General features: G+C 34.1%; 44 protein-coding genes and 1 tRNA gene (1 of these 45 cut by a window edge). 26 read left to right on the forward strand and 19 right to left on the reverse strand.

Features of this window, described 5'->3' with window-relative positions:
• Together rpoB and rpoC are read left to right on the forward strand one after the other, a co-directional pair.
• Window positions 1-1,533, forward strand: partial view of a DNA-directed RNA polymerase subunit beta gene (gene rpoB / locus N3Z16_RS07880; RefSeq protein ID WP_282486073.1) — the 3' portion only. It extends 2,568 nt beyond the left edge of the window; only the last 1,533 of its 4,101 coding nucleotides appear in the window; its start codon lies off the left edge, out of view; the stop codon is at window positions 1,531-1,533.
• A gap of 107 nt (window positions 1,534-1,640) precedes the next feature.
• The gene (rpoC, locus tag N3Z16_RS07885) at window positions 1,641-5,786 is read left to right on the forward strand and encodes a DNA-directed RNA polymerase subunit beta' (protein ID WP_282486074.1); all 4,146 of its coding nucleotides are present in this window, start codon (window positions 1,641-1,643) and stop codon (window positions 5,784-5,786) included.
• Between the two features lie 737 nt (window positions 5,787-6,523).
• On the opposite strand, the gene N3Z16_RS07890 is transcribed toward rpoC, so the two are convergent.
• The 5 genes from N3Z16_RS07890 to N3Z16_RS07910 all read right to left on the reverse strand — a co-directional run bounded on the left by N3Z16_RS07890 (window position 6,524) and on the right by N3Z16_RS07910 (window position 13,118).
• Window positions 6,524-7,714: a tetratricopeptide repeat protein gene (locus N3Z16_RS07890; RefSeq protein WP_282486075.1), complete on the reverse strand. Its 1,191-nt coding sequence runs from the start codon at window positions 7,712-7,714 to the stop codon at window positions 6,524-6,526.
• 110 nt (window positions 7,715-7,824) lie between these two features.
• The gene (locus tag N3Z16_RS07895) at window positions 7,825-9,924 is read right to left on the reverse strand and encodes an ATP-dependent DNA helicase RecG (protein WP_282486076.1); all 2,100 of its coding nucleotides are present in this window, start codon (window positions 9,922-9,924) and stop codon (window positions 7,825-7,827) included.
• A 224-nt stretch (window positions 9,925-10,148) separates the two neighbouring features.
• Complete coding sequence (gene groL / locus N3Z16_RS07900) at window positions 10,149-11,807, reverse strand: chaperonin GroEL (RefSeq protein WP_410519613.1); 1,659 nt, start codon at window positions 11,805-11,807, stop codon at window positions 10,149-10,151.
• Window positions 11,808-11,838: 31 nt separating this feature from the next.
• On the reverse strand, window positions 11,839-12,126 hold the full coding sequence (gene groES / locus N3Z16_RS07905) for a co-chaperone GroES (RefSeq protein WP_223938564.1): 288 nt from the start codon (window positions 12,124-12,126) through the stop codon (window positions 11,839-11,841).
• Between the two features lie 116 nt (window positions 12,127-12,242).
• The gene (locus tag N3Z16_RS07910; RefSeq protein ID WP_282486077.1) at window positions 12,243-13,118 is read right to left on the reverse strand and encodes a glycosyltransferase family 2 protein; all 876 of its coding nucleotides are present in this window, start codon (window positions 13,116-13,118) and stop codon (window positions 12,243-12,245) included.
• Window positions 13,119-13,144: 26 nt separating this feature from the next.
• Between N3Z16_RS07910 and N3Z16_RS07915 the strand changes: the two genes are divergently transcribed.
• The 8 genes from N3Z16_RS07915 (at window position 13,145) to N3Z16_RS07950 (ending at window position 18,823) form a co-directional block, all read left to right on the forward strand.
• A complete protein-coding gene (locus N3Z16_RS07915; RefSeq protein WP_282486078.1) occupies window positions 13,145-13,645 on the forward strand; it encodes a DNA polymerase III subunit chi in 501 nt (166 codons plus the stop codon).
• A gap of 168 nt (window positions 13,646-13,813) precedes the next feature.
• Window positions 13,814-14,191 carry a response regulator gene (locus N3Z16_RS07920; protein WP_282486079.1) on the forward strand — a complete coding sequence of 126 codons (378 nt, stop codon included), beginning with the start codon at window positions 13,814-13,816 and terminating at the stop codon, window positions 14,189-14,191.
• 5 nt (window positions 14,192-14,196) lie between these two features.
• Window positions 14,197-15,555, forward strand: a complete 1,359-nt coding sequence (locus N3Z16_RS07925; RefSeq protein WP_282486080.1) for a PleD family two-component system response regulator — start codon at window positions 14,197-14,199, stop codon at window positions 15,553-15,555.
• A gap of 179 nt (window positions 15,556-15,734) precedes the next feature.
• The gene (gene murJ / locus N3Z16_RS07930; RefSeq protein ID WP_282486082.1) at window positions 15,735-17,264 is read left to right on the forward strand and encodes a murein biosynthesis integral membrane protein MurJ; all 1,530 of its coding nucleotides are present in this window, start codon (window positions 15,735-15,737) and stop codon (window positions 17,262-17,264) included.
• A complete protein-coding gene (locus tag N3Z16_RS07935; RefSeq protein WP_223938572.1) occupies window positions 17,257-17,958 on the forward strand; it encodes a TraX family protein in 702 nt (233 codons plus the stop codon). Before murJ ends, N3Z16_RS07935 begins: the two co-directional genes overlap by 8 nt.
• An 83-nt stretch (window positions 17,959-18,041) precedes the next feature.
• Complete coding sequence (rpmG, locus tag N3Z16_RS07940) at window positions 18,042-18,215, forward strand: 50S ribosomal protein L33 (RefSeq protein ID WP_223938574.1); 174 nt, start codon at window positions 18,042-18,044, stop codon at window positions 18,213-18,215.
• Between the two features lie 12 nt (window positions 18,216-18,227).
• Window positions 18,228-18,569 carry a 30S ribosomal protein S16 gene (gene rpsP, locus N3Z16_RS07945; protein ID WP_223938576.1) on the forward strand — a complete coding sequence of 114 codons (342 nt, stop codon included), beginning with the start codon at window positions 18,228-18,230 and terminating at the stop codon, window positions 18,567-18,569.
• 179 nt (window positions 18,570-18,748) lie between these two features.
• Window positions 18,749-18,823, forward strand: a tRNA-Thr gene (locus N3Z16_RS07950).
• 262 nt (window positions 18,824-19,085) lie between these two features.
• Here the strand turns inward: N3Z16_RS07950 and N3Z16_RS07955 are convergent.
• From N3Z16_RS07955 to N3Z16_RS07970, 4 genes are all read right to left on the reverse strand, one after another.
• Complete coding sequence (locus N3Z16_RS07955) at window positions 19,086-21,443, reverse strand: coiled-coil domain-containing protein (RefSeq protein ID WP_282486083.1); 2,358 nt, start codon at window positions 21,441-21,443, stop codon at window positions 19,086-19,088.
• A gap of 340 nt (window positions 21,444-21,783) precedes the next feature.
• Complete coding sequence (gene pth, locus N3Z16_RS07960) at window positions 21,784-22,353, reverse strand: aminoacyl-tRNA hydrolase (RefSeq protein WP_282486084.1); 570 nt, start codon at window positions 22,351-22,353, stop codon at window positions 21,784-21,786.
• Window positions 22,354-22,365: 12 nt separating this feature from the next.
• Window positions 22,366-22,992 carry a 50S ribosomal protein L25/general stress protein Ctc gene (locus N3Z16_RS07965; protein WP_282486085.1) on the reverse strand — a complete coding sequence of 209 codons (627 nt, stop codon included), beginning with the start codon at window positions 22,990-22,992 and terminating at the stop codon, window positions 22,366-22,368.
• 516 nt (window positions 22,993-23,508) lie between these two features.
• Window positions 23,509-24,951, reverse strand: coding sequence for a hypothetical protein (locus N3Z16_RS07970; protein ID WP_282486086.1), 1,443 nt, complete (start codon window positions 24,949-24,951; stop codon window positions 23,509-23,511).
• Window positions 24,952-24,957: 6 nt separating this feature from the next.
• Between N3Z16_RS07970 and tnpA the strand changes: the two genes are divergently transcribed.
• Complete coding sequence (gene tnpA / locus N3Z16_RS07975; protein ID WP_282485546.1) at window positions 24,958-25,395, forward strand: IS200/IS605 family transposase; 438 nt, start codon at window positions 24,958-24,960, stop codon at window positions 25,393-25,395.
• A gap of 43 nt (window positions 25,396-25,438) precedes the next feature.
• On the opposite strand, the gene N3Z16_RS07980 is transcribed toward tnpA, so the two are convergent.
• Together N3Z16_RS07980 and dnaE are read right to left on the reverse strand one after the other, a co-directional pair.
• Window positions 25,439-27,550, reverse strand: a complete 2,112-nt coding sequence (locus N3Z16_RS07980) for a hypothetical protein (protein ID WP_282486087.1) — start codon at window positions 27,548-27,550, stop codon at window positions 25,439-25,441.
• Window positions 27,551-27,718: 168 nt separating this feature from the next.
• A complete protein-coding gene (dnaE, locus tag N3Z16_RS07985; RefSeq protein WP_282486088.1) occupies window positions 27,719-31,186 on the reverse strand; it encodes a DNA polymerase III subunit alpha in 3,468 nt (1,155 codons plus the stop codon).
• Between the two features lie 560 nt (window positions 31,187-31,746).
• On the opposite strand from dnaE, the gene recA reads away from it, so the two are divergent.
• The 6 genes from recA (at window position 31,747) to N3Z16_RS08015 (ending at window position 35,869) form a co-directional block, all read left to right on the forward strand.
• On the forward strand, window positions 31,747-32,778 hold the full coding sequence (recA, locus tag N3Z16_RS07990) for a recombinase RecA (protein ID WP_282486089.1): 1,032 nt from the start codon (window positions 31,747-31,749) through the stop codon (window positions 32,776-32,778).
• Window positions 32,779-32,803: 25 nt separating this feature from the next.
• Window positions 32,804-33,529 (forward strand): 3-oxoacyl-ACP reductase FabG, encoded by a 726-nt coding sequence (fabG, locus tag N3Z16_RS07995; RefSeq protein ID WP_282486090.1) that lies wholly within the window; start codon window positions 32,804-32,806, stop codon window positions 33,527-33,529.
• Between the two features lie 187 nt (window positions 33,530-33,716).
• Window positions 33,717-33,959 carry an acyl carrier protein gene (acpP, locus tag N3Z16_RS08000; RefSeq protein WP_282486091.1) on the forward strand — a complete coding sequence of 81 codons (243 nt, stop codon included), beginning with the start codon at window positions 33,717-33,719 and terminating at the stop codon, window positions 33,957-33,959.
• A gap of 160 nt (window positions 33,960-34,119) precedes the next feature.
• Window positions 34,120-35,355, forward strand: coding sequence for a beta-ketoacyl-ACP synthase II (gene fabF, locus N3Z16_RS08005; protein ID WP_282486092.1), 1,236 nt, complete (start codon window positions 34,120-34,122; stop codon window positions 35,353-35,355).
• 62 nt (window positions 35,356-35,417) lie between these two features.
• Entirely contained in the window at window positions 35,418-35,549 is a 132-nt protein-coding gene (locus N3Z16_RS08010) for a hypothetical protein (protein ID WP_282486093.1), read from the forward strand.
• Window positions 35,550-35,584: 35 nt separating this feature from the next.
• Window positions 35,585-35,869 (forward strand): GNAT family N-acetyltransferase, encoded by a 285-nt coding sequence (locus N3Z16_RS08015; RefSeq protein ID WP_223938804.1) that lies wholly within the window; start codon window positions 35,585-35,587, stop codon window positions 35,867-35,869.
• Window positions 35,870-35,977: 108 nt separating this feature from the next.
• Here the strand turns inward: N3Z16_RS08015 and kdsA are convergent, their stop codons facing one another.
• The 3 genes from kdsA to tpiA are packed head-to-tail and all read right to left on the reverse strand — an operon-like array spanning window position 35,978 to window position 37,916.
• On the reverse strand, window positions 35,978-36,802 hold the full coding sequence (kdsA, locus tag N3Z16_RS08020; RefSeq protein WP_282486095.1) for a 3-deoxy-8-phosphooctulonate synthase: 825 nt from the start codon (window positions 36,800-36,802) through the stop codon (window positions 35,978-35,980).
• Window positions 36,803-36,860: 58 nt separating this feature from the next.
• Entirely contained in the window at window positions 36,861-37,181 is a 321-nt protein-coding gene (gene secG, locus N3Z16_RS08025) for a preprotein translocase subunit SecG (protein WP_223938787.1), read from the reverse strand.
• A gap of 24 nt (window positions 37,182-37,205) precedes the next feature.
• Window positions 37,206-37,916: a triose-phosphate isomerase gene (gene tpiA, locus N3Z16_RS08030; RefSeq protein ID WP_282486096.1), complete on the reverse strand. Its 711-nt coding sequence runs from the start codon at window positions 37,914-37,916 to the stop codon at window positions 37,206-37,208.
• A 77-nt stretch (window positions 37,917-37,993) separates the two neighbouring features.
• On the opposite strand from tpiA, the gene N3Z16_RS08035 reads away from it, so the two are divergent.
• The 3 genes from N3Z16_RS08035 to N3Z16_RS08045 all read left to right on the forward strand — a co-directional run bounded on the left by N3Z16_RS08035 (window position 37,994) and on the right by N3Z16_RS08045 (window position 43,103).
• Window positions 37,994-39,571, forward strand: coding sequence for a SurA N-terminal domain-containing protein (locus N3Z16_RS08035; RefSeq protein ID WP_282486097.1), 1,578 nt, complete (start codon window positions 37,994-37,996; stop codon window positions 39,569-39,571).
• 37 nt (window positions 39,572-39,608) lie between these two features.
• Window positions 39,609-41,834 carry a DNA topoisomerase IV subunit A gene (gene parC / locus N3Z16_RS08040; protein ID WP_282486098.1) on the forward strand — a complete coding sequence of 742 codons (2,226 nt, stop codon included), beginning with the start codon at window positions 39,609-39,611 and terminating at the stop codon, window positions 41,832-41,834.
• A gap of 249 nt (window positions 41,835-42,083) precedes the next feature.
• Window positions 42,084-43,103: a hypothetical protein gene (locus N3Z16_RS08045; protein ID WP_282486099.1), complete on the forward strand. Its 1,020-nt coding sequence runs from the start codon at window positions 42,084-42,086 to the stop codon at window positions 43,101-43,103.
• A 166-nt stretch (window positions 43,104-43,269) separates the two neighbouring features.
• Here N3Z16_RS08045 and N3Z16_RS08050 read toward each other — a convergent pair whose 3' ends face one another.
• Window positions 43,270-44,274, reverse strand: coding sequence for a serine/threonine dehydratase (locus tag N3Z16_RS08050; protein WP_282486977.1), 1,005 nt, complete (start codon window positions 44,272-44,274; stop codon window positions 43,270-43,272).
• Window positions 44,275-44,416: 142 nt separating this feature from the next.
• Here N3Z16_RS08050 and lon point away from each other — a divergent pair, with 142 nt between their 5' ends.
• Complete coding sequence (gene lon / locus N3Z16_RS08055) at window positions 44,417-46,729, forward strand: endopeptidase La (RefSeq protein WP_282486101.1); 2,313 nt, start codon at window positions 44,417-44,419, stop codon at window positions 46,727-46,729.
• A 40-nt stretch (window positions 46,730-46,769) separates the two neighbouring features.
• Here the strand turns inward: lon and N3Z16_RS08060 are convergent, their stop codons facing one another.
• Window positions 46,770-47,696, reverse strand: coding sequence for an SPFH domain-containing protein (locus N3Z16_RS08060; RefSeq protein WP_282486103.1), 927 nt, complete (start codon window positions 47,694-47,696; stop codon window positions 46,770-46,772).
• Between the two features lie 312 nt (window positions 47,697-48,008).
• Here N3Z16_RS08060 and N3Z16_RS08065 point away from each other — a divergent pair, with 312 nt between their 5' ends.
• From N3Z16_RS08065 to N3Z16_RS08080, 4 genes are all read left to right on the forward strand, one after another.
• Entirely contained in the window at window positions 48,009-48,476 is a 468-nt protein-coding gene (locus tag N3Z16_RS08065; RefSeq protein WP_223938800.1) for a division/cell wall cluster transcriptional repressor MraZ, read from the forward strand.
• A 26-nt stretch (window positions 48,477-48,502) separates the two neighbouring features.
• Window positions 48,503-49,432, forward strand: a complete 930-nt coding sequence (gene rsmH / locus N3Z16_RS08070) for a 16S rRNA (cytosine(1402)-N(4))-methyltransferase RsmH (RefSeq protein ID WP_282486978.1) — start codon at window positions 48,503-48,505, stop codon at window positions 49,430-49,432.
• Entirely contained in the window at window positions 49,429-49,812 is a 384-nt protein-coding gene (ftsL, locus tag N3Z16_RS08075) for a cell division protein FtsL (RefSeq protein ID WP_282486104.1), read from the forward strand. Before rsmH ends, ftsL begins: the two co-directional genes overlap by 4 nt.
• Before the next feature lie 223 nt (window positions 49,813-50,035).
• Entirely contained in the window at window positions 50,036-52,852 is a 2,817-nt protein-coding gene (locus tag N3Z16_RS08080) for a sodium:solute symporter family transporter (RefSeq protein ID WP_282486105.1), read from the forward strand.
• Window positions 52,853-52,995: 143 nt separating this feature from the next.
• On the opposite strand, the gene N3Z16_RS08085 is transcribed toward N3Z16_RS08080, so the two are convergent.
• From N3Z16_RS08085 to parA, 3 genes are all read right to left on the reverse strand, one after another.
• Window positions 52,996-55,695 carry a PD-(D/E)XK nuclease family protein gene (locus N3Z16_RS08085; protein WP_282486106.1) on the reverse strand — a complete coding sequence of 900 codons (2,700 nt, stop codon included), beginning with the start codon at window positions 55,693-55,695 and terminating at the stop codon, window positions 52,996-52,998.
• A gap of 7 nt (window positions 55,696-55,702) precedes the next feature.
• Complete coding sequence (locus tag N3Z16_RS08090) at window positions 55,703-56,128, reverse strand: hypothetical protein (RefSeq protein ID WP_282486107.1); 426 nt, start codon at window positions 56,126-56,128, stop codon at window positions 55,703-55,705.
• A gap of 99 nt (window positions 56,129-56,227) precedes the next feature.
• Window positions 56,228-56,896, reverse strand: coding sequence for a ParA family partition ATPase (parA, locus tag N3Z16_RS08095; protein ID WP_282486108.1), 669 nt, complete (start codon window positions 56,894-56,896; stop codon window positions 56,228-56,230).
• Window positions 56,897-57,040: 144 nt separating this feature from the next.
• On the opposite strand from parA, the gene N3Z16_RS08100 reads away from it, so the two are divergent.
• A complete protein-coding gene (locus N3Z16_RS08100; protein WP_282486109.1) occupies window positions 57,041-57,613 on the forward strand; it encodes a GNAT family N-acetyltransferase in 573 nt (190 codons plus the stop codon).
• The last annotated feature ends 58 nt before the right edge of the window (window positions 57,614-57,671 follow it).

The following is a 57,671-nucleotide window of genomic DNA, read 5'->3' on the forward strand; positions in this document are numbered from 1 at the left end:
GAAATAACCAGGGATATGCCAAATGTAGGAGAAGAAAGCCTTCGGAATTTGGATGAAGTTGGTATTATCCATATTGGAGCCGAAGTAAAATCTGGAGACATTTTAGTTGGTAAGGTGACACCTAAAAGCGAATCTCCTATGACACCGGAAGAGAAATTGCTTAGAGCAATTTTTGGTGAGAAAGCTTCTGATGTTAGAGATTCTTCTTTGTATGTACCACCTGGGGTCAGCGGTACTGTTGTCGAAGTCCGGGTGCTTTCACGTAGAGGCGTGGAAAAAGACGAGCGGGCAATAACAATTGAAAAGCAACAGATTGAAAAACTTGCTAAAGATAGAGATGATGAAATTGAAATTATCGATCATTTCGTGTTCGTGCGCTTACAAAAGATTTTAGAGGGACAAATAGTTCTTTCAGGTCCTAAAGCTGTAAAATCAGGTGCGAAGATTGATAGTACTTTATTATCTACTTTATCTAAGGGACAGTATTGGCAGTTGATTGTAGAAGATAGCTCCGTAATGGTTGAAATTGAGCAGATTAAGGCTCAATATGATGAAAAGAAAGATGAGCTTAATAAGCGTTTTACTAGTAAAGTTGAAAAAATACAGAACGGTGACGATTTGCCTCAAGGAGCATTAAAAGTTGTAAAAGTATTTATTGCGACAAAACATAAATTGCAACCAGGTGACAAGATGGCTGGACGGCATGGAAATAAGGGCGTGATATCTCGTATTATGCCGGAGGAAGATATGCCTTTCCTGGAAGATGGTACGGTTATAGACGTGGTATTAAATCCCCTTGGTTTGCCATCGAGGATGAATGTTGGCCAGATATTGGAAACCCATTTGGGATGGGCAGCAAAAACTTTAGGTTACAAAGTTGGCAATATGCTGCACGCTTACAATAAAAATGAGTTGGAAGTTGAAGCACTTAAGGACTTTGTCTGTAAGATATATGGTGAAAGCGATGTTACTTCTAAGCTCAAAAACTTAAAAAAAGAAGAATTTATTGATTTTTGTGAGAAGATAAAAGGAGGGGTTTATTTTGCAACTCCTGTATTTGATGGTGCCAAGGCGGGGCATGTTAAAGAAATGTTAGAACTCGCTGATCAACATTCTTCAGGTCAAGTTAAACTGATCGATGGTAGAACTGGAGAATATTTTGATCGTCACGTAACAGTCGGGTATAAATATCTACTGAAACTGCATCACCTTGTGGATGATAAAATCCATGCTCGTTCTATTGGCCCGTATAGCTTGGTTACCCAGCAACCTCTTGGTGGTAAGTCCCATTTTGGTGGTCAAAGGTTTGGAGAGATGGAATGTTGGGCATTGCAAGCTTATGGTGCTGCTTATACATTACAAGAAATGCTAACTGTTAAATCTGATGATGTAGCAGGTAGAATCAGAATTTACGAGGCTATTGTTAAAGGTGAAGGTAATTTTGAATCAGGTATACCGGAATCATTTAACGTTATGATTAAGGAATTTAGATCTCTTTGTTTAAATGTACAATTAGAGGAAAGTTCAGAGTAGGTTTAGTTTTCGATGCACAATCGTCTAAATTTTGTGTGCCGTTTTTTTGAATGTCACTTGGTTTTAAAAGCAAGGTTGCAAGAGTTTAAGTTTGAGGAAAAGCTATTATGTCAACAAGAGTTAATTTTTACGGTCAATTAAGCAACACTCAACAATTTGATCAAATAAAGATAAATATTGCAAGTCCAGAGCAAATAAGATCTTGGTCTTTTGGAGAGGTAACAAAACCTGAAACCATTAACTATCGGACTTTTAAACCTGAAAAAGAGGGGTTGTTTTGTGCCAGGATTTTTGGTCCTGTAAAAGATTACGAATGTTTATGCGGTAAGTATAAGCGGATGAAATATAAAGGCATCACTTGTGAAAAATGTGGTGTTGAAGTTACTTCTTCTAGGGTTAGAAGGGAGAGAATGGGGCACATTGAGCTTGCGGCTCCTGTTGCACACATATGGTTTTTAAAGTCCTTGCCATCTAGAATAAGCACCTTGCTTGATATTGCTATGAAGGATCTCGAAAAGATCCTATATTTTGAAAACTATGTGGTTGTTGATCCAGGTATTTCGCCTCTACAAAAAGGTGATTTACTCAGTGATGATGCTTACATTAAAGCGCAAGATGAGTATGGCGAAGATAGTTTTGTTGCCTTAATAGGTGCAGAGGTTGTGCAGCGTCTTCTTGCTGAGCTTAACCTTCAAGAACTAAGTATACAACTTCAAACTGAGCTTAGAGAAACTAATTCTGAAACTAAAAAGAAAAAACTTATTAAGCGTTTAAAACTTGTCGAAGATTTTCTGCATTCGGGTAACAACCCTGAATGGATGATCATTAATGTTTTACCGGTTATTCCACCGGAAATAAGACCTCTTGTGATGCTTGATGGTGGAAGATTTGCTACCTCGGACCTTAATGAATTATATAGAAGAGTTATTAATAGAAATAACCGCTTGCGTCGATTACTTGAACTAAAAGCTCCAGACATTATTATTCGTAACGAAAAAAGAATGTTACAAGAAGCAGTAGACGCTTTATTTGATAATGGTCGTCGTGGCAAGGTAATTAAAAACCCAAACAAACGTCCATTAAAATCTTTAAGCGATATGTTAAAGGGTAAACAGGGACGCTTTAGGCAAAATTTACTCGGTAAAAGGGTAGACTATTCAGGACGTTCGGTAATTGTGGTTGGCCCTGAACTGAAGTTACATCAGTGTGGTTTGCCAAAGAAAATGGCGCTGGAATTGTTCAAACCTTTTATATACTCGAAGCTGGAGCTTTATGGGATAGCTACTACCATTAAAGCTGCTAAAAAGATTGTAGAAGCTGAAAGGATAGAGGTTTGGGATATCTTAGAAGAAGTAATACGTGAACATCCGGTACTTTTAAACAGAGCTCCAACCTTGCATAGATTAGGGATTCAAGCATTTGAACCATTACTTATTGAAGGTAAAGCTATTCAGCTGCATCCTCTTGTTTGTGCAGCATTTAATGCGGACTTTGATGGTGACCAGATGGCAGTGCACATACCACTTTCCATAGAGGCTCAGCTTGAAGCAAGGGTACTGATGATGTCGACAAATAATATTTTGAGCCCTGCTAACGGTAAGCCTATTATTTCTGCGGATAAAGACGTCGTACTTGGCTTATATTACTTAACCCTTGAACTTTCAGGAGAACCAGGGGAAGGGATGGTCTTTGCCGATATGGCTGAAGTAGAGTTTGCCCTTTATGAAAAAATAGTAACTTTACATTCTAAAATTCGTTTTCGGATGGAAGTTATTAATTCTGAAGGAGAACAGGTTGAGAATATTGTTGAAACAACACCAGGTAGGTTAATTCTGGGTGAATTAATACCTAAAAATAACGCAAATATTGATTTCAGGTTAGTAAATAAGCAAATGACCAAGAAAACAATTTCTAATGCTATTGACTCTGTTTATCGTTATTGCGGTCAGAAAGCGACAGTAATATTTGCCGACCATTTAATGCAATTAGGTTTTAAATATGCTTGTCAGTCTGGTATTTCTTTTGGTATGGATGATATGGTAATTCCTGCTTCAAAAGGTAAACATATAAAAGAGACATCAGCTTTGGTTAAGGAGTTTGAACAGCAATATTCAGAAGGTCTTATTACTTTTGGAGAAAAATTTAATAAAGTAGTTGATGCTTGGTCTGCTTGTACGGATAAAGTTGCTACCGATATGATGGAGGACATTGCAAAGCCCGCATCTAATGATAGCGGTATATATCAAAATACTGTACACAAATTGAATTCAATTCATATGATGGCTATTTCCGGGGCCAGAGGATCTGCCGCTCAGATAAAACAGCTTGCTGGTATGCGTGGACTTATGACAAAACCTTCAGGTGAAATTATTGAAACTCCTATTATTTCAAATTTTAGAGAAGGATTAACTGTTAGGGAGTATTTTAACTCTACCCATGGTGCTCGTAAAGGTCTTGCGGATACGGCTCTTAAAACTGCAAATTCGGGGTATTTAACTAGAAGGCTGGTGGACGTAGCTCAAAATTGTATTATTACAGAATATGATTGTGGTACGACAGATGGTATAGAAATTAAAACTATTATAGATGGTGGGGAAGTCTTAATGTCTCTAGCTGATCAGATTTTAGGAAGGTCAGTTACCGCTGATATTTACCACCCTGTAACAAACAAACTTATAATATCTGCAGGGGATTTAATTGATGAAGAAAAACTAGAAAAAATAGAAGCTTCTGGATTAGATTTCCTTAAAGCTAGGTCTGTTCTTACATGTAAAACCGATTTAGGTATATGTGCTAAATGCTATGGTCGTGATTTATCAACTGGTTCAATTGTCTCTATAGGTGAGGCTGTGGGAGTAATTGCTGCTCAGTCCATTGGAGAACCTGGAACTCAGCTTACTATGAGAACATTCCATATTGGTGGTGCTGCTACTAAGGGAGCAGAAATATCCTCTATAGAGGCTTCTTACGATTCGAAAGTAAAAATTATAGGACGTAATTTAGTTGTGAATTCAGAAGGTTGCCAGATAGTAATGAGCCGTGCATGCGAAGTTTTATTTATTGATGAAAAGGGTAACGAGCGTGCAAGGAACAAAGTGCCATATGGGGCGAGGTTGATGGTTGACGATGGTTATATGGTACAAAAAGGGCAGAAAATTGCTGAGTGGGATCCTTATACTATTCCGATCATTACCGAAAAATCAGGGAAGGTTTTATTTACTGATATGATAGAAGGATTATCGGTCAGGGACGTTATGGATGATACTACTGGAATATCGAGTAAAGTAGTAATTGAATCAAAACAATATTCCAGGGGAGTGGATTTACGTCCGCGTATACAGTTATTGGATTCGAGCGGAAAAAAAGTTGAATTATCAAACGGGATGGAAGCTAAGTATTATTTACCGGTGAATGCGGTCCTTAGTGTTACTGACGGTTATGAGGTTGCTGCTGGGGATATTTTAGCTCGTATTCCTCGAGAATCCACAAAAACAAGGGATATTACCGGTGGTCTTCCTAGAGTCGCCGAACTTGTAGAAGCAAGAAGACCTAAGGATCATGCAGTGATTGCAGACGTAGAGGGGCGTATTGAGTTTGGTAAAGATTATAAGTCAAAAAGAAGAATTATTTTACATCCGTCTGATGGGTCTGAGCCAATTGAATATATGCTTCCTAAAGGAAAACATGTGGTTGTAAATGAGGGTGACTTTGTCAAAAAAGGAGACATGATTATCGACGGTAATCCTGTTCTCCAGGATATTTTAAAAGTCATGGGAGTTGAAGCTCTGGCAAGGTATATGGTTCAAGAAATTCAAGCTGTTTATAGACTGCAAGGGGTAAAAATCGATGATAAGCATATTGAAGTTGTAATTCGCCAGATGCTGCAGAAAGTAGAAATTACTCATACCGGTGATACTACATTTACAATTGGAGAATTGGTTGATGCTGCTGAACTTGAGGATATCAATAAGAAACTTGTAAAAAATAGTGGTGATCCTGCTTGTGCAGAGCCGGTGCTGCAGGGTATTACTAAAGCTTCGCTTCAAACAAATTCTTTTATATCGGCTGCATCTTTCATGGAAACAACCAAAGTTTTGACTGAAGCTGCTGTTGCCGGTAAACTAGATAAACTGATTGGTTTAAAAGAAAATGTGATAGTTGGTCGGTTAATACCTGCTGGTACAGGCTTTTATATGAATATTGCTAAAAAAGAAGCACAGAGTCGAGATAAAAAAATTATTGAAAATCAGTAAAATTGGCCCTGATTAAATTTACTCTTCTTATGTAAATTTAATCAGGGCGAGGTTATGTTCAGATAAGTAGCCTAGTATCCTCTATTGCCAAAATAAACTGCAAATTTTTAAATTTTTGGGTTTGTTTATTTTTGAGAACCTCCAGGCTTTTTCTTGTTAATAATAATGAGAAGTTATTGTAGGTCAAAAAACTGTATAGCTATAATCCTTGCTAAGTGTATTTTTGTGTTGATTTTTTTATGGCTAGTTTAAAACGAAACTTCGGCTTTTTTTCTATTTATCCTGCAATTTGAATAGTAGCTTTTATAAGGTTATTTATATTTTTTATTATCTGAAATAAAATTAACACCACAGAATATTAAACATAAAAACCCTCGTAACCCTTGGAGTTTAAGAATTACGAGGGTTATAAAGGTAGAAGTCATTGCCTAGGATTTGTTTATATAACGCGAGTTTCGCATTAGAAAGATGGCTGTACAGCAGTAAAGAACTAGGTTATAGGTTACTTCATTTCACAAAATAATAGAAATAACCTATGAAAATGGATTTTACAGAAATATACTCTCACTTCGATGACTTTTTAAAAGAATTAGATAGCAAGAAAGGTTTGATCGCAAATAACAGCAATAAAACAGTCTCTCAGAGCAAGCTTAATAGAAGCAAAATTATATAACAATAATAATAGGATACTGGCACTATATACTATTTACATAATAATTTTTAGTATCATTAATTGGTTAAATTGAAGTTTCTTCTCCAACTAATCCCATTACCTCTTTGATTACGTGTTCTGATCCGGATACAAATTCTGCACCACCATCTCCTACATAATAATTAAAGATCAGATTTACTATTTCTATAGGTTTTTTTATTGATTTATCTAGCTCCTCGGTTAATCCTTCATCAATAGCTTTCAGTAAACTAGGGAGATATTTTCTAGCTTGGCTCAAGTACCAAGAACTTCTTTCACTTATTAAAATAGATATTCCATCTCCATTCTTACCAATCTCTATACAAGATAAAGATGCATGAATATAAGCATCAATAAAACTAGGCATAACCTTTAAAACCTGCTCGTAATAGGATAATGCGGTGTTGTAGTCTTTGTTTGTAAAAGCAATATTCCCTCTTTCATAATGGGCTTTATAGTGCAGTTTGAGAGTATCTTGCGGATCGTGATTAATAATTTTTTCAAGAGCAACAACAGTTCCACATCTGAAATAATAATCTGCAGCGTGTTTTAAAAATTCACTTTCTTCGGAAAACCCTAATTTATGTAAAAAAGCAAGAGCCTCCGCTATGTTAAAATTAACCTTACTTAAAGTAGATTCGTCAGCTGTTTCCTTCAAAATTGTTTTGTTAGAAGCAATAACTTGCTGTAAAGATTTACTAATAGTTGTTAAGTTTTTAAAATCAGGATTTTTTATCTTTGCGAGACTAGTAAGATAACAATCAGTAAACTTCAGAGGATTTAATGATGCTGCTTTTGTAAAGTGCATAATTGCATTATACAAATCACCAATTTTTAAGTAACTACTACCTAGAACTTGATGAGCATCATCATGATTAGGTTTTAATTTTATCAATTCTCCAAAATTCTTAATTACCTCAGGAAAATTACCAAGCTTAAAATAAATCCCACCTAAGGCGTAATAAGCATCTATATATTTAGGATTCAAATCTATCACTTTCTCAAAATGCTTAGTAGCCTCAGAAAATTTACTAAGGCGGAGGTTGGAATGTCCTAAATAAAAATGGGTTTTTATGTGATTAGGATCAATTTTGGTTACTTTCTCAAAACTATCAATTGCTTCTCTGAACTTCCCAAGCTTATAATTAGAATAACCTGTACTTAAATAAGTTTCTAACTCTATAGGGTATAAGCTGGCTATTTCTTCTCCCTTACGCTTCCGTGTTGACTTTGACATAATTAATTATTGATTAATAAAAACAGGAAATAATGCCTTTATTTAGGATAATTTAGTAATATTGTCAACTAAAAAATAAATAATTATAAAATTTATAACCTATAATTGTATCATCCACTTTTAATCAGTTCCTGATTATTTCTGGCAAATAGGGTAATTTGAAAATCAATAAACTTATTTATTTCGAGTGATTTTATAAGATTATTTGCATGTAGTAAAATTCTTAAATCTCTGGTAAGATCCGCAAAAAAGAAAACAGGTTCACCGCTCTGCTTAGTACCTAAGATTTCCCCTCCGCCTCTTAGTACCAGGTCCTGTTCAGCAATATAGAAACCATCGTTACTTTCTCTCATGATTTTAAGCCTTTCCCTAGCAAATTTGGATAATTTTTTTGGGTTATACATAAGTAAACAATAAGATTGTTTGCTTCCTCGTCCTACTCTACCTCTTAGTTGATGAAGCTGGGCAAGGCCAAATTTTTCAGCATTTTCGATAATAATCAAATTGCTATCCGGAACATCAATACCCACTTCAATAACTGTTGTTGCAACCAATATACGAACTTTACCGTTTTTAAACTCCTGCATTACCTGATCTTTAAGCGCTGCTTTCATTTTTCCGTGGATCATAGCAACCTGGTTGGGATACGCCTTATCTAGTTCAATAAATCTGGTGCTTACGTCAGAAAATAAAGAAAGATCTGGATTTTCTTCTTCAGAAAAAATCGTTTTTAATGTTTCATCTGATTTATCGATTAAAGGACATACCCAATAAATTTTTTCTCCTAGTTGTAATTTTTTATTTAGTGAGGTGATAACTTCGAATCTTTTTTCGCTAGAAATTGCAGAGGTAATTATAGGTAAGCGGTTGCGTGGTTTAGTTTTAAGTTGGGAGACGCTCATATCTCCGAACATCGTTAAAGTTAAACTCCGTGGGATAGGGGTAGCTGTCATAACAAGTACATCGGGATGGGAAGCTTTTTTGATTAATTCTAGTCTTTGTTCAACGCCAAACCTATGCTGTTCATCAATAATAATATATCCTAAATCCTTAAATTCTACGCCTTTTTGAAATAAAGCATGAGTGCCAATTAATATATCCACCTTACCGTCTGCTAAATCTTTTTTTAATTGTAGTTGATGTTTTACCGGAGTTTTGCCTGTTAGTAACTCAACTTTAATTGTAGTGTTTTCTAAAGCACTACAGAAAAATTGATAGTGCTGAGCACTTAGCAAGTCGGTTGGGGTCATTAATGCTGTTTGTGTTCCTGAGTTTACGACATTTAACATCGTCAGAAGGGCCACTAGTGTTTTTCCAGAGCCCACGTCTCCTTGCAACATACGCATCATTTGTATATCAGCAAATTGGTCAGCTTCTATCTCCTTAATTGCCTTTAATTGGCCTTCGGTTAACTCGAAACCAAGCTTTTCTAGAACTAATTTATGTAACTCATGGTTTGAAGGAAATGATCTGCCCTGTCTCTTTTGTTCTTCGGTTTTAATTTTTACCAATGATGCCTGATTGGCAAACAATTCTCTCTCTGCTAGTTTTTGTATATTCAAACTTATATTTCTTTCAATATCATAATTTGCCCCCGAATAGCCAATTAGGTGTAAATTTTTGATCTCGCTGAGTAATTCATCTATATATTTTCTTTCTTCTATTTTTTGTTCAGAGAAAGACTTCTTTGTATTAATAGCATTTTCTAGAATGCTAATAGCTTCCCTGATATAACTGTATAATTGCTTGTTTACTATACCGTAAGTAAGTGGATAGACAGGCATTACAGGCGTAGTTAAATTTTGTTTAAATATAAATTCCGGATGGCTTATTTGTAAAGAATGGTCAAAAATTTCTACTTTACCGGTAACAATATATTTCTGACCGACTCTTAATTTGCTAAAAATGAACGGATGAATTTTACTAAAAAAAACCAGAATAATCGTCCCTGTAGTATTAGAAACCTTAATCTTAAGTGGAGACCGTTTTGAAGAAGGGCGAAGTACATCATCTATTGTTACTTCTGTTTGAATTAGCTCACCATTTTTTACTTTTGTTAGGTCAGGGTTTATTTTAATAAAGTTATAAGCAATCGGTTTGTAAAAAAGCAAATCCCTCAGATTAGCGATTTTAAGGCGTTTGAGAGCTTTTTGAGCCGGTTCTGATAGGTGCAATAATGACTTAACCTGCTGAAAAAATATATCGTACATATTTAAATTTGTTCCTGCCGTTGGAGGCTATAATATTAGTTTTATATAAAACTAATACCAAAAGTTATGATAAAACTTCTTCTACACTAGTTAAATAAGAATTAGTGTTTTTTAGACCTTATTCTAGTTTAACTCCAGGATAAAAACAAAAAGAGATTGCTTTTATAAAAGCAATCTCTTTTTGTTTTTTTTGTTCTAGTTAAGAATAAATTGGCTACGTGCGGTTAAAAGCCCATTCCGCCCATGCCACCCATTCCGCCCATACCACCCATTCCGCCGCCAGCAGCTGGTGCATCCTCTTTATTAGTAGGATCAGTAGTAATGATAGATTCGGTAGTAATGATTAACGAAGCAACGGAGGCTGCATCTTGCAAAGCTGTTCTAACTACCTTGGTAGGATCGATAATACCAGCTTTGAACATATCAACATACTCCATCTCTTGGGCATTAAAACCAAAAGTAATTGATTTACTTTCAGTTAATTTGCCAGCAACAATAGCTCCATCTACTCCTGAATTTTCAGCAATTTGCCTTGCAGGCGATTGAAGAGCTTTTTTGACGATGTTTATACCGGCTTGTTGATCATCGTTAGTTCCTTTTACATCCTCCAAAGCTCTAGCAGCATAAAACAGAGTAACGCCACCACCAGGGACAATACCCTCTTCTACGGCTGCTCTGGTTGCATGAAGAGCATCATCAACGCGGTCTTTTCTTTCTTTAACTTCGATTTCAGTTGCACCACCGACTTTAAGAACCGCAACACCACCAACAAGTTTTGCCAGTCTTTCTTGTAGTTTTTCCTTATCATAATCAGAAGTGGTTTCTTCTATTTGTTTGCGAATCTGTGCGCATCTTGATTCAATATCTACTTTAGCGCCAGCGCCTTCAACAATTACAGTATCTTCTTTGGAAATTTTGACTTTTTTAGCACTACCTAGCATTGAAATAGTTACATTATCAAGTTTCATGCCAAGATCATCACTGATTAATTGTCCATTAGTTAGAACTGCAATATCTTCAAGCATAGATTTTCTTCTATCTCCAAATCCAGGAGCTTTTACTGCAGCTACTTTTAGCCCACCACGGAGTTTGTTAACGACTAATGCGGCAAGTGCTTCACCTTCAACATCCTCAGCGATAATTAATAACGGTCTAGAAGACTGAACAACAGCTTCAAGAACAGGTAACATTGGTTGTAGGGAAGAAAGTTTTTTCTCGAAAATAAGAATGTAAGGATTATCAAGCTCCACTATCATCTTTTCAGAATTTGTTACGAAGTATGGAGAGAGATAACCTCTATCGAACATCATACCTTCTACTACATCAACTTCAAAGCCAAAATTCTTCGCTTCTTCTACAGTTATAACTCCTTCTTTACCGACTTTTTTCATAGCAAGCGCTATTTGCTCACCTATTTCTTTGTCTCCGTTAGCAGAAATAGTTCCTACTTGAGCTATTTCCTCGTGGCTACTTATAGGTTTACTGGATTTTTTGATTGACTCAAGCACTTCTGCAACTGCAATATCAATGCCTCTTTTAAGATCCATAGGGTTAAATCCTGCAGCTACTGCTTTATTGCCTTCTTTAACTATTGCTTGTGTTAAGATAGTAGCAGTTGTTGTACCATCACCTGCTACATCTGCTGTTTTACTTGCAACAGATTTCACTAATTGAGCGCCTAAATTCTGTTCTGGGTCTTTTAATTCTATAGCTTTAGCTACAGTAACCCCGTCTTTTGTTACTCGTGGAGCACCAAAGGATTGTTCTATCGCAACGTGACGTCCTTTTGGGCCTAAAGTAACTTTAACAGCATTGGCCAGAAAATCCACCCCTTTAATCATTTCTTCACGGGCTTTTGTACCGTATTTTATTTGTTTAGCCATAATGTATTACTCCTTGTAAAATGTTAGTTACTTAATTTATTATTCCCATAATGTCAGATTCTTTCATAATAATGAATTCCTGACCATTTACTTTCACTTCTGTTCCACCCCATTTACCATAAAGTACTTTGTCTCCTACTTTTACATCAAGGGGGATAAGATTACCGTCTTTGTCCTTAGTTCCTTTACCGACTGCAATAACTTTTCCCTGCATAGGCTTTTCTTTTGCAGTATCAGGAATAATTATACCTCCAAGAGTTTTTTCTTCTTGGTCCATAGGTTTAATCGCAACACGATCGTGCAATGGTGTAAAATTCATTTTGAACCTCATTAATTTAAGTTAACCAAAAACGCTTAGCTTTAGCTGGAACTAAGCTTGTGCTGTTTATATATGCTTTAAAGATGATAGTTCAAGTACTTATAAAAAATAATTTTTTAAAATAATTTTTCATATTCGGTTTTATAAAATTCAAGCACTTCATCTAGTAGCAGCGATGTAGTATATTTTGCCCTAATTGACTGCAAATAATATCTAACCTTTAGTTTTTGGGATAACATTTCCAAGCTAAGATGTTGTAGCAATTCTGGGATAATGGTTTGGCAAATTTCATGATGGCTGCTAGCAAAATTATAGATTGCTCTTAAATTATTATAAGATCCAAATTTTTTATCGAGTTCTGTATTTTCTTTTTGTTTCAGAGATAATACGTTATTAACAAAAACAAAATTACTATATTTAGCACATCTCAGCGACATCGACATAGTCTGGCAGTAAATGCTGCTGTCGGCCTTGCCAGTTTTTTCAAGTAAGTTTCTTTTTACTAAACTTCCAGCCCCTCCAATATTCCTTAACGGTTTGATTTTGTTTAAGAGAATTTGGGTTATCGGTGCTTGAATTAACCTTGGCTGGATAGATAAATTTTTAGTAAAATTTTTTTCGTTTGCTGCTTCCCCCAGCCTTATACAAGCAACTTCTGCTCCAAATTTCCTACATGAATCGATCATTATCATAGTTGATTCTGGATGTAAAATCTCATTACCTTCTACAAAATGAACGTAGTCTCCTGTGGCTAGATTAACAGCTTTATTTACACTTATTGCTGGCCCTTGAGTTTGCTGAGTAATAATAGTTGTTCTTGGTAAATCATTAACGGCCAATTTAACGGTAGTTAAAGATTTGTCTTTTGAACCGTCATCAATGATGATAAACTCTTTTGTAAAAGAGCCAGTTGTCCTTTTTAGTGATTCTATTAAGTAAGGAATGTTATTCTCATTATCCTTTAAAAGAACTATATAAGTACATTTTGGCATATTAAAGTTACTATATTACACAAGAAATGATTAAAATTAGCTGTTATAAAACCACACCAGAAAAACTCTCAAGAGCATTTTGTAACCTTGCAGAAAAATACTATCATAGCGCTATTAAGGTATTTGTCTATACAAACAGCAAAGAACAGGCTTTTGAACTGGACACAGTTCTATGGATATATTCTAGAAAGCAATTTATCCCGCATGGAACTATATACGATACATGGCCGGAAAAACAACCCATTTTAATTGGTTCTGAGTTAAAAAACTTTAATAATTCATCAAGCATGGTAATAATTAACCCCGATGAAAGTAAAATCTTGTCTGTTCTCTCGGTAAATGCAAATTTTGATGTGAATAAATGTGAACGGTTATTTTTACTGTATGATAACGTTAATTTGCTATCAAACCAGGATATAAATAACATAATCGTTAAATCATCACTCCATAATTTTAGACTTGATTTTTATATACAAAGTGATAATAACGCATGGCATGTTCAACGTAACGTATTACAGGATAATTGAACTAGGGAATAGCAATAAGGCCACATTATAATTTAAAAAGCGTAGATTGGTATAATTAGGAAGCAAATTAACCTTAGTTAGATTATGATATCCTATTATAATAGGGTTATGGTAGGGTTTAAATAACAATAGTTATTTAATATTTATTAAAATAATTTTTTACCGGTGATGGCAAAAGTTTTAGTAGTTGAAGATAACGAGTTAAACTTAAAGTTATTTTGCGACTTATTAACGATAAAAGATCATGAGGTTATTCTTTCAAAAGATGGTTTCAATATATTGGAAATTGTTATTGAGCAGTTACCGGATCTTATATTGATGGATATACAATTAGCTGATGTTTCAGGTTTAGATTTAATAAAAATTTTAAAAAATAATCCCAAAACAAATAAAATCCCCATTATAGTTATAACTGCATTTGCTATGAAAAATGAAGTAATGAGGATTTCAGAGTCTGGTTGTGATTTATACCTTTCAAAACCAGTATCTATTGACAATTTCTTTTTTTCTGTGGAAAGGTTTATAAGTAATAATAATACTGTTTAAATATTATGACTGCCACAATATTAGTAGTAGACGATTTAGAACCTAATGTTAAATTATTAGAAGCTAAATTATTGGCAGAATATTATACTGTATTTACTGCAAGCAACGGGGTTGCAGCACTTGAAATGTTAGCTCAAAACAGGATAGATATCGTTTTGCTAGATGTAATGATGCCGGGAATGGACGGCTTTGAAACATGTAGAAAGATTAAACAAAACCCCGAAACAACTCATATACCTGTAGTTATGGTTACTGCTCTCTCCGATATTGAGGATAGAGTAAAAGGACTAGAAGCAGGAGCAGATGAGTTCCTTACCAAACCAATCAATGATACTGCGCTTTTTGTTAGGGTAAAATCTTTGGCTCGAATGAAAACTGTAATCGATGAATTAAAGCTTAGGAATAATATTAACGCTGAACTTGGGGCTACTGTTGTCGAACTGAAAGATGATTTTTCTGAGAGTAAAATATTGTTACTTGATGATGATTTGGTTCAGGCAAAGAATATTAAAGATAATCTTTCTGAAATTTCCAGTCAAGTTAAGGTTTTAACATCGCCAAATGAAGTTGATAGTCTGGGTGCATTTATCCCTGATATTGTAATTATAAGCTGTCAAATAAGTACTGCTGATCCCCTTCGAGTTGCTGTAATGCTTCGTACAAAACCAGTTTTAAAACATTCAGCAGTTATGATGCTTGCTGAAGAAGAAGATATAGCTATAGTTATTAAAGGTATGGAACTCGGGGTTAACGATTATTTTATGTACCCTGTTGATAAAAGTGAATTAAAAGCAAGGGTTAAAACTCAACTTAGAAGAAAACGTTATCAAGATGATTTACGTGCCGAGCTGGAAGAAAGTGTTGATCTGTCAACAAAAGACGGCTTAACTGGCGTATTTAACAGAAGGTATTTTGATATTCATGTCAGGCAAATAGTGGAGAAGAGCAAAGAAACCAATAAACCAGTTTGTATTATGATGTTTGATGTAGATCACTTTAAGCAAGTTAATGATACTTACGGTCATCCAGCTGGTGATGCTGTTCTAAAAACCTTAGCATCTACATTAAAATCTTCCTTTAGGGTTACAGATCTAATAGCAAGATATGGAGGGGAAGAATTTATAGTCCTACTAAATAATATTGATCTACAAAACTGCCTTCCAGTAGCTGAAAAAACACGTAGTCTAATAGAAGGAACAGAATTTACCATTCCAGCGCAGGTAAGTGTTATACATAAAACAATTTCCATAGGTGTAGCCGAATATCATCAAGGTGATACTGTAGAGGAATTTATTAGCAAAGCTGACAAGGCTTTATACGAAGCAAAAGAAACAGGAAGAAATAAAGTAGTTGCGAGTAAGTGAGCTTTCCTGTATGTATCTTTTTTTAATATGTAAATTTCGTCTAAGAGGAAATACAGAAACCGATACAGCAGTTTATAATTTTCAGCTTTTAAATTATTTTTAGAATAACTTAATTATAATATGTTTACTTATTCTTCTTATTGCTCATCTAATTAATCTGAACCTAAAAATATCTTATAATGTTATTAAAATCTGGAATTATTGTTGCTTTTTTTACCATGCTTTCCAGAATTTTCGGCTTAGCCAGGGAGTTATTTATTGCGGCAACTTTTGGATCAAGTGCTATTGCAGATTGCGTGAATGTTGCTTTTAAATTCCCTAATTTATTTAGAAGAATTTTCGGGGAGGGCGCTTTATCGATAGTTTTTATTCCTATTTTTAGTCAAAAATTACTAGAATCTAGAGAGTCAGGGCGCAAGTTCAGCGGGGAAGTATTAACCTTATTACCCATTGTACTTATTCTATTAACTCTTATAATGCAGGCAGCAATGCCCTACCTTATGGCTATAATCGCTCCTGGTTTTTATGAAGTATCGGAAAAGTATGAGCTGGCAGTTTTACTGTGCAGGATAACAACTCCTTATTTAGTTTTTATATCAATTACTGCGATATTAGGCGGTATGTTAAATTCGGTTAAAAACTTTGCTGCTTTTGCTTTTACTCCAGTAATTATGAATGTGTGTGTTATATTATTTACTTATTTTTTTGAGGGTAAATTAACAGCTCATTTTGCCATATCTTATTCGCTAATTCTGGCAGGGGTTTTACAAGTCGCTTTTATGTGGTTTTATGTATCTAAAGCAAGATTAACCTTTTCTCCGTCTCTTAACTTTTGTAATGATCCTGATGTAACAAAATTGCTTAAAAATATGGGACCTGCCGCTATGAGTTCTGGTGCTCAGCAGGTTAATTTATTCGTATCACAATCTATTGCTAGTTTTATTCCTGGTGCTGTTTCAATCTTATCTTATGCTGAAAGGTTATATCAGCTTCCCCTTGCTATTATTGGTGTAACTTTTGGCACTATTTTATTGCCGGAACTCTCCCAAATTTATCAAAAGAAAGATATTACAAGCGCTAATAATTTACAAAATAATGCAATAATTATATCTCTTGTCCTTTCTGTTCCAGCTACAATAGGGTTGTTTGTGTTAGCAAATCCTATTATTCATTTAATATATGAGAGAGGGGTTTTTGTTTCCGAGGATACGATTAAAACAGCAAATGCACTTGCTGCATTTTCGCTAGGGTTACCGGCTTTTGTAATAGCAAAAATATTAACGCCTATTTTTTATGCTCATGGAGATACTAAAACTCCTATGCGTATTACTATTTATTCTTTGCTTGTTAATACATTTCTTAATATAGTGTTAATGATTCCGTTTGGCCATGTAGGCATTGCTATGGGTTCTAGTATTGCTGCTTGGTATAATGTTGGATTATTGAATAAATATGCAGAAAATTGTGGAGATTTTAAAATTTTTACTAAGACTAAACACTGTATTTACAAAATAGGAGTAAGTGCTTTTGTGATGATGTTAGTGTTATTTCTTTCTAATTATTTTTGCCAAGATTTATATTATTCTGACAATTTGTTTATCAAAACTTTAGCATTGTTTTTTAATATTTTTATAGCTGGTATGGTTTACATGCTAATATTGTACTTTTTTAAACTACACTTAATTTTCATGAAAAAAGCTCATGGGTAAGCAAACAAATTATCAAGATTTGCTGAAGCTAGGAGCAATAGTTACAATGGTTGTGGATCATTTAGGGGGGTATTTTTTTCCTGAAATGATGGCATTAAGGATGGTAGGTAGGTACGCTATGCCCATATTCGGGTTTTTTGTGGGTTATAACTTTAAAAATTCAGTAAATTTTTATATACTGTTTTATGGAGTGATATTATACTTAGTATCTACAATTTTTATAATTGAATCTTTTTTTCCTGCAAATATTTTAATCTCTCTTTTTTTAGGACAACTTTACCTTTCTCTTTTTCAGAAGCAGTTTCACAGTTTAACAAAAGGATGGTTGCATTTTATCATTCTGGTTATTTTATCTCCATTTGCCTCGTATCTTTTTGATTATGGTTCATTAGTTATAGGAATAATTATTATAGGTTATATGGTTAAGGCAAAATCTATAGATCTCAAAATTGCTGCTTTTGTTATTGCTTATGTTTCTTTATTACATACAGTAGTTAATTTTTCTGATTTAAGTAAGGCCAATTTATTGTTTTGTGGTGTGGTTGCAATAATGGTGTATTTATCGTTATCTTATGGCAATTTTGAAAAAAAGGTTGCGCTTAATATAAGTCCTATAACACGTCATGCGTTACTGATTTATTGCTTCCATATATTAATTATCGAATTTATCTGGAGATATTATTATGTTGGCTAATTTATTCTTGACTAATTGAGAATTCTAACTATATTTTACAAAGATATTTATACGAAAATTATTTTTAATAAGGTTTCTAGGTTGTGTCTAAAAAAAGGAATAAAAATCTTTTGGTTAAGCTGGTTAGCACTGCTGGTACAGGGTATTTTTTAGTAAAAAAACGTAATCCAAAAACCGTAACAGAAAAGCTTGCTTTTAAAAAATATGATCCAAAAGTTCGTAAGCACGTAGAGTTTAAAGAAGAAAAAATTAAATAAATTAATGAAGTTATGGCAGTTAAAATTCGTTTAGCTAGAGGCGGAGCAAAAAAAGTTCCTTATTATAGAGTAGTAGTTGCTGATGCCCGTGCTCCAAGAGACGGCGATTTTATTGAAAAAGTCGGTACCTATAACCCTCTTCTAAAAAAAGATGATGAGAATCGAGTAACTTTTAAGAAAGATCGCATAGAATATTGGCTCGGGCAAGGAGCGCAACCTACCGAGCGTGTTATTAAATTTATTCAGGCTGCCGGTATTAAACTTCCTGCTTCTATTGAAAAGAAAGTAGCTGCAAAAGTTAAGGGGCAGGTTAAAAAGCCTTCTAAAAAAGAGCTAAAGAATACTGCAAGCTAACATTCCATAATTAGAGTTAAAATTTAGCGAGTTTAACATAATTATTATAGTGGTAGAAGTTGCAATATTTTCTAGGCGGTTTTCTTATATTATATTGGTAACTTCTGTTCTTACCTGAAGGTTACATAATAAGTCTTGAAAGGTTTGATTTTTGAGGTAATATTTCATATTAATACTTAGCCGGATTAGCTCAGTGGTAGAGCAACCGCCTTGTAAGCGGTCGGTCGTCAGTTCGAATCCGACATCCGGCACCACCTTTATTAAGATCAGTATTTTAGTAGATTTTAATGGGTGACTTAAGTGGATTTATATCTGTTATAAAGATAACGATAGAAAGAAAATATCTAGGAACATTTTAAAATTGATTTTTTATTGTTTGTTATCAATTTTAACTTTTCGCTTAAAATTATTATTGATTGAAGAAAAACCTACACTTTGTTATATTTTGCTAAATAAAGTATCTTCTACGCGTAATTTAAGCTTATAAATGTATAAAAACTGGTCCTTACTATAAATTTATACAATTTCAACCGAACTATTAACAGGAACTTGTTCTCCTATTGAATCAACAGATATTTCTTCATCTTGGACATTAGTATGCATGGAAACCATCTCGATCATTTTTGGTTTTGGCTCGTGATCATTTGCTGAAAAACAACAACCCAATTTTTCTTTAATCTTTTGCAAAAGGGATTTTTCTACTATTAAAGGTTCTTTTATTTGCTCTAGTTTAATTCTTGCTTTCACTGCTTCTACTTGTCTTAATCTTTGCGTTTCTTGTGTTATTACTTCTGCTGTTCTAGTTATTCCAATTACTAATTCTTCCAGTTCTTCTAATTTTTCCAATCCTGGTATCACTCCATTTTCTAAAGCTACTTTCTGTAGTCCCAGTTGTTTTTTTGCTTCTCGCACAAGCAGATGCTCTTTAAAAAAAATTCCTCCTGGTAATAGCTTTGTAGCTTGTTTATTTGCTAATTCTAATGACACTACTCCTTCTTTTAGTTTATCTAATACTTCAGTTAGCCGTTGTTTTTCTAATTGTTTCTTATACTCTAACTGAATTAGAACCTCTCTTACTTGTTGTTCCTGATATTCCTTAAACTTTTGAAGCTGTTTTTGCCTCTCTTCTTCCCGTTTTTGCCTTTCTACTCTTGCTAAAACGTCAGCATTATATTTATCATAATATTCTTTTAATTGTTGCTGTCTTATTCTTTCCCCTTCTTCCTGCTTTTGCCTCGCTAATATTGCTAAAACTTCCGCATTATGTTTCTCATAATGTTCTTTCAATTGTTGCTGTCTTACTCTTTCTTCTTCCTTTCTGGCTAGCCTTTCCTCTTCCTCTTCCCGAGCTAACGTTTGTCTTTCTAGTTCAACCCTTCTTTCCTCTTCCTCTTGTCTCTCCCGAGCTAACCTTTGTTCCTCTTCCATCTCCTCTAAACCCAGGTCTTCTACTCCTACGTCATGCTCCGCAAGTCCTCCACGGTCCTCTGCGTCCAGTAGTTGCCTATCATCCTCTTCTTCTAAATGTGGCTCTATGTGTTCCACTGCATGCTGGTTTTCTATTCCTACATGTTCCTCCGCATCCACCTCTATATGCTGCCCTAATTCTAGCAAATGCTGGTTTTCTACCTCTACATATTCCACCGCATATTCCTCGCGCAGCTCCAACCTTCTTGCCTCTTCCTCCTCTACATGCAGCTCCAGTGCCTGCCTTTCCTCTGCTACCTCTAAATCCAGGTTTCCCACTCCTACGCCATGCTCCGCAAGTCCTCTACGGTCCTCTGCGTCCAGTAGTTGCCTATCATCCTCTTCTTCTAAATGTGGCTCTATGTGTTCCACTGCATGCTGGTTTCCTATTCCTACATGTTCCTCCGCATCCACCTCTATATGCTGCCCTAATTCTAGCAAATGCTGGTTTTCTACCTCTACATATTCCACCGCATATTCCTCGCGCAGCTCCAACCTTCTTGCCTCTTCCTCCTCTACATGCAGCTCCAGTGCCTGCCTTTCCTCTGCTACCTCTAAATCCAGGTTTCCCACTCCTACGCCATGCTCCTCAAGTTCTCCAAGGTCCTCTGCGTCCAGTAGTTGCCTATCATCCTCTTCTTCTAAAGGCGGCTCTAGTTCCTGCACGTGCCTTTCCTCTGCTACCTCTAAATCCAGGTTTCCCACTCCTATGCCCTGCTCCTCAAGTTCTCCAAGGTCCTCTGTGTCCAGTAGTTGCCTTTCCTTTTCTTCTTCCCTGGCTAATCTTTGTGTTAACTGCTCCTGTAGTAGATTTTCTTCATCAAGTTCTATGGTTTCTTTTTCTACTTCGGCTAAAATTTGCCTCTCTACCTCTGTTTTTATTTCTTGAAATCCATTTCCTTTTCCTGAATCTGCCGTATCTTTTATTATTTGTAGTTTTTCCTTAACATGCCTTTGTGTTATTATTGCTGTTTCTGGTATGTCAACTGTTACAATACTATCATCAGACAAACTCTTATTATTTTTAACTATTAGCTGTTTATCCTCTTCTAATTTAACTTTAGCATTAAGGAATGTTATTGGTGCTAATGAGTCAGCAGGGGATAGTTGCAATTTTTCTGTGTTTTGAGAATATTCTGGTGCCTGAATATTATGCTCGCTTGGTGATTGCAGAGAGGTTTTGGTAGAGTAATGGAACTTTTCTGAACTAATTGGTAGAGCATTTTGTATTTTATCCCCCAACTTATCCTTTACGCTTTTTGGAATAGTAATATTATTATCTGCAATAAATATGTTTTCATTATCCCTTGGAAATAATCCAGTCCTTTTTCTTCTGATAGTACCAGTAATAATATCTATATATTCAAAATAGTCCTCTTTATTATTACCCATAAAACATTTTATCATTCCCCACAAAATAACTTTAGCCAATAGCTAAAATATACATCTATTTTTTTAATAGCTTTCTGCTGAAAGACTAGCAGATGAGTAGGTGCTTATCAATTGCTTTTTTCACTTTAAGGTTTAGAAATTATATAGCGCAGTATTTTAGGTATACGACGTGTTAACCTGAACTAAGTACAACTTATATATTAAGCATAATAATGTAAAATATCCAGAAAAAGTGGGTAGTATACAGTATTACAACAGTGCTAAAACCAATTACAGAAAAAACTAGGAAGATAGAAATTCCTAAAAATTGCTTTAATTGAGAAAAAATTGCGGAATATAGGTGTTTATAAAAGCTTTATATATCTTTAGAAATTTGGATTTTAAAATTTTCTAATTCCGAAGAAAATAACAAGTGTATGTTTTTTAAAATAGTTTCATATTTCTTATAAAGAGCAAGCAATTCTGTATCAGAAAAGTTAGTCAACACATAATTCGCAATACCTGAACCGTTAGTAACAGGTCTCCCAATGCCAATTCGAATTCTATAATAATCCTGCCCTAGTTTTTCGTCTATGGATTTCAACCCGTTATGACCACCGTTACTCCCACCAAACTTGCATTTTACTTTACAGAACTCAAGATCAATATCATCATGTATTACGATTAATTGACTACGCTCTATTTTGTAATAAGACATCACTGGTAAAACAGCGTTCCCAGATAAATTCATAAAAGTAGTCGGCTTACAAAAAACTGTTTTATAATTTTCTATACTACCGAGGGCGATATCCGCATTAAATTTTGATTTATGATTCCAGATAAAATTATAGCGGTTAGATATAAAATCTACCGCCATAAAACCTGCGTTGTGCCTAGTTTTTCTGTAAATCTCTCCGGGATTCCCAAGCCCAACAAGTAAGAACATCCATTAAAATATTTATTTAGTACTAGATTTTGCTGCTGGCGCTGCCGTTGCTGTTTCTTCAGCTTCTACGTCAGCTTTGCCTTTCTTACCAACAATAGAAGCAATAACAAATTCTGGATTATCTAACAACTTAGCGCCTTCGGGTAAAACCGCTTCTTTAGCTTTAATTGACTTACCAATAGGCATATCTATGGTATCAATTTCTATTTTTCTTGGTAAGTTTTCTACAGGGCAAAGAATAGTTAAAAACCTTCTTACAGTGTTAAAATAACCGCCTCTTTTGACTCCTATGCTATTTTCATTATTCAAATAAACAACAGGTATATTCATTTTCTGTATTTTATTTCCAAGAAAAACGAAATCAGCATGGCTTACTACCTCAGTGATTGGATTTAATTGTATATCTTTTGGTAAAACCTTGTGCTTTTTGCTACCGATCTCAAGTTGGAATACCTGAGACATATACTGTGGTTTCCTATAATATTTGGTTATTTCTTTTTCTTCAATTGCAATTGATAGAGTATTATTGCCAGTCCCATAAATAGTAGCAGGAACCATACCTTTTTTTCTTAGAGATCTAGATGCACCAGTGCCCACCTCTTCCCTTATTTGAGCTATTAACGATACTACTTCACTCATTGCTTTTTCTCCTAATTTTCAATTGGTATAAAACCACCTAGCACCTTACAATAGTACGTAATATACAGCTAACAGAGCAATAATTCAAGAGGTTTTTAAGGTTTTAAACGTAAATTATTTGTCTTCAAATTACAATAATAAAAAAACGAATACAAACGGAAAATGCTCTCATCTAGTAAGCTCCTTTCGGTTGCATTCATAAATTGAAGAGAAGTAACATATGCCAAAACTAAGGTTTTGAGTATTACGATAATATAGTAAAGTAGGCTGCGTAAAAGATTATCGTAGTATTAATTTTTGGTAGCGATAACTCATTTAAAGGTTAAAAATTGGCTTAAATTTGATTCCCGAATATTATGATTATGAGCCATAGTCAAGCAAGAAAACTGAAATCTCTTACAGCTGCAACGGTTTTTAAGCGTAAAAAATTTGGATTTTAGGCATAATTATTACCAATCTGGTCTAAAATGCTCGAGTAGAAGGTCGTGATGTAGAACACTACTTAGTTCTTGTATATTAACTATGCAAAGTAAAATCACTGTTATCTCCCATCAGTAATGATTTAGAATAGCAGTCATATTCAGTATCAGTCCTTACTCTTTCTGTTATTCCGCTATCTCCTTGAATTAGAGGGTAATAAGAGAAAGAAGGAGGAAAATAATGCGGAATGCTACTTGAGGAAGAAGAGGACAGTGAAGAGCAGGAAGAATGGCTGTCGTATATGGTAGAATCATACTTTTCTCCTAGGTATTTGGTTCGTCCTATCTCATCAGCAGGGATTTGCGGAATACCCTTAAGAAATGTATCGACCTTGCTACGTATAGTTTCAAATGTACAACCATCATCTAAATCAATTTTATAATTAACTACTGCCATGTAAGTATTTATTGCTGAGGCAGCTAACTTGCTGTTTGTATGAATTATCATAGCTAAAACAGTTTGGTGTTGATTATTTTTTATTTTTAAGCCTAACCTTGGACACTTTAGCCATTCTGCCGGAGGATAAATATCGGTCAGAACAAATTTATAGAAAGCAGCTGGATCGGCTTTTTGGGTAAAAGTTATATGTAATGGTGTGTCACCGTCTCCATTCTTGATACTTAGGCCAATCTGGTTTTTAAGTTGTGAAAAAGAATGATCGGTTTTGATGTTTACATAATCAGTCGTTATGGATGAAGCTAAATAATGCCATGGTGTATTGCCTAATCTATCTTGATTATTAAGGTGACAAGTGTTTTTTGAGGCTATTATTGTTGTTAAAATAGTACAAATCTCTATTTTAGCTGATTCCGGATCAGTACTACTACAAAAAACCTCCCCTATATCCTTGCAAAATAAATGAGCCAGGTTTCTTCCCCAAGGATCAACCTCTTGCAAATCTAGTTGAGAAATTACCTCTTTGTCAGATAATAATTTTTTATATATATATGGGTTTTGTTCAATTGGTATTATGCTAAAAAGTAGGGATAAAAAACCTGTTTTATGTGATATTGAATTAATATCTGCTTTTTTTTGTATTAGATATAACGCAGTATCAATTAGTTGATCCTGTTTTTCGGGATCAACGGCATATTTTCTAGATATTGGTGAAAAATCTGTTTTTCTACCCACTTTGGTAAGTTGATAAGTTATTAAACTCAGTAAAGTTTCTCGGTCATGTTCTGCATTAATATCAACTTTTTCTGCTAAAAATTTATCAATTATTTCTCTAGTTACGCCCCCTAAACCAACTAATTCAAAAAGCACTGAAGTTTTAGTACTATAATCAAACACCATAGAAAAATCAGACAATCGCACATGGCCGCCGTATGACTCAATATCATTAATTTCCTCAATTTCCTCGATTATGCTATCTTGATTTAGTGTAATTATTTTATAGTCCCTTTGGTGGTGAAAACCTCCATCTTCCAGATGGAAAAGCTTTAGCTTGTCTAATGCGCCATGATGCGGTAGCATCATAAGTCTATGACTTACTATAACAAAAGATCACATTCAGTTTTTTATCATCGTTATCATATAGTATGGATAACGAAATATCGCTATAAGGTACTTACTTACGACATAAAAAAACGTGTTCGGGAACTAGTGTTACAGGTAGCTGAGGAAATGAGTATAAAGATAGAAAATGGCGTTGTATCAAGCGACCATGTCCATATATTTGCAAATATTCCTCCGCATATTAAAATTAGTGAATTTGTTCAGAAAGCTAAGGGAAGATCATCTAAAAGAATACAGGAAGAATTTCCGATACTAAAAAAGAAATACTGGGGTAGACATTTATGGGGCAGAGGATACTTCAGTTCAACTAGCGGTAATGTTACAGATGATATGATTAACGAATATATCAACAAACACACTGACGCTCATGAGACCGACTTTACTTCAAATATTAGGCTAGAATGAGCTTTAGCTTGATAAGCGACTTCTAGTCGCAAAGATCAAACTTTCATCTCTCAGATGAAAGTGGTTGATTTAAGTTTTTCTGAGTAAGTAATTTTTCTGGACAAAATTTGGCATATTTAGAAAGGTTAGTTAACAAACTTAACAGCTTAAAAGGGCTTGCCTTTTTAGAAGATTTTTTATGTTTTTCATAGTCAATTAGATAGCTAAAGTTATCTAATAACTCATTTTCCCTATCGAAAGCAGTTGTTACAAGAGATTTAATCTTTGGCCCGATTTGTTCACTGAGATGCCTTTCTATTTTTTTAATTTCTTTCTTTACCGATTTATCAGAGTTGTTGAGTTCTTGTATCTTCTCGAACCTGAAAAATTTAACTGTATCCATAATTAAGTCTATTGTTTCTAGAATAATCGTTAGGGGGATGTTTTTTATGTCTATAATTTTTAAAAACTCACTGCAATGAGTCTCAATTTCAATTGGTTCTAAAAATTGTAAATTTTTTTTTAAAATTCCTACCTGATCATCATTAAAGCGCCTCTCACAAAAATTAAGAATCTTTTTTGTTGATTGTAAAAATAATAGCTTTTTTTCTAAGTTATAGTGTGCTAAATCGCTTAAATATAATAACTCGGTATCCGTCATAGTCTCCTCTATAACATATCCTAGAATGATATTTATTATCTTGTTTTTACCGAGAGAATCTGTTTCATGTTGGAAATAATTATTTAAAAAATTAATAGCATGGCTAAAGAAGTCAGCTTTTAGCCAGTTAGGATAAAAACTAACTGTTTCAGATTCCTCTACAGGTATATCTTTATAAGTGCGGGTAGATAAAATTTTTATCGCTAAATTCGTACAGTCTAGTTGTTTTTGGTAATGGTTGTTTAATCTGAAAGCAGTATTATCACCAAAATAGTCTAATACAATTAAGCTTACTTGTTTATCAAAAAATAAGCCAATAATTTCACTTAAGTTTTTTGGTTGTGAGTTTTGAAAAGACTTTTTTCCAATTTTTATTATTGTATTGCTGCCGTCACTGGATAATGCCTGTTTATCCAAGTTCGTGTCTTTTATAAAACGTCCGAAACCAACTTTTATTTGTTGAACTAGACTTTCTTTGTATACTTTTAACTGCGAAAGTAAAAAATCCTTATCACCTTTGTTAACAAAGGTGTTATAAAATAACCAATAATTTTTGGTTAAAGGTTCTACCTTATCTAATAATTTAGCTAAATCATTTACTTCTTGCCCTCCCAGGAAGCCGAATATACCACTGCCATCAGCAGGCAATTTTGCTTTCTTAATCATCTTTACGAGAGATCCGTCTGTGATTTTGTGCTGTCGTACAAATTTATCAACGTCTAACCAAATCTTAAGTTTTCCTCTTATTTTAAGTAGTAATTGCAAAGGTTCTGCAAGTGCATCTATTTGACTTCTGTACAATTCTTGATCCCAAGTAAAAACACTTTTGGAATTTTCCTGTAAGTTTTTTACTACACCTAAAATGTTATCCAGATCACCTGCTTTATCGGGTAGCTTTGTAACTATTGATAAATTTTGTGTTGATTCTTTTAAGAAACTTTTTCGTAAAACTATTTCCTTTTTTATGTAGTTTATAAAAATTTTATCTACAAAATTATCTGAAATGTAAATTAAGTTTGTTGTAGGCATTTTTACCGATAAGCTATCGATTACGTTAAGCCAATCTGGTTCTATCTCTAATGTTGAATACTCCGGTAAAGAACCCAATACATCAACCATTTCAACTGGGTTTAATGGTTCTGGGGTTGTTAATTTGTGGAGTTCTATTTCTAAGGAAGATATTTCATTTTTTAGGTTTTTATATCTTTCTTTTGTGTTTTTGTTATTCAAATCTTCAATATTACTAAAGTCTTTGATTAAAATTTTTTTTTGACTTATTTTGCCAATAAGATGTTCTATATCTTTTTTCTTTTGTTGTTTTCTTGATATTATTTTTTCTGCCTTTTCCTTTGCCAACGTAATTTTTTCCTTTTGTCCTGTTAATTTAGGATCATGTGACTTAGACAAAATACTAATCATTTTCTCTAAAGCTTTGACAGTATCCTGATTTATTGTAACTTCTGGTTTCTTATTTCTTGATTTGTGTTCGAACAATTGCAAAAAAGCACGTTTCATAAAATTCTCCGGTATGCTGTTATTTTAATCTTAAATGCTAAAAATATCAAAAATCTTAACTTTAAGTTGTATAACTTCTGGGGGATTATTATAAAAATACTTTTAAAGGTCAAGTTAAATCTTTGATTTAACTTATTACTCCTAAAATAACTTATAGCTGTATAAATACTAAAATTTGAAGGGGTCTAATTGTGAGATATCGTTGCTATCAAGATAGAGCTTTTGGGGTAAGGAAATTTTTGCCAAAAAGCCATTTTCGGTAGGATAAAAAATTGATATTAGGCTGCTTGCTTTTTCGGAATTGCTTTTTTTACTTAAAATATTTATCAATTTTGTCAGTTCGCTCCTATTTTTAGGATATAATTTGAGATCATATGTTATATTTTTCATAATATCTTCTATGGAGGAGAAGCTTCTAGCAGTAATTTTTGCTCCTCCTTTATCAATAAACACATCACACGTAACTATTACGGATTCTCGTAAATTCATTAAGTGCGCGTAATCTCGCATAATTTCTTCGTTATATATGGTAACTTCTATTATACCTTGAGGGTCAGAGAGCATTATAGTTACAAATCGCCCACGTTGGGACATCCTAGAGTCCTTTTTAATTATAACTCCGGCAAGTTTTACTAGGTAAGAGCCTTCTTTTAGGTCGTTTTTGATATAAACTGAATTTTTTATTCCGCATGTTTCAAATATTGAAGTATGTCTTGATAATGGGTGTTTATCCAAGAAAAGTCCCATTACTTCAAATTCATGGTAAGCTAGTTCTTCTTCGGTAAGCTCCTCTGTATTATTAATTAAAATATCTTCGCTTACTTGATTAACTTGTATTAAACTAAATTGACTGGATTTTTTTTCAGTATGGTACGAAAGGCTATATGCCATTAATTTTTGTACACTCATAAGCAGAGTATGCCTATTGGAATGAAGAGAATCAAAACATCCAGCTTTAATAATATTTTCCAGTAATTTACGATTAATTAGCTTGGGAGGAGTTCTTTCAATAAAATCAATTATACTTTTAAATTTTCCGCCTTTTTCTCTTATCTTTTCCATTTCGTGGCCAAAATTAGCAGTAACGCTTTTAATAGCTCCGAAAGAAAATATAATTGATTTAGAAGCATCTTCATTTTTTCTAATTCTAAAATAGCCATTAGATTCATTAATTGAGGGGACAATAATTTTAATACCGAAAATTTTTGCCTCTTGTAGAAAGATATTGATTTTATCGCTGTTATCAATATCCAGATTCATTGCCGCTACCAAAAATTCGGCAGGGAAATTGGCCTTTAAAAAAGCTGTTTGATAGGAAATAACGCCGTAAGCCGAAGCGTGCGCTTTGTTAAATCCGTAACCTGCAAATTTTGCTACTTTTTCGAATATTGATCTCGCTTGATCAGCAGGAATGTTATTTTTTATTGCCCCACTGACAAAAATCTCTTCTTGCGCATCCATTTCGCTTTTTACTTTCTTACCCATAGCACGTCTTAGCAAATCAGCAGAACCAAGGCTGTATCCAGATAATTTACGAGCTATTTCCAATACCTGTTCCTGATAAATAATAACTCCATAAGTGGATTTCAGAATCGGCATAAGTAATGGATGCAAATAATCAGCCTCTTGTTTACCGTATTTACAGGCTATAAATGCCGGAATATTATCCATAGGGCCTGGACGGTAAAGAGCGCCAAGGGCAATAATATCATCGATGTTATCTGGCTGAAGTTTTCTAAGAGTATTTTTCATGCCGATACTTTCAAACTGGAAGACACCACTTCCTATCCCTTTTGAAAGCATATCAAAAGTTTTTTTATCATCTAATGGGATTTTTTCTAGTTCAATATTAATTCCTTGTTGTTTAAGCAACTCAAGGCATTTTGTAATGACAGTAAGTGTCTGTAGGCCCAAAAAGTCAAATTTAATAAGACCGGCTAATTCACAATATTTCATGGAATATTGCACTATTAACATGTCAGAATTGTTATCTTTATACAATGGTACGTTCTTTATCATATCTTCATTCGCAATCACGATACCGGCGGCATGAGTTGAAGAATGTCGATGCAGACCTTCTAGAACAAGAGCGGTATCTAGAACCTGTTTGATTAGCTCGTTATCCCCGTTTAGATTATACAGACCCCGACCTGCTGCTGCTTCCCCAAGTTCTGGAACTTCATCGATAGCTTGTCTTAAGGTAACAGGATTTACAGCATTAAAAGGCACAAGTTCGGTTAAATAATCTGCAGCATTATAACTAAGTCCTAAAACGCGCGAAACATCCTTGATTACGGCTTTTGCTTGCAACTTACCGAATGTAATGATCTGTCCTACTCTTCCTTTCCCATATTTATTCCTAACATAAGATATTACTTCTTCCCGTCGCTCCTGGCAGAAATCTATATCAAAATCAGGCATTGAAACTCGCTCAGGATTTAAAAAACGCTCAAAAAGCAAGCCGAATTTTATAGGGTCAAGATCGGTAATCTGTAAACACCATGCTACAATAGAACCAGCTCCAGATCCCCGACCGGGACCTACTGCAATCCCATTTTCCTTACTCCACCTGATAAAATCGGAAACTATCAAAAAATATCCTTGGAAGTTCATTTTACAAATAATATCCAGTTCATATTCAAGTCGGGTAAAATATTCGCTGCGAATTATAGCTTCTTGCTCTTTGGAAATATTGTCTAAAGCAAACTTAACGTCTAGTTTTTGCTGCAGCCCTTTTTTTGATTCTTGCCTAATAAGATCTTCCTCAGAAATACTACCGTCAGTAAAATTTGGCAAAGCCGGATTCTTAGCTTCTGCCATTACATAAATTCTTTGAGCTAAATTTATGCTATTTTCGATTGCCTCTGGTAAATCAGAAAATACATCGATCATTTCCTCAGCGCTTTTGAAATAACACTGATTACTTACTCTTTTCCTGTTTTGTTCATCTTTTACAACTCCTTGAGAAATACATAATAACGTATCATGTGCCTCGTGCATTTTTATATCGCTGAATAAGACCTGATTTGTTGCGATTAAAGGAATTGAAAGCTCATTTGCTATTTTAAGGTAGGGCGCTTCTATTTGTTTTTCATCAGCTAAATTATGCCGCATTATCTCGAAATAGAATCTATTACCGAAAATCGAAACTAATTTTCTAGCTTCTTCGGTGGCTGTATCATAATTTCCGTCTAACAATAACTTTCCGACTATACCTTTAGTATAAGATGATAAAACTATCAGACCTTCATTATATTTTTTTAAGTCATTAAGGCTTATATGGTTACAAATTTTGCGATCGTTTTTAATAAAACTATAGCTTACTAATCTTAGCAAATTCTTATAACCTATCTGATCCTTTGCGATTACAAGGATCTCAGCAAAGTCTTGCTGAGAGATTCTATTATTAAAAGAAATGTTTAAAATGACACCGCATATAGGTTGTATACCAGATTTACTTGCTTCTAGGGAAAACTCTAATGACGCAAATAAATTACCTCGATCCGATAAACAAACAGCACTCATCCCGTGTTTCTTTGTAAGAGCTACAAGATCTTTAACTTTTATTGTACTTTCGAGCATTGAATAAGAACTTTGTGTACGAAAGTGGATGAATTTATCGTGAGGCTGGATCATCGCTGCTTAGAATTCTGAATCTATTTTTATTTGATTATAGTGTAAGAAGTTACTTAATCAATATCGATTATACTTCGTTAGAGTAAGCCAATTATTTTATCATCTATTTTAAATCATCTCCGCTAGCTTATTTAGACGATTAGGAAGAATTTTTATAAATTATGAAAATTTTTGTGGACAAGCTGTTTTTGAGTTATTATAATCAACCATAGGTACAAATAGCTGGTTTGTATCTACCCTAAGGTTAAGAAGGGTGTTACCTTTCTTCTTGAACTACATTGGCATATGTCAATGTAAGGGTTATTAGTGGTGATTCCCTGAAAACATCCGATCTTTCCCAAGTAAGAGTATTAACAGAGGGGGGTCATCACTTCTTTTTTAACAAGTATCAGTTTATTTTTAGTTTTTTAAAGAAATTATTTTTAAAAAACCTTACAGTTTGTCTTTACAACTTGCACTATTAATACAATAAATCAACTTGTACGTTTTTCAAGATTTTACTGGATTTTATTTATCTATCATCATATAAGTTTAAAAGTAATACTTAAATTGAGATCGTTATGGATAAAGAAAGAGCACTTGCAGCTGCGCTTAGCCAAATAGAAAAAAATTATGGCAAAGGTTCGGTAATGAAATTAGGCCAACGCCAGGAAATGAATATTGAAGCTATCCCAACAGGGTCTTTAGGACTGGATGTAGCGCTAGGTATTGGCGGTATACCGAAGGGAAGGATTATAGAGATTTTTGGTCCTGAAAGCTCAGGAAAAACTACTTTAACGCTGCATATAATCGCAGAAGCCCAAAAAAAAGGCGGAACTTGTGCATTTATTGACGCTGAACATGCTCTTGATCCAGTTTATGCCAAAAAAGTGGGGGTAAATACCGATGAATTAATTATTTCTCAGCCAGATACTGGTGAGCAGGCTTTAGAAATTACTGATACTTTGGTTCGTTCCGGTGCTGTTGATTTGGTAGTTATAGATAGTGTAGCAGCACTTGTTCCGAAAGCGGAAATTGACGGTGAAATGGGGGATTCCCATATGGGTCTGCAAGCAAGGCTCATGAGCCAAGCTCTGAGGAAATTAACAGCTTCTATATCCAGAACGAATTGTGTAGTGATTTTTATCAATCAAATCAGGATGAAAATAGGTGTAATGTTTGGTAGTCCTGAAACTACCACTGGAGGTAATGCTCTTAAGTTTTATGCTTCGATTAGAATGGATATTAGACGTATTGGGTCAATTAAGGATAAAGAAGAAGTTGTCGGTAACCAAACAAGAGTGAAAGTGGTTAAGAATAAGGTAGCACCACCGTTTAGAACTATAGACTTTGACATTATGTACGGATCTGGTATTTCAAGAGAAGGAGAAATTATTGATATTGGAGTAAAATACGATTTTATTGAAAAATCAGGCTCTTGGTTTTCTTACGGTGATGTAAGAATAGGGCAGGGGAGGGAAAATGCTAAACAATATATGAAAGACAATCCAGCAGTTGCTGAGGAGTTATCAGAAAAAATAAAAACTCAATTACTTAGTTCTCCGGCAAATTTTGTTTTGGCAGAGGATATGGTAAATGGTAATGACGAATAATCAGGAATATTAATTAGGTGAGATGATGACAAATTTAAATGGAAAGACAGCTTTTATTACCGGAGCTAGCGGTAGTATTGGTAGAGCAATAACAAAAAAATTACACGGTCTTGGTGCTTATGTGTTTATCAGCGGCAGTAACGAGGGGAAACTAGTAGAACTAGGTAAGGAACTAGAAAATAATTATGCTATAAAGATTTGTGATTTATCAGATGTTAAGGCAGCAGAACAGCTAATAACTGATATAGACAAACTTGACATTCTGGTTTGTAATGCCGGTATAAATCGTGACAATTTGGCGATAAGAATGACAGAAGAAGATTTCGGAGCGGTAATTGATGTTAACTTAAAAACTAATTTTGTTTTAAATCGAGAAGCAATAAAAAAAATGATGAGAAGTAGATATGGTAGAATCATAAACATTTCTTCTGTTGTCGGTGTTGCGGGTAATCCAGGTCAGGCCAATTATTGTGCATCTAAAGCCGGATTAATAGGTATGACAAAATCTCTGGCTTATGAAGTTGCAAGTAGAGGTATTACTGTTAATGCTGTTGCCCCTGGTTTTATTACCTCAAATATGACGGACGCTTTAACTGACGCTCAGAAAGAGATAATTACCCAAAAAATACCAGCAAAGGTTCTTGGAACTCCTGATGATGTTGCCAATGTTGTTGCTTTCTTAGTGAGTCCGGAATCTTCCTATATTACTGGTCAAACTATTCATGTTAATGGTGGTATGCTTATGGTTTAAATATAGAAGAATCGTAAGAATCTAGAATGATTTAATATCTTTGGAGAATTTTAAAACAACTAATAATTGACCAGCATAAATTTATTTTTATTCTAGCAAAAAGATTTTTTTTGTGCTAAAAGATTGAAACTAGGATTTTGCCTTAACGCAGAATAACAAATTATGAAAACGATAATGAGGTTTGTTTATGAGTGATAATATCGAACAGAAGATAATTAAAACTGTTGCTGAGACTCTTAGGATAGATGAAAGCACTATTTCTCCAGATTCAAAGTTTGTTGACGATCTCGGAGCAGATAGCTTGGATTTAGTTGAGCTAATGATGGCAATAGAAGCTGCTTTTGAATGCGATATACCAGACGATAAGGCAAGTAAAATTACCACCGTAGCAGATGCGGTAAAGTATGTTGAAACACATATAAATGCCTAAAGATTAAAGCTTTTTTATAAGCTTTGTATTAAAGTTTAAAAACGTTATGAACTAGTCGCAGTTTTCGTTTAAATAATCGCAAGATATTTTAGATTATATATTTAGGAATATCTTGCTTATGGATGTAAATGTGATTTGAAAAAAAATAAACGATATTAATATGTCTACTAAAAGAGTAGTGATAACTGGCGTTGGAATGATAACTTCCTTAGCTATGAGTGTTCCTAAGAGCTGGTCTAGAATTCTAGCAGGGGAGAGCGGGGTAAAAAAGATTACGACTTTTGATACTGAAAAACTACCCTGTAAAATTGCTTCAGAAATTCCTGAGTTTAATGCTGAGGATTATATCAATCCAGGCGATGTAAGGAAAATGGATAGGTTTATTCATTTTGGAATAGCAGCTGCAATAGAAGCTGTGGAGGATTCCAATATTCTACCGCAAACAGATTATGACAAGGATAGGACAGGAGTAATAATTGGTTCTGGCATAGGAGGCCTTAGTACTATTGAAAAAACTTCTGTTGAATTTCACAATTCAGCGAGGGGAAAAGTGAGTCCTTATTTTATTCCTGCCTCGTTAGTAAACTTACTTTCCGGTCACGTATCAATCAAATACGGTTTTGCCGGACCAAATAGTGCTGTTGCTACTGCGTGTTCCACTGGTGCTCATGCAATTGGCGATGCCTCAAGGATGATCAAGTATGGCGATGCTGATGTGATGATAGCGGGAGGGGCTGAAGCTCCTATTACCCCTACAGGAGTAGCTGGGTTTATTGCAGCCAGGGCTCTTGCTACAAGTTTTAATGACAATCCTACTGAAGCCTCAAGACCTTGGGATCAGGGCCATGATGGTTTTGTTATGGGTGAGGGGGCTGGCGTTGTAGTTCTTGAAGAATATGAACATGCCAAGGCCAGAGGTGCGAAAATCTATGCCGAAATAATCGGTTATGGATTAACTAGTGATGCCTACCATATTACTGCTCCAAATGGCCGAGGAGCTTATCGGGCTATGGAAAATGCCTTAAAAGATGCAAAAGTTACACCGGAACAAATAGATTATATTAATGCTCACGGAACTTCTACCAAAATTGGAGATGGGGTTGAACTGAATGCAGTGCAAACGTTGTTTGCAAATAACAAAAACTTCAGTATGTCTTCAACAAAATCTTCTATAGGTCATTTGCTTGGAGCAGCAGGTAGTGTAGAGGCAATATTTACCGCTCTAGCCATTAGAGACCAAATAGCTCCTCCTACCATTAACTTACATAATCCTATCGAAGATGTTAAAATAGATTTAGTTCCTTTAAAAGCAAAGGAAAGAGAAATCACTTACGCTTTAACTAACTCTTTTGGTTTTGGCGGTACAAATGCTAGCTTGCTATTAAAAAGGATATAATTTACTTTTTTAAATTACACAAATGTGATTTGTATATCTTCTTAGCCTTGAAATAAAAAATCATGAACGTAGAGCATGAAAATATTAGCACTTTTATACACAGGAAAGCAAGAATTGCTGATTTGCATCAAATTATAGAGCTTCTCTTAGAAGATGAGCTTGGCGGGGCGGGCAAGAGAATCATAATCAGCTGAACTTGATAAAAATTACATAAAAGCAATTTTAAAAAATCGATAGCGACCCAAATCAATATTTAATGGTGGTAGAAAACGGCGATGAAATTATCGGTACTTGCCACCTTACTATTATACCATCGCTCACTTTTGTCGGCAGTACCCGTATGCAAATAGAAGCTGTGCGAGTCTTAGGTAAATACAGAGACCAGAAAATAGGAAGCTGGATGTTTGACCAAGCAATTAGTTATGCCAAAGATATGGACGTTTCTATTATTGGTCTTACAACAAATAAAAAGAGAGCCCAAACAAAACATTTTTATGAAAAACTTGGCTTTTAGGCAAGCCACGAAGGTATGAAATTATATTTGAGAAAGATTTATGAAAATTCATTTTTAAAAAGTAACGGATGCTCAGATATACAACTCTGCCTATTCTAAAGTGAGATTTTATAATCCTTTTGTAAGTTCATCATAGCGTTTAAGCTTTATAAGTACTTTTTCTAAATTACTTAATTCAAGCATACAAGGTCCATCACTTGGGGCATTAATAGGGTCTTGATGAGTTTCTATAAATATTCCTGCAACTCCTGCAGTTACAGCGCATTTCGCTAATAGCTCGATGTATTGCTTTTGTCCACCGCTGCTAGAACCGATACCTCCAGGTTGTTGTACCGAATGGGTAGCATCAAAGAAGACAGGAGCTCCTGTTTCTGCCATGATCGGCAAAGCCCTCATGTCTGATATTAAGCTATTATAGCCAAAGCATGTTCCTCTTTCAGTTAAAATAATGCCGGTCGCATTAAAAGCCTTTAATTTTTCATAAACATTTTTCATGTCCCAAGGTGCAAGAAATTGTCCTTTCTTAACCTTTACGATTTTACCGGTTTTGGCAGCCGCCATTAGCAAATCTGTCTGTCTACATAAAAAAGCGGGAATCTGTAAAATATCTGCAACCTCTGCGGCTAGAGAACATTGTGCTTCATTATGAACATCTGTTAAAATAGGACAGCCAATTTCAGATTTTACCTTCTGTAATATCTTAAGGCCTTTTTCTATTCCTGCCCCTCTTGGACTATTTACAGAAGTTCTATTTGCTTTATCATAAGATGATTTATAAATAAAAGGGATATTTAGCTTATCGGTTATTTTTTTTATGCTGCTTGCCATAAATAAAGCATGATCAAGGGTTTCTATTTGGCAGGGACCGGCAGCTAAAGTAAAAGGTAGATTATTTGCAATCTTAACATTTCCTATTTTTATTATATTTACCATAAATATATTTATTTTTTTTAAGATTAGGTTTTGCAAAATAGAAGCTTTGTGGAAACGCTTATTTAGCTATTGGTATAGTTTCTTCTTCTACTCTTTGGTTGTTTTCGTTGTGTTCAATTTTTTCTAATTTCGTGGCAAAATCGTTGTGCTTTTGCGTGGATAAATTAGCAAGTATAATAGCATTCACAAAAAACACTATTGCTAATATTATTGTTGTTCTAGTTAAGAAATTGGCAGCAGAGCGACCACTCATTATTCCCATATTATTGCCACCGCCACCAATGCCGCTTAAACCATCTGTACTGGTTTTTTGCAGCAGAATCACGACAACAAGTAGCGCAGCAATGATTAAATGAACAAATAGAAGAGTATTTAACATATTTTTCAAATAAATATTGGTTATTTACGAATTTAAAATTTTAAACAATTTATCTTTATTTAAAGAAGCCCCTCCTACTAATATACCGGAAATATCCTTTATATTGATTATATCTTTGCAGTTTTCAGAGTTTACCGATCCACCATACACTAGCTGCATAGTTTTTGCAACAATACTCTGGTATTTGGTTTTTATTAATTCCGCTACTTCAGTTATTTGCTCGATTGTCGGGGTAATTTGGGTTCCAATTGCCCACACAGGTTCATAAGCGATGATCATTCTTTTATCTGTTTTAGGTAGGGATTCTTCTAGCTGAGTTAATAAAAATTCTTTATAACTACCGCTATTACGAAGCGCTTCAGACTCTCCTATGCAAATGATAGGAGTTATTTGATTTTCAATACAAACTTCTGCTTTTTTTCTGACTATTCCGTTAGTTTCTCCGAATAAAGTTCTTCTCTCGCTATGACCTATTAAAGAGTAATTAACCCCGCAGCTTTTAAAAAATTTAGCTGAACTTTCTCCTGTATAAGAACCAAAAGCATTTTTGACGCTTACGTCTTGGGCGCAAAAACTTAATTGTTGGTAGTTTTGTGCAAGATAGGCAATATAAGGGGTAGGAGAGGCGATAATTAATTTATGGCAATTATTATGCTCAGATAAGAATCTGGTAAGATTTGATGCCTCTTTAAAGGTCAAATTCATTTTCCAGTTTGCTATAATCAGTTGTTCCATAGGAAAAATTCCTTGCAGTTATGTGATTTGCTATCTATTTTATAAATTAAATAAATAAGAAGTAAATTGTAATTTTTATGTTAATCAAATTTCGGAAAAGTGCTGATAATATTTTTGTTAAGATATTACTGGGTTTAATTGCTCTAAGCTTTGTTGGAATCGGCGCGTCTAGTTTCCTAAGCGGCAATAAGAGCGGAGATATAGTTACTTTCAGTAAAACGGAATCTATTCCTATTGAAACTTTTTTAGCTGTTAAAGCAAAAGAAATAGAAGTTTTGCAGCGTGAGAACAACATAAATCTTACTGAAGAACAGATCAAAGCTTTAAATCTTGATCAGCAGATAATAACAAGTCTAATAAACGAATCAATGATTAGCTATCTTGCTAAAATATATGATCTGGAAATTAGTGATGAAACGGTCATAAGTTTTGTTAAAAAAATACCTTATTTTAAGAATAAAAATGGTAATTTTGATTTAAAGTTATTCAAGGCGGCTTTCCATAATTCCCAGAGAATGGAAGATGAGTATCTAGAAAATCTAAAGAAAAGTTTAATTAAAAATTCTTTGCTTGATATATTTATGCAATCTTTTCAACCTCCTAAAATAATGATCAATAATATGATCAATTATATGGCTGAAACTAAATATTTTGACATTGTTAGTATAGATTTAGCTAATAAAAAAAATGTTACTTCAGTTGAAAAACCAGACAGTAAAGAGCTTGAGGATTTTTATAAAAATAATGAAAGTAACTTTGTACTACCGGAACTAAGAAGCTTTGATTATATAACGATTGATAAAGATTTTTTTGCTAAAAAACTCGATCTAGGAGAAAAGGAAACGCAGGCTTATTATGAAGCAAATAAAAATGAATTTGATAATAAACCTTATTCAGTGGTTAAAGAAGAGATACGGGAAATATTACAAACTACGAAGCTAGAAGACCTAATAACGCAATTTTCTAAATCTCTTGAAGAAGAAGTAGCATCAGGTTTAACTTTAAAGGAAATTGCCGCAAAACATGGTATAAAAGTTTCTAATATGAAACCTATTAGCAAGGATGTTTTGGTTGAGGATAGTAATTTAAATATTTCAGAAATTGCTGATTCAGTTTTTGAAATGCTGGAGGGAGAAGTTTCTTATCCTTTAGAGTTATCAAATCAAAATAAAATTGTTCTTGGAGAACTAGTTAAGATAACCCCTTCGCGAAAACAAGAATTTGAAGAAGTAAAAGATCAAATTTCTTCTATACTCCAGGCAAAAGCTATTGCTGGTGAAAATATTAAGATTCTTGAGCAAGTACAAAAAAATTATCAAGAGAAAAAGGTAAATTTAGAATTGTTAAAAAATAAAGGTATAGTAGTGGAGAGTAACAAATCTATGACTCGGGCTGATTTCGGCATGAAAGAACAAATGAATCCTGAATTAGCATATTTAATCTTCAAAACTGAAAAAGGGCAGATAACTAGCTTAGTTAAAGATGGCAATAAAGCCTATTTTGCTTTTATTAAAGATAACAAAATAGATTTAAATAAAGCAAAGAAAATCAAGGAGAAGTCTTTAATTCAGATCCAAAATACCATTAAGGAGGGTATTATGCAGGAGCTAATAGGATATCTTGCCGAACAGAACGACGTAAAAGTGAAGATGTAATGCTTATAAAGAAGGTTTACGGCAGTTAGAGAAATGCATGATAGATAAAAAAGCTACTAATATTGAAAGTGTTGATTTTGGAGATGCGATTTCCGAGCGTTACCTTTCGTATGCGTTATCAACAATTATGTCTAGGTCGCTACCCGATGTTAGGGACGGATTAAAACCGGTGCATCGAAGGTTACTCTATGCAATGCTGAAATTAAGACTTGATCCAACTTCTGGTTATAAAAAATGTGCAAGGGTAGTTGGGGATGTAATTGGTAAATACCACCCTCATGGGGATACGGCGATTTATGATACTCTTGTTAGATTAGCGCAAAATTTCTCTTTAAGATATCCACTTATAGATGGCCAAGGTAATTTCGGGTCGATTGACGGAGATAACGCAGCTGCTATGCGTTATACTGAATCACGAATGACTGAAATTTGCACTATGCTTATGGAGGACATAGATAAGGACACGGTGAATTTTCGCCCTACTTACGATGATTCTGATACTGAACCAGAACTAATGCCTGCAGCTTTCCCCAACTTACTTGCTAATGGTTCTGAAGGAATAGCTGTTGGGATGGCAACTAGTATTCCCCCGCATAATTTACATGAGTTATGTGATGCGCTTATTTACTTAATTGATAATTCTGGTGTTAATAAAACTGAAGAAATAATGAAGTTTATTAAAGGACCGGATTTTCCGACCGGTGGTATAATCATTGATTCTCCAGATATCATAATCCAAGCCTATAAAACTGGCAGAGGAAGTTTTAGAGTTAGAGCCCGCTGGGAAAGAGAAAATTTTAGCCATGGTCTGTACCAAATTGTTATAAAGGAAATTCCTTATCAAACTCAAAAGTCAAAATTAATCGAGCATATTGCCAACCTACTTAGGGATAAAAAGTTACCGCTTATCGGTAATATTAGAGATGAATCTACCGAAGAAATAAGAATTGTTATAGAGCCCAAAGGAAGAAACTGCTTACCTGAAATTGTTATGGAATCTCTCTTCAGGCAGACAGCTCTTGAGTCTCGTATTCATTTAAACATGAATGTCCTTGCCTCTGATAAAGCTCCACGAGTAATGAATCTTCTTGAAGTGCTAAAAGAATTTCTGTCCTATCGCCAGATAATAGTAACAAGGCGTACCAAATTTGAAATAAAAAGGATAGAAGAACGACTTGAGATACTTGCCGCTTTAAAAATTGCTTATCTCAATATTGACGAAGTTATAAGGATTATCAGAGAGGAAGATCATCCCAAACAAGAAATGATGGCACAGTTCAAAATTACTGATACGCAAGCTGAAGCTATTTTAAATATTAAACTTAGATCTCTTAGAAAACTAGAAGAAGAACAAATTAATTCTGAGCATGATGAACTTCAGAAGAAACACGAGGGGTATTCCCAGGTTTTAGACGACCCAAAAAAATTATGGCAGTTAATTAAAAATGAGCTGAAAATTTTGCAAAAGAGATTTGGCTTAAATACCAGCCTAGGAGCACGCAAAACTACTTTTGAACAAATAGAAGGTGCTGCTCAAGTAGTGGATATTTCTGCTTTTATTGAGAAAGAGCCTATTACTATTATCTGTTCTAAAATGGGGTGGATTCGCAGTATGAAAGGTCATAATCTAGATTTAAGCCATATCAAATATAAAGAAGGAGACGAGGAACAATTTAATATAGAGACTTACACTACCGATAATATAATTATTAGCGCTGCTAATGGCAAGTTTTTCACCATTCTTGCTGATAATATTGCTAAAGGTAAAGGTTCAGGAGAATCAATAAAATTAATGATTGAAATAGAGAACAATGAAATAGTAAATATTATACCATATAAATCTCGTCAGAAAATATTAGTGGCTGCAAGTAACGGTAAAGGTTTTATAGTAAACTCAGATGATGTAATTGCCGGTACAAAAGGAGGAAAACAAATCATGCAAATAACCGGTGATCATAAATGTATTATGTGCAAGCCTTTAGATAAAGGAGATATGGTAGCAGTAATCGGTACTAATCGGAAGTTAGTAGTATTTGCAATTGAGGAAATACCAGAGCTCAAAAGAGGGCAAGGTGTGGCCTTGCAGAAATATCGAGATGCCGAGCTTAGTGACCTGAAAGTATTTAATTCTGGAGAGGGGCTTTCTTGGACACTGGGGAATAAAACTCGTCTTAAAACGCAGATAATGTCTTGGCGAGCTAAACGCGGTAGTATAGGAAAAATGCCCCCAACAGGCTTTCCTAAAGATAATAAGTTTAGTTAAAATTATTATCTGACCAAAACGTAGTTAATGATTCTTAATTATATTTAGACAATAATTTATACAACATAACTGATTATATACTACCTAATCTACGACTTAAATAAACTGGTTTTACTTTTTTCTCCTATTTTAAAAAGGTTATATTTCTAATTATTATCAAAGAATCAAAATAATAAGTTGACTTTTGTTAATACTTGAACTAAAACTGCATTGCAATAAGTTAACAAAAATAAATAACTGGAGAACGTAATGTTTAATATAGTTAGTAGACTTACTACATATTTACCAAAAAGCCCAAGTGGAACAACTTTCCAAAAACTTATTAATAAACAAAAGTTCTGGCAAAAAGTAGAGACTAATGCAACGATCTTAACTAGTACAGTGGCAGGTGGGATAATTGCTTCTCAAGCTTACAATACAGCTCTTATACCTAGTGTTGTCGGTAAGGCAATAGGCGGAGTTGCTACACTTAGCGGATACTGGTATGGTTACAAAATTAAAAAATCATATGATAAAGAAATCGAAGTTCTAGAGAATTTAAAAGCATTGACAGACAAAGAAGGAATGTTTTTAGCAACAGCTGATATAGAAGATATTAGCGATGTATCAACTTGGACCAATATAGCAATAATAGATAGAAATAATATCGATATTAGTACAGGCCATGTTATTGAGGGTAGTCATGCAAAAAAAATAACCAATCCATTTACTTTGCAAGCTATTGTCAAAACACAATATGACCAAAATGATAATATGTCATATACAATAGTAGGCAGGGAAATCCAGGAAACTGATACACAACTAATATCAAGATTTGTAGAAACTGAAGATGGACTGAAAGTTTACAGCAATGAGATTATAGAAGATGTCCCTGTTGTATATCTTACTGATGGGGATATTTATAGGCAAGTGCTTAAAGAGTACGGGAATCACCAGGATGGTCAGGCACTTTTAGTGAAAGCTCTTGCCCTTAAGCTTTCAGACCAGAGTGTTGACGGTTATGTGAAAGAAAAGTTGGCAAATTTTAAGACAACAAAATGGAGTTTTAAAAGTTACGAGGCTCAAACTAAAGAAGAAGTAGCAAGGCTTGAAGATGAATATAATGAGTTACAAGCTATAGCAAAAGACTATAAAGATCGTCTTAAAGCAATTGAGCCAATGGATAGAAGTGAACTAGATATTGGTGGTTCTTTTGAGGATAATACAGATGATGTTGCTATTGCCGGAGATCATGGTAACCATGAAGATTTGCTAGATGCTATTGCATAATTTCTGTTTCAATTATAATTGAATTACAGCTAATTCTAACCATAAAGGAAATCCAGAAAAATAATTCTTAAATCTGGATTTCTTTTTTTTATGTTAAAAACAGTACAATTTGCCTTAAATAATGGTTATTGCCTGCTTTAACCAAATTTATTTCACTGTATAAAATTTATTCCGGTAGTATCGCTAGGTGGTCCTGATTCCATAGATCGTGATAAAGACTGGGGTCGATATTTCCTCCAGAAATGAGGATAAGAATAGTTTTTTTGGCACTATTTTCTTTCAGCCAATTATATGCAGCTGCCATACTAATAGCTGCGGAAGGTTCGCAAGTAACCTTTGTTGTTTGCATAAGCCATGCGGTCCAATAGTAAATTGATTCTTCACTACAGGTGCAAAAACCATCCAATTTTTTTAAATAATTAAATGTCCTTTGGCATATTGAAAGAGCTCTAAGGCCATCGGCTATGGTTTTGGGAGAATCGTCAAATCGGTTAATTTCTCCAGATTGTAATGATTTGTAAGCATCGTTGGCAATTTCAGGTTCAGCACCAATGAGTTTTGAGGAAGGAGATAATAAGTTCTTGGCCAGATAAGTTCCAGCAAGTAACCCGCCTCCTCCACAGGAAGCAAATATTGCATCTGGCATTTTGAGATTACGCTTTTTCATTTCTATTAAAGCTTCGTAACACATAGTACCAGCTCCAGCTATTGTCTGGTCATCGTCAGAAGGATGTAAATAATAAAAACCGTTATCTCCATCTTTTTTTGATAAGCTCTCTGCTTCTAAGCGGGTTTTTACTTCCATTACCTCAGCCCCGTAATATTTAGCAATTCTTTTTTTGATAGGAGAAACGTTTTGTGGTAAATACACTCTTGCATGAATTCCAAATAATTTAGCAGTATAGGCCATGGCAAGTGCATGATTACCTGTGCTATAAGCAACAATTTTGCCAGGCATTTTATTGCTTTCTTTAAGAGCCAGAAGATGGTTAAGTACGCCTCTTATTTTAAAAGAACCGGTTTTTTGCGTCGCATCCATTTTAAAATAAACCTGACTACCTACTATTTTATTTAAGGTCTCAGAATATAAAAGAGGAGTATTATGAACGTAACCGCTAATTCTGTTATAAGCCTTTGCAACCATATCTGGAGTTTGCACTAGAAATCCTATTTTTAGTTTTTATATTCTGCTTAAATAAGCTACGCTAATAATTTAGCGAGAGCAGCTACTTGATTTTGTTAAGTGCTGCTATTATATAGCTTATAATCTATTAAATATATACATAATTTTTTTTATAAAGGGTAACAAAATAATGAGCAATGAGAAGAAAACTTTACCATTATTAACTCTGAGGGATTTAATAATTTTCCCCGGTACCATTGCTCCAGTTTTTATCGGTAGGGAAAAGTCATTAAACGCTTTGTTGGCTGCAAAAAAAATAGAAGACGGTCAGCATATTCTTCTAACTACTCAAAAAAAACAAGATATTGAAGATCCAAGTACAAGTGATTTATTTAAAATTGGAGTATTAGCAAAAATTATCCAAACGGTTAAATTACCGAATAATAATGCAAAAATTCTTGTTGAGGTAACAAACCGAGTAAAATTAGTGCACATTGAAGATAAAGAGATTTTTGTCGCTGACTATTTAATCATTCCTGATTCAGAAGTGAATAACCTGGAAGCTTTAAATAATGCTACTGCACACATAATGGAAGAATTCCAAGAATATGCAAAGGGTAATAAGAAAATAAATCTAGAAGTTTTAAATATCCTTAACCAACAAAAAAACCCTAGCTATATAACCAACTTAATAGCCTCCCATTTAGAAATTAAGCTAGATCTTAAACAAAGTCTGCTTGAGCAGGTAGATATTCTAAAAAGAGCAGAAATGCTTCTAGAAATTATCATGCGAGAATCCATGCAAATTGATACCGAGCAGTTAATACAGCAAAGAGTAAAAAAACAAATTGAAAAAACTCAGAGGGAATTTTACTTAAATGAACAAATGAAAGCCATCCAACAAGAGATGGAGGGTGGTAGTGAAAGATCTGATTTTTTTGATCTCGATAAAAAAATAAAAAATCTTAAACTTTCTAAAGAAGCAAGAGAAAAAGCTAATGCAGAACTAAAAAAACTTAAGATGATGAACCAGATGTCGGCAGAATCATCGGTAGTTAGAAATTATCTCGACACTTTGCTTTCAATGCCCTGGGGAAAAACTACTAAGGCTACGATCGATATAAACAAGACTGAGATGATATTAAATCGTGATCATTACGGACTTAAGAAAGTAAAAGAAAGAATAGTTGAATATCTATCTGTTTTGAAACGTTCACGCAAAATTAAAGGACCAATACTTTGTTTTATAGGCCCTCCTGGGGTTGGTAAAACATCTTTGGTAAAATCAATTGCTGAAGCAATGGGTAGAAAGTACTGTAAGTTTGCTCTCGGAGGAGTTAGAGATGAAGCTGAAATCAGGGGGCATCGTAGGACTTATCTTGGTTCTATGCCGGGTAAAATTATTACCTTGATTAAGAAAACGAAAGTAGATAACCCGGTGCTTTTGCTTGATGAAATTGATAAAATGAGTGCTGATTTTAGAGGAGATCCTGCTTCAGCTTTACTGGAAGTGCTTGATCCTGAGCAAAATGCGCATTTTGCTGATCACTATCTAGAAGTAGAATATGATTTATCAAATATAGTATTTATTGCTACGGCAAATTCCTATGATTTACCAAGAGCTTTACTTGATCGTATGGAAATTATTAATATCGCTGGGTATATAGAAGAAGAGAAATTGCAAATAGCCAAAAACCATTTAATACAAAAGCAGTTAAAGCTTCATGGGATGAAACCTAATGAGCTAATTATTCCCGATGAAACTATTCTCGAATTAATTAGATATTATACTAAAGAAGCAGGTGTTAGGGCTCTAGAAAGAGAAATTGGGGCATTAGCTCGAAAAGTTCTGACCAGAATTTTAAAAGACAAAAAGTTGAAATCAGTAACGATAAATCCGTCAGACTTGGAAGAATATCTCGGTGTTAAAAAATACAGATTCGGCTTAGCAGCAGAAGAAGATCAAATAGGGAGTACTACAGGTCTTGCTTATACTGAAGTCGGAGGTGATTTACTTACTATTGAAGCAGTTTCTTTTCCAGGTAAAGGAGGAGTAAAAGCTACGGGCAAACTTGGTGAAGTAATGAAAGAATCAGCGGATGCGGCTTATAGCTGCTTTCTTTCTAGAGCGAAACAGCTTGGACTTGAGGAAAAAGATTATAAGGAGGTAGATATCCATATACACGTTCCAGAAGGAGCGATCCCGAAAGACGGACCATCTGCTGGTATTGCTCTATACACCACTATTGTTTCGCTCATGACTAAAAAACCTGTTAAGAAAACACTTGCAATGACCGGAGAAATTACTTTAAGAGGGAAAGTGTTACCTATTGGGGGGCTTAAAGAAAAATTACTTGCCGCTAGTAGAGGGGGAATTAAAACCGTTCTGATTCCTATTGATAATGTAAAAGATTTGAAAGAAATACCAGAGAATATTAAAAATACCCTTGAGATTATTCCAGTAGCAAAAATTGAAGAAGTATTAAAAAACGCCCTTGTGTAGAAAAGGGCTTAAGGTTATAAAGTCAAAATCTTGGTGTATGTTAATTCGTATTTTTACCTTTCTTTAATTTATCGTAAATTGTCATAGCCTCAGTAATAAAACCGCTAGGACTTGATAAGTTTGCAGGCAAGATTACTGTATTTGATTCTTTAGCTAGATGAGCAAAAGACTCTACGTATTGCTGAGCAACCTTTAAAGAAACAGCTTCTGATCCTCCATCTTTTTTAATGGAACTAGCTACAACTTCTATAGATTTGGCAGTAGCTTCGGCTACAAATAAGATAGCTTCTGCTTCTCCTTTCGCTCTGTTAATTTGATCAGTATAAGCCGCTTCTGAGGTAAGAACAACTTGAGCTTTCTCGCCCTCGGAAATGTTGATCTGAGCTTGCCTGTGACCTTCGGATTCTAGGATTTTCGCTCTTTTTTGGCGTTCAGCGGCTACTTGCAATTCCATGGCTTGTAAAATCGATTTAGGAGGTTGTATATCCTTAATCTCATATCTCATACATTGGATACCCCAGTTAACGGCAGCAAGATTTATAGAAGTAACGATTGCATGATTTAAAGTTTCTCTTTCTTCAAAAGTTTTATCCAGCTTTAATTTCCCTATTTCTGAGCGCATCGTAGTTTGAGCAAGTTGTGATATGGCGTAATACGGATTACTTACCCCATATGATGCTGCAACCGGATCAACGATTTTCACGTATAAAACCCCGTCAATTGAAAGGGTAACGTTATCCTGCGAGATTGCTGTCTGGGCATGAACATCGATTGCTTGTTCTTTTAATGTGTGTTTATAGGCGATGTTTTGAACTATAGGAATTATAATAGTTAGGCCAGGTTCAAGTACTCGATCAAATTTACCTAAATTTTCAAGTACCCACGCTTCCTGTTGAGGAACAATCTTGATCATTTTAACTAGCAATATGATGGCAAGTACCCCAAAAATTAGCAGCAATATTTCCATAACTATTCTCCCCCGAGCGAAATTTAATTAAGATTTTTATCAGTAGTAGTGACTATATCATGGTTTTTATTAATTTACCCTTAAAATTATCAATATAAGAAATAGTTTTTTAAAGTTAAAAAACTATTTACCTTATATTTCTATAAAAATTAAATAATTCTTATAATTTATTATTAAGTGATGCAAATATCACTTGACGAAGCAAAAATATAAGTTTATTTTCCAAATTATTCCATAAATACCCATGTTAACCCATTTTTTACCAATTTTGTGTTAGCCTTTGTTGGTAGGTGAGATTTTTGTATAGGTAAAATGAATATTTTTCTTTCAAAGTATCAAAACAAAATTGACAAAAAGGGAAGAGTGTCTATTCCTTCTGCATTTAGATCGGTGTTATCTGAAGATAAATTTAACGGTATTATCATTTACCCTTCCTTTAAAAATAATTGTATTGAGGCCTGTAGTATGGCTCGTCTTCAGGAAATATACGGAATAATCCAGAAGTTAGATCCATATTCTGAAGAAAGGGATGCTTTTGAAACGATCGTAATGGGAGAGTCTATCCAATTACAGTTCGATAATGAAGGGAGAGTTATTATTCCGGCTCATTTAATGCAGCAGGTAGGAATTACCGAGCAGGCCGTTTTTGTGGGTAAAGGATTAGTTTTCGAGGTCTGGGATCCGGTTGCTTTTGATGCTCATTTAAAAACTGCCAAAGCGGTAGCTCAAAGCAATAGATTTATACTGAAGAACCAAGAAAATTCGGGAGTAGGGGCATGAATAACCTTTCATTAGGAGAAAATACTTTGTCTAGTCCTCATTATCCAGTGTTTCTTTGCGAAATTATTGAAAATTTGCAGCCACAGCATGGTAAAAAATACCTCGATTGTACTTTCGGTGCCGGGGGATATACGAAAGCAATATTAGATACTTCTAATTGCTTTGTTAAGGCTCTTGATCAAGATCCAACTGTTTACAAATATGCAGAAAAACTTGGTACTAAATACAAGGAAAGGTTTGAATTTATTCAAGGCAATTTTGCTAATATAAAAGAACTTTCAAGAGGGGAGAGGTACGACGGGGTAGTAGTAGATTTAGGTGTTTCTTCCATGCAGCTTGATGAAAAGGAAAGGGGGTTTTCTTTCATGCGTGATGGTAATTTAGATATGCGCATGAGCAGTAGCGGTTACAGTGCTGCGGATTTTATAGCAAGTGCTTCAGAAGAAGAAATGGCTGAAGTGATTTATAAATATGGTGAGGAAGTACAATCTAGGCAAATTGCAAAAATGATAGTTCAGGAACGTCAAAAAGAACCAATTACCACTACAGTTAGATTAGCTGAAATTGTTCGTAAATCCATGCATTACCGAAAAAGTAAAATTGATCCGGCAACTAAAACATTTCAAGCAATCAGAATCTATATCAATAAAGAGCTTGAGAATCTTGAAAGTTTTTTAGGTAACCTAAATGATATTTTAAATCCGGGAGCGAGAGTTCTTATCGTATCTTTCCATTCACTTGAAGATAGTATTGTAAAATCTTTTTTTAAAAATCACTCCTTAAAAAAAGTGGCCAGATCAAAATACGCCCCCGAGCCAGAAAATTACGATGAGAGTAAATGGTTAAAAATAATTTCAAAAAAGCCGATATTGCCAACTACTCGTGAAATTAGGGAAAATCATAGATCAAGATCGGCCCGTCTTAGAGTTGCTCAAAAAATTGGGGGTATAAGATGAGTTTATATAAAGTTATAAGCTACATAGCCATAATCTTATGTTTGCTAACTATATATGGCCTTTTTACTATAAAAGACAGCGTCGTAACTTTGAGGCTAGAACTTGAAGAAATAAAAAAACAAGTTCGGAACGAAGAAGATGCTATCCGGATTCTTAAGGCTGAATTAGCGTATCTTGGTTCACCTGAAAGAATTCAAAAACTTGCTAATAAATATTTAACTTTAGAAAAACCTAAAGTAACCCAAATAACTAAAGATCCTCTATTAGAAGAAAAATTAGACCAAACCAAAATCCTCGCTAGTGCTAAAAGTTTTAGAAAACCTAGTAAATGGCGTTACAAAAAAGGGCCTGCTAAATACTTGACAATGGTAAAGGATTAAAAGCAAGCGTCGCTATGTAGCGGTTGATAACAAGCATTTAATTTCAAACGCAGAAGTTCTAAATTTGCAGAGACTTGATTGGATTCAAGTTATTTTACCTCAGCTATTAATTTAAAAATATGCAAAATTTATATTTATTTTTTTCTTGCTAAATATATATTAAGTTGATTATGTTAAGAATATAATGCAACTTTTAGTATATTTAAATATTAGATTTTAAAAAATGACTTCCAATATTGATATAATTATTTTTATAGCGTTTTTGGTTACCAACCTTGTTGTGGGTCTTAAGTCTGGTAAGAAAGTTAAAACAATTCAAGATTATGCGTTAGGTGGAAGAAATTTTTCTACAGGAGCGTTGGTTGCAACTATAGTTGCAACTTGGGCAAGTGGTAGCGGATTATTTGTTACACTTTCTAATACTTATTCTGATGGATTGTATTATCTAATACCTTCGATTTGTATGAGCATTTCTTTAGTTATAACTGCGTATCTTTTAGTTCCAAGGATGGGAGAATTTTTAGGTAGCACTTCTGTAGCAGAAGCAATGGGCAATTTGTATGGTATTGAAGTAAGATTAATAACAGCAGTTTGTGGAATTTTAGGAACTATAGGGATAATAGCGGTACAATTTAAAGTTTTTGGCAATGTATTTAACTATTTTTTAGGAATAGATTCTATATATGCTCTTTTATTAGCGTCAACGATAGTAATATTATATTCCACTTTTGGTGGTATTAGAGCTGTAACCCATACTGATGTAGTCCAGTTTTGTACTTTCGGCTTTGTTATACCTCTCATAGGTGTAATTATTTATAACCATATCACAAGTGAAAATAATTTCAGTTTTAATGATGTGATCAGAACAGCAAATTTTAATTATAAAGAGGTATTTAATTTAGGTAACCCTAAGTTTTGGGAAATGATACCTTTAATACTGTATTTTGCTTTACCAAGCATGGATCCTACAGGTTTTCAAAGAGTTTCTATGGGAAAAAGTATTGGTCAACTCAAAAAAGCTTGGCTAATAGCAGCCATTTTACTCGTGCTTATCGAATTATTTAGCGGGTGGATATCGCTGTTAGTTAGAGTAGTTAATCCAGAATTGCAACCGACTCAGATAATGAATTATGTAGCCGATAATTATGCTTTTTCAGGACTTAAAGGATTAATTATAATAGGTATAGCTTCATTAGCTATGTCCACAGCTGATTCTTGCATTAATTCTGCAGCAGTATTATTTGCTAATGATATAAGTAAAACATTAAATATTGGTATTAATAAATTAACTATTTCAAAAATATTTTCTTTCTTATTAGGTATTTTTGCTATTTATCTAGCTCTCTCAAAAGCTAATTTACTTAGTATAGTAATGACTTCAGCTAGTTTTTACATGGCTGTTGTAACTGTACCCTTATTACTGACTATTCTGGGTTTTCGTAGTACAAAAAAGTCAGTGTCGGCAGCAATGGTGGCAGGATTTTTTGTTGTGTTAGTTGGTAATATTTTTGAAGTGAAAGCTGATACTATATTGATAGGAATGCTCGTCAATATGCTAGTTCTTTTTGGCTTTCATTATATATTTAAGCAGGCAGGTGGCTGGGTCGGGATTAAGGATTATAGCTATTTGGAAAAGAGCAAGAAGGAAAATAACCGGATGATATCAGCTTTAATAAGAAATATTCAGGATTTTAGCTTTATTGAGTTTTGCAAGGAGAGAGCCCCAAAAGATGAGCTTAATTACATGTGGCTTGGGATATATTTTATAATATATGGTTTTAGCACCATGTATTCGACCAGGTTAGAGCTTGTAGGCGATCAAAGCAAGGTGATTGTAGTTGTTTATCAGATCATGATGGTTACAGGGGTGGTAATAGCGATGTATCCGATTTGGCCGCCGAGGATAAAGCATGAGATTATAGTGCAGGTAGCGTGGCACATAGTAATTTTCTATATGTTGATTGTATTTGCCGTTTTCTTTGTGATGGTCAATAAATTTGGCCAGTTACAATTTGCCCTGTTTGTACTGAATATATTAATAGCGACGATTCTAACCGGTTGGCGGCTTGGGATAGGGATGAGCATAGTAGGGTTTTACTTTGGTTTAGAGCTATATAAATATTATGCTGGAATAAATGAGATTGATTTTACAGTCGGTTCACCTGAGTTTGTATCCATATATGTGGTAATACTTGCCGGAGCGGTATTATTAATGTTTTTCAAACCCAAACAAGAGCATCAGGAGCTAACTGAAGAAAAGAACGAGCATCTAAGTGGCCGGATAAACATGTACAAGGAGCAGACCAGGGAAGCAGAAGCATTAAAAGGACGTTTTATTCGCAATATAACGCATGAATATCACGCTCCGATGACGGGGATATCGAGCATGGCTCAGGTACTGGTGCAGGATTATGATAAGTTAAATGATGAGCAGCGAAAAGTAGCAGCTAAAACGATACTAGATAGCTCGCTTCGTCTTGAGGTATTTGATTCGAATATATCAAGCCTCTCAAAACTGAATAAACCAAGTTATGACTTAAAACTGGTAGAAACGGACTTTAGTCAGCTAGTAGAGGATAGGGTTACACTTTGCCGCAAGCTATACGAGAATGAGGAAGAAAGTACTATTCACTGGCAAGAAGGGCCAGAGACCAGCAGAAGGAACTGGCAGCTGGATATTGAAGAGGGGATCATCTTAAATATTGATAAATACTACCTAAGCCAGGCAATAGATAATTTAATTATCAATAGTATCAATTACGCCAAAAGCGGAACTATTGCAATTAGCATCAAACGGGATAATGATAATGAAACGATAATTTTCAGCATTAGTGACGAGGGGATAGAGATTCCACCAAGTGAATTAGACGAAGTATTTGAAGAATTTACGGTTAGTTCAAGGACAGAAAGTTTTGCCGGTGGAAGAGGAGTAGGCCTTGCGGTGTGCAAAAAGGTTATTGAAGTACACGGCGGAACAATCAAAGCCGAAAGTAAAAGAATGGGCACTACAATCAGCTTTACCCTGCCGAAAGAAAGCTAAAAAGCATGGAGGAGGTTGTAACTATTTCTCCCTGCGGCTATATAAAAAATGAGTTGTGGAAGAGAGTGTAGGGAATTAACAGGTTTTTCCTAAACAAGCTGTATTTGATGATTACAAAGGTATTTAACCTAGAAACGATATTTTTATGACCTTCTTGCTAAATGCCAATAATCGTCGTAGTTCATTAAATTGGGTTCTATAAAATACTGGCCAGTTGTAATATAATGGGTAAGTAAATTTATTAGCCCTTGGTTGTGTTTTTGGATATCTTCTTTATTAATTGCTATCTCAGTTAAAGAAATATAGGGGCTTTTGCTATTAATTTTAACATAAACCAAACTTTCTGCCTCTATGCTTCCTAGCTTGCCAAAACCTCCGTCAAGTAATATAATCGATTCAATAATTAGCTGTGGGCTTAGGCCTGAGAAGACGTCTTTTTTTGTCGGTATAGAACCGGTTTTATAATCAATTATTGTTGCTTTATTTTCTTTATTTATTTCAATACGGTCAGCTATTGCGACAATTTTTATTTTTTTACCGGCAATAGCGACTGTGAGTTCCCCACGAGCTTCTACAACGATTTGTTTTAGGTTTTGCCGCCTCTTATGATCAAATATGATGAAATCATTAGCTATAGCCTCAATCTTGGTTTGCCAAAAAGCTGTTGTTTGTTTTGGAAATACGCTCGCTGATAGTAATTCCTTAGCATAATTTTTAAATCTATCTAAGGCAATTAGGGGATCGGAGGCATAATTTTTTGTGTATATTTCAACGACTTTGTGAAAGAAATTTCCAAATTCTGATAATCCTGGTGTTTCTTCTATTTCCTGAGGAATTTTTAAATTGAGAATTTTTTTTGCATAAAAATTATAGGGAGTTCGAATTAAAGTTTCTATATCTGTAGTTGATATTTGCTCAGGGAAGGTTTCGGCAAAGGCGTGCTCTACAGACTGCTTGTTAAGGTTATTAATTGTAGAATCTGTGGAGATAAAACTCTGATTCAGATTTTCTTTTAATATATGTTTCAGGGTTAACAAAAAAGGTGACGGTATAGATGCCGAAGAATTGCCAGTTTTAATTGATCTGGTAATTAGCACATTTTTATTATGTAAATTCAAATAAAAATCATACATCGAATTCCCAAACCGTGCAGTCCAAGAATCGAGTCCTATTTGTTCAATCATTTGCTTATTTAACCATGGACTCCCCATTTGTGGTAATGGATATGAATTCAAAACAAAACTTGTATGTATTATTAAATCATAATTTATAAGTGTTGCTTCGTTAGGAGAGCAGATAATTATGGATCTATTGTCTGGATCATTATAAATACGTCCGCCAGAAATTAATTCTTTAAGAATATCCGGAAAATTTTCTGGATCAGGAAGCTTAATATGCTCTGTAACTTGCACGATTTCTGTAAAAACGTTTGTAATTTTATTATTGTAAAACCCTTGCCATAAATTAGGGTATATTATTTTTACAGCTTCCATAGTTCCAATAAGAAAAGTGCTAAAATTATGGTTTCTAACTTTATGGCTGAATACTCTACAAATATTATGTAGTTTATTTAATTGTGTTTGGTCAGTAAAATTACCATCAATTATTTTAGTTATATCATTGATATTTTGGCTAAATCTATTGTGCTTGGCAATTAATTGTTTTAATTTTCTTGTTTCATCACAAATGATTAAAGGGTGCAAAATTAGGCTTATAAAATCCTGCAAAGAAAATTCCTGACAAATGTTTTTAGCTATTTCGAGCATCAGGCCAGTTAATGGGAGGTTTAAAATGTTTTCTCCAAGCAAATCGGAGAAATTGAGGCCATATTTATCAAATTTAGCAATAAAATAATTTTTTATTTTATCATCAGAAATCAGGACTGCAATTTTAGCATCTGGCTTTACTGTTAAAGCCTCATAACATTTTGCTGCAACATACTCTGCTTCTAGAAATATGTTATCAAATTCCACATATTTTATTTCATTTCTGCAATTCCCAGACGCACTTTTAAGTAACAAATTATCTAACATTGAGGGTATAGCTATTTTGCCTAAATATGGAACATTTTGGAGATCTACAGATAATTGATTTAGCAATTTACCTATATTGTATAAAGGCTCTTCAGGAAGTAGTTTAGCTAATTCTAATTGGTCCGGTGCAACAAACGGCGGCAAGATAATATAACCATTTTTTAATTTAGATATTTCAACAATAAAATCCTTTGTTATTTGGTTATTACCTATTACACCGGCAATAACCGTGTAATTTTTAGCATCTCTGATTCTGTTTAATTCAGCATTAAATATTAATTTTTGGTGCTGGACAGGTGTGGATTTTTTTAAAGCAGTAATTTTTTCTTGCCAGTTTTTATAAGCAAATTCTAAAAAATCATAAATAAAGTGCCAATGTTCTGCCTGATCTAAAGTGGGAATGTTTTTTAATTTATTAAACTCAATGTTATTAGCTTCAAATTCGAAGAATAATTTTGCAAGCGAACTAGCTAAACTGATAGTTTGGGGGAGAGTATAATTTAACTTATCATAGGAGTTGATAATTTCTGTTAAAATTATTCTCTCTTCTAAGCTCGTTATTTTTCCAATTTGCTGTGAAGGTATCTGGAAACTATCTTCTAGAGAGGAGCTGATATCATTTATTGGTATAATATTAGGTAATATTGTTGTACCTAATTTACTTACTATATTTTTTTGTACATAATTACAGAGATGCCCATTTGGCAGAATAATTTTTAAATTATCGAAATGATTTTCAAAATTAGCAAAAATAAATTCAGTTACTTCGCTGATAAAAAATTTTTTTACCGAGGTGCGGTATATAGGCATATAGATGCTAAGTAGAAAATATTAAAAAGCTATAGTAAACTAATTTTGTAAGAATAGAAATGATCAAAACCGTTTTAAATTTTATACGGCAAAATCCTGAAAACAGTACTATAAATTTACCAAAAAATGGTAAAAAACTAATAGCAATTATGACCGCTAACAGCTTAGAATTTTTGATGCTATTGATTTTTGTATTTAACTGGTTTTGTTCTTCTTTTGCTGGAGTTAAAATTTTATAACATGCTACTCCTAATATATAATTTATACCGATCGAAAATGCATACGCTATTAATGCCACTGATAACATGAGTTGTTTGTGGTAATTACCAAACAGGTTCATAGTATCTAATACTATTTCCGAAGAAGTATTAAAAGCAAGATTAGCAGTTAAAACATCTGTAAATAGTAGTAAATAAATTTCGAACTGGCTCATTTAATTAAAGAGTTTAAATCTTAATCTAGAATAGCTTTATCTTAAGCTCATAAGTCTTATAATTAGGTTTATATTTTTAATCAAGTTAATGTGTTTATATTAAGCCTTTTCTAAAACTCTATTAGCTGCTTTACCTTCAGCTTTTTCAGTAATATACAGAATCTCTTCAACAAAATTTTTTATTTCAATTGCTGCCGAAGAATTTGGCTGATTTTCTGTTACGGTTACGCCGTTTAAAAAACAGGAACTAAATGCCACTCTATTACCAATAGTATTCTTAAAAACCTCAGCCTTTAATTGTTTTATAATTTCTTTACTAATTTTTGACGTAGGGTTATATCTGTTTATTAAAATTTTAGCCGGAATATTTTCACTTTTTGCAAAATCAATAGTTGTTTCTGTTGCCCAGAGGTCGGTTGGGCTTGGTTGCATAGGCACAATAACCAAGCTTGATGCTCTAATAGCTGACTTCGATTCGGTTTCTGTGTGAGGAGGAGCGTCAATAATTATGTAATCCACTTTATTTTGCAGATTACTGATTACTCCTTCAATCCTCCACCCAGAACTAGCAACAAAATGAAGACCGGTATAACCGATTCCGAATTTTTTTTCTCGCAAGAGATGCCATCTACTTAAACTTCCTTGCGGATCTATATCGATAACTGCTACTCTTCTACCTGTTTGAGCAAGAGATACAGCAATATGGGCTGCAATAGTAGTTTTACCAGCTCCCCCTTTTTGCTGGGCTATTGTAATAATTTGTGCCATAATATTTCCCTAATAATTACAACTTTATTAAATATTAATTCTACCTGAAAGTCTAAATTAAAACTTTGTTAGCTTTGTAAGTAATTGATTTCCTGTTATGTTTTTTCTATAATTTGCAGCTTAATTACTTTTAATCTGGTGCTTATGGTAGATATAGGTGATAAAACAAAAATGAGTAGTAAATTATTAAGGCCGATAATCGTACCGGCAACTTATAATGATTATCCAGTTATCCAAAATATGGCAAGATTTTACGTATATGATTTGTCACGATATTGCGGTTTTATTTCAGAGGATTGGTCAATGCCGGCAAATGGCCTTTATGAATGTTTTGACTTTAGAATTTATTTTGAGGATGAAAATCGTTGGCCTTTTTTAATTAAAGTAAATAGTGAATTGGCGGGATTTATTTTAGTTGATAAGGAGACTAAAGAGAGCAGTAGTAACTGGAATATGGGAGAATTCTTTGTTATCGCTAAGTTCCAGAATAAAGGAATCGCTAGAGAGGCCGCGTGGGAAGTTTTTAATAAATATTCTGGTATCTGGGAAGTGTCTGTTATTCCTGAAAATCACAAAGGCTTAAATTTTTGGAAACGTGTTATAGGGACTTATACCAATGGAAAATTTTCTTGTCAAGTGAAGGTGGTCGATTTTGATAAATACCAACCACAGCGCCATATTTTCACTTTTGATACAAAAATATTTTCGGAAAATTAATTAAAAGCAAAAAGCGATATAGTTAATAGAAATAAGAAACAACCAGCTAATTTCTTAT

This window comes from Candidatus Megaera polyxenophila, from assembly GCF_029982035.1.
GTDB classification, from domain to species: Bacteria; Pseudomonadota; Alphaproteobacteria; order Rickettsiales; family Rickettsiaceae; genus Megaera; species Megaera polyxenophila.

Excerpts from the sequence above, each read along its gene's own strand:
- N3Z16_RS08080 (WP_282486105.1), top strand. The coding sequence starts at position 50,036 with ATGACTTCCAATATTGATATAATTATTTTTATAGCGTTTTTGGTTACC.
- acpP (WP_282486091.1), top strand. The coding sequence starts at position 33,717 with ATGAGTGATAATATCGAACAGAAGATAATTAAAACTGTTGCTGAGACT.
- secG (WP_223938787.1), bottom strand. The coding sequence starts at position 37,181 with ATGTTAAATACTCTTCTATTTGTTCATTTAATCATTGCTGCGCTACTT.
- fabF (WP_282486092.1), top strand. The coding sequence starts at position 34,120 with ATGTCTACTAAAAGAGTAGTGATAACTGGCGTTGGAATGATAACTTCC.
- murJ (WP_282486082.1), top strand. The coding sequence starts at position 15,735 with ATGTTATTAAAATCTGGAATTATTGTTGCTTTTTTTACCATGCTTTCC.
- N3Z16_RS07935 (WP_223938572.1), top strand. The coding sequence starts at position 17,257 with ATGGGTAAGCAAACAAATTATCAAGATTTGCTGAAGCTAGGAGCAATA.
- N3Z16_RS07890 (WP_282486075.1), bottom strand. The coding sequence starts at position 7,714 with ATGTCAAAGTCAACACGGAAGCGTAAGGGAGAAGAAATAGCCAGCTTA.
- tpiA (WP_282486096.1), bottom strand. The coding sequence starts at position 37,916 with ATGGAACAACTGATTATAGCAAACTGGAAAATGAATTTGACCTTTAAA.
- N3Z16_RS07920 (WP_282486079.1), top strand. The coding sequence starts at position 13,814 with ATGGCAAAAGTTTTAGTAGTTGAAGATAACGAGTTAAACTTAAAGTTA.
- N3Z16_RS07925 (WP_282486080.1), top strand. The coding sequence starts at position 14,197 with ATGACTGCCACAATATTAGTAGTAGACGATTTAGAACCTAATGTTAAA.
- N3Z16_RS07915 (WP_282486078.1), top strand. The coding sequence starts at position 13,145 with ATGATTAAAATTAGCTGTTATAAAACCACACCAGAAAAACTCTCAAGA.
- fabG (WP_282486090.1), top strand. The coding sequence starts at position 32,804 with ATGACAAATTTAAATGGAAAGACAGCTTTTATTACCGGAGCTAGCGGT.
- kdsA (WP_282486095.1), bottom strand. The coding sequence starts at position 36,802 with ATGGTAAATATAATAAAAATAGGAAATGTTAAGATTGCAAATAATCTA.
- tnpA (WP_282485546.1), top strand. The coding sequence starts at position 24,958 with ATGACTTACTATAACAAAAGATCACATTCAGTTTTTTATCATCGTTAT.
- N3Z16_RS08035 (WP_282486097.1), top strand. The coding sequence starts at position 37,994 with ATGTTAATCAAATTTCGGAAAAGTGCTGATAATATTTTTGTTAAGATA.
- dnaE (WP_282486088.1), bottom strand. The coding sequence starts at position 31,186 with ATGATCCAGCCTCACGATAAATTCATCCACTTTCGTACACAAAGTTCT.
- rpsP (WP_223938576.1), top strand. The coding sequence starts at position 18,228 with ATGGCAGTTAAAATTCGTTTAGCTAGAGGCGGAGCAAAAAAAGTTCCT.
- groES (WP_223938564.1), bottom strand. The coding sequence starts at position 12,126 with ATGAATTTTACACCATTGCACGATCGTGTTGCGATTAAACCTATGGAC.
- ftsL (WP_282486104.1), top strand. The coding sequence starts at position 49,429 with ATGAGTTTATATAAAGTTATAAGCTACATAGCCATAATCTTATGTTTG.
- N3Z16_RS08060 (WP_282486103.1), bottom strand. The coding sequence starts at position 47,696 with ATGGAAATATTGCTGCTAATTTTTGGGGTACTTGCCATCATATTGCTA.
- N3Z16_RS07980 (WP_282486087.1), bottom strand. The coding sequence starts at position 27,550 with ATGAAACGTGCTTTTTTGCAATTGTTCGAACACAAATCAAGAAATAAG.
- N3Z16_RS08085 (WP_282486106.1), bottom strand. The coding sequence starts at position 55,695 with ATGCCTATATACCGCACCTCGGTAAAAAAATTTTTTATCAGCGAAGTA.
- recA (WP_282486089.1), top strand. The coding sequence starts at position 31,747 with ATGGATAAAGAAAGAGCACTTGCAGCTGCGCTTAGCCAAATAGAAAAA.
- rpoC (WP_282486074.1), top strand. The coding sequence starts at position 1,641 with ATGTCAACAAGAGTTAATTTTTACGGTCAATTAAGCAACACTCAACAA.
- lon (WP_282486101.1), top strand. The coding sequence starts at position 44,417 with ATGAGCAATGAGAAGAAAACTTTACCATTATTAACTCTGAGGGATTTA.
- N3Z16_RS07910 (WP_282486077.1), bottom strand. The coding sequence starts at position 13,118 with ATGCCAAAATGTACTTATATAGTTCTTTTAAAGGATAATGAGAATAAC.
- N3Z16_RS07970 (WP_282486086.1), bottom strand. The coding sequence starts at position 24,951 with ATGATGCTACCGCATCATGGCGCATTAGACAAGCTAAAGCTTTTCCAT.
- N3Z16_RS07955 (WP_282486083.1), bottom strand. The coding sequence starts at position 21,443 with ATGATAAAATGTTTTATGGGTAATAATAAAGAGGACTATTTTGAATAT.
- N3Z16_RS07895 (WP_282486076.1), bottom strand. The coding sequence starts at position 9,924 with ATGTACGATATATTTTTTCAGCAGGTTAAGTCATTATTGCACCTATCA.
- N3Z16_RS08010 (WP_282486093.1), top strand. The coding sequence starts at position 35,418 with ATGAACGTAGAGCATGAAAATATTAGCACTTTTATACACAGGAAAGCA.
- N3Z16_RS08065 (WP_223938800.1), top strand. The coding sequence starts at position 48,009 with ATGAATATTTTTCTTTCAAAGTATCAAAACAAAATTGACAAAAAGGGA.
- parA (WP_282486108.1), bottom strand. The coding sequence starts at position 56,896 with ATGGCACAAATTATTACAATAGCCCAGCAAAAAGGGGGAGCTGGTAAA.
- pth (WP_282486084.1), bottom strand. The coding sequence starts at position 22,353 with ATGTTCTTACTTGTTGGGCTTGGGAATCCCGGAGAGATTTACAGAAAA.
- parC (WP_282486098.1), top strand. The coding sequence starts at position 39,609 with ATGATAGATAAAAAAGCTACTAATATTGAAAGTGTTGATTTTGGAGAT.
- N3Z16_RS07965 (WP_282486085.1), bottom strand. The coding sequence starts at position 22,992 with ATGAGTGAAGTAGTATCGTTAATAGCTCAAATAAGGGAAGAGGTGGGC.
- N3Z16_RS08090 (WP_282486107.1), bottom strand. The coding sequence starts at position 56,128 with ATGAGCCAGTTCGAAATTTATTTACTACTATTTACAGATGTTTTAACT.
- N3Z16_RS08100 (WP_282486109.1), top strand. The coding sequence starts at position 57,041 with ATGGTAGATATAGGTGATAAAACAAAAATGAGTAGTAAATTATTAAGG.
- groL (WP_410519613.1), bottom strand. The coding sequence starts at position 11,807 with ATGGCTAAACAAATAAAATACGGTACAAAAGCCCGTGAAGAAATGATT.
- N3Z16_RS08045 (WP_282486099.1), top strand. The coding sequence starts at position 42,084 with ATGTTTAATATAGTTAGTAGACTTACTACATATTTACCAAAAAGCCCA.